The organism is Mesorhizobium sp. WSM4828, assembly GCF_055811175.1.
The window spans coordinates 55,058-110,550 of the sequence record NZ_JBVVQK010000009.1 but is presented as its reverse complement, the minus strand read 5'-3'; the positions used below and the strand labels follow the sequence as shown (position 1 = coordinate 110,550).

At 63.1% G+C, this 55,493-nt stretch carries 57 protein-coding genes (2 of these 57 running past the window's edge); 18 read left to right on the top strand and 39 right to left on the bottom strand.

Annotated features, from left to right (window positions below; genetic code table 11):
- From AC0L2X_RS13090 to AC0L2X_RS13045, 10 genes are all read right to left on the bottom strand, one after another.
- Positions 1 to 339 carry the 5' portion of a hypothetical protein gene (locus tag AC0L2X_RS13090; RefSeq protein ID WP_352490436.1) on the bottom strand. 6 nt of this gene lie to the left of the window's left edge, so the window shows 339 of its 345 coding nt (coding positions 1-339); the start codon lies at positions 337 to 339; its stop codon lies off the left edge, out of view.
- A gap of 28 nt (positions 340 to 367) precedes the next feature.
- A complete protein-coding gene (locus AC0L2X_RS13085; protein ID WP_473599887.1) occupies positions 368 to 961 on the bottom strand; it encodes a prolyl hydroxylase family protein in 594 nt (197 codons plus the stop codon).
- A 10-nt stretch (positions 962 to 971) separates the two neighbouring features.
- Positions 972 to 3,380 (bottom strand): phenylalanine--tRNA ligase subunit beta, encoded by a 2,409-nt coding sequence (gene pheT / locus AC0L2X_RS13080; RefSeq protein WP_473599886.1) that lies wholly within the window; start codon positions 3,378 to 3,380, stop codon positions 972 to 974.
- A 106-nt stretch (positions 3,381 to 3,486) separates the two neighbouring features.
- Complete coding sequence (gene pheS, locus AC0L2X_RS13075; protein ID WP_473599885.1) at positions 3,487 to 4,572, bottom strand: phenylalanine--tRNA ligase subunit alpha; 1,086 nt, start codon at positions 4,570 to 4,572, stop codon at positions 3,487 to 3,489.
- Positions 4,573 to 4,668: 96 nt separating this feature from the next.
- Positions 4,669 to 5,070, bottom strand: coding sequence for a 50S ribosomal protein L20 (rplT, locus tag AC0L2X_RS13070; protein ID WP_006201247.1), 402 nt, complete (start codon positions 5,068 to 5,070; stop codon positions 4,669 to 4,671).
- A 38-nt stretch (positions 5,071 to 5,108) separates the two neighbouring features.
- Positions 5,109 to 5,312, bottom strand: a complete 204-nt coding sequence (rpmI, locus tag AC0L2X_RS13065) for a 50S ribosomal protein L35 (RefSeq protein WP_006201248.1) — start codon at positions 5,310 to 5,312, stop codon at positions 5,109 to 5,111.
- Between the two features lie 482 nt (positions 5,313 to 5,794).
- Positions 5,795 to 6,436, bottom strand: coding sequence for a methyltransferase family protein (locus AC0L2X_RS13060; protein ID WP_352490440.1), 642 nt, complete (start codon positions 6,434 to 6,436; stop codon positions 5,795 to 5,797).
- A gap of 227 nt (positions 6,437 to 6,663) precedes the next feature.
- Positions 6,664 to 7,200 (bottom strand): translation initiation factor IF-3, encoded by a 537-nt coding sequence (gene infC, locus AC0L2X_RS13055; RefSeq protein ID WP_023677573.1) that lies wholly within the window; start codon positions 7,198 to 7,200, stop codon positions 6,664 to 6,666.
- A gap of 176 nt (positions 7,201 to 7,376) precedes the next feature.
- The gene (locus tag AC0L2X_RS13050; protein WP_473599884.1) at positions 7,377 to 7,880 is read right to left on the bottom strand and encodes a GNAT family N-acetyltransferase; all 504 of its coding nucleotides are present in this window, start codon (positions 7,878 to 7,880) and stop codon (positions 7,377 to 7,379) included.
- 5 nt (positions 7,881 to 7,885) lie between these two features.
- Positions 7,886 to 8,161 (bottom strand): type II toxin-antitoxin system TacA family antitoxin, encoded by a 276-nt coding sequence (locus AC0L2X_RS13045; protein WP_352490442.1) that lies wholly within the window; start codon positions 8,159 to 8,161, stop codon positions 7,886 to 7,888.
- A gap of 190 nt (positions 8,162 to 8,351) precedes the next feature.
- On the opposite strand from AC0L2X_RS13045, the gene AC0L2X_RS13040 reads away from it, so the two are divergent.
- The 4 genes from AC0L2X_RS13040 (at position 8,352) to AC0L2X_RS13025 (ending at position 11,718) form a co-directional block, all read left to right on the top strand.
- Positions 8,352 to 9,122 carry an alpha/beta hydrolase gene (locus AC0L2X_RS13040; RefSeq protein ID WP_473557143.1) on the top strand — a complete coding sequence of 257 codons (771 nt, stop codon included), beginning with the start codon at positions 8,352 to 8,354 and terminating at the stop codon, positions 9,120 to 9,122.
- A gap of 4 nt (positions 9,123 to 9,126) precedes the next feature.
- Complete coding sequence (locus AC0L2X_RS13035) at positions 9,127 to 10,269, top strand: benzoate/H(+) symporter BenE family transporter (protein WP_473599883.1); 1,143 nt, start codon at positions 9,127 to 9,129, stop codon at positions 10,267 to 10,269.
- A gap of 116 nt (positions 10,270 to 10,385) precedes the next feature.
- Complete coding sequence (locus AC0L2X_RS13030; protein ID WP_473599882.1) at positions 10,386 to 10,862, top strand: DUF2852 domain-containing protein; 477 nt, start codon at positions 10,386 to 10,388, stop codon at positions 10,860 to 10,862.
- 97 nt (positions 10,863 to 10,959) lie between these two features.
- Positions 10,960 to 11,718 (top strand): M48 family metallopeptidase, encoded by a 759-nt coding sequence (locus AC0L2X_RS13025; protein ID WP_473599881.1) that lies wholly within the window; start codon positions 10,960 to 10,962, stop codon positions 11,716 to 11,718.
- An 8-nt stretch (positions 11,719 to 11,726) separates the two neighbouring features.
- Here AC0L2X_RS13025 and AC0L2X_RS13020 read toward each other — a convergent pair whose 3' ends face one another.
- Positions 11,727 to 11,945 carry a hypothetical protein gene (locus AC0L2X_RS13020; protein ID WP_352464644.1) on the bottom strand — a complete coding sequence of 73 codons (219 nt, stop codon included), beginning with the start codon at positions 11,943 to 11,945 and terminating at the stop codon, positions 11,727 to 11,729.
- 166 nt (positions 11,946 to 12,111) lie between these two features.
- Here AC0L2X_RS13020 and AC0L2X_RS13015 point away from each other — a divergent pair, with 166 nt between their 5' ends.
- From AC0L2X_RS13015 to AC0L2X_RS12990, 6 genes are all read left to right on the top strand, one after another.
- On the top strand, positions 12,112 to 12,771 hold the full coding sequence (locus AC0L2X_RS13015) for a phosphoribosylanthranilate isomerase (protein ID WP_473599933.1): 660 nt from the start codon (positions 12,112 to 12,114) through the stop codon (positions 12,769 to 12,771).
- A 33-nt stretch (positions 12,772 to 12,804) separates the two neighbouring features.
- Positions 12,805 to 14,055 (top strand): tryptophan synthase subunit beta, encoded by a 1,251-nt coding sequence (gene trpB, locus AC0L2X_RS13010; RefSeq protein ID WP_473599880.1) that lies wholly within the window; start codon positions 12,805 to 12,807, stop codon positions 14,053 to 14,055.
- A 2-nt stretch (positions 14,056 to 14,057) separates the two neighbouring features.
- Positions 14,058 to 14,897, top strand: coding sequence for a tryptophan synthase subunit alpha (trpA, locus tag AC0L2X_RS13005; RefSeq protein ID WP_352490448.1), 840 nt, complete (start codon positions 14,058 to 14,060; stop codon positions 14,895 to 14,897).
- A 95-nt stretch (positions 14,898 to 14,992) separates the two neighbouring features.
- The gene (accD, locus tag AC0L2X_RS13000) at positions 14,993 to 15,916 is read left to right on the top strand and encodes an acetyl-CoA carboxylase, carboxyltransferase subunit beta (RefSeq protein ID WP_352565672.1); all 924 of its coding nucleotides are present in this window, start codon (positions 14,993 to 14,995) and stop codon (positions 15,914 to 15,916) included.
- A gap of 55 nt (positions 15,917 to 15,971) precedes the next feature.
- A complete protein-coding gene (locus tag AC0L2X_RS12995; protein ID WP_473599879.1) occupies positions 15,972 to 17,297 on the top strand; it encodes a bifunctional folylpolyglutamate synthase/dihydrofolate synthase in 1,326 nt (441 codons plus the stop codon).
- 49 nt (positions 17,298 to 17,346) lie between these two features.
- Positions 17,347 to 17,766: a VOC family protein gene (locus AC0L2X_RS12990; protein ID WP_473599878.1), complete on the top strand. Its 420-nt coding sequence runs from the start codon at positions 17,347 to 17,349 to the stop codon at positions 17,764 to 17,766.
- 48 nt (positions 17,767 to 17,814) lie between these two features.
- On the opposite strand, the gene AC0L2X_RS12985 is transcribed toward AC0L2X_RS12990, so the two are convergent.
- The 13 genes from AC0L2X_RS12985 to AC0L2X_RS12925 all read right to left on the bottom strand — a co-directional run bounded on the left by AC0L2X_RS12985 (position 17,815) and on the right by AC0L2X_RS12925 (position 35,859).
- Entirely contained in the window at positions 17,815 to 18,096 is a 282-nt protein-coding gene (locus tag AC0L2X_RS12985; protein WP_023718287.1) for a cupin domain-containing protein, read from the bottom strand.
- Between the two features lie 132 nt (positions 18,097 to 18,228).
- Complete coding sequence (gene trxA / locus AC0L2X_RS12980; protein ID WP_023677558.1) at positions 18,229 to 18,552, bottom strand: thioredoxin; 324 nt, start codon at positions 18,550 to 18,552, stop codon at positions 18,229 to 18,231.
- A gap of 73 nt (positions 18,553 to 18,625) precedes the next feature.
- On the bottom strand, positions 18,626 to 22,138 hold the full coding sequence (gene addA, locus AC0L2X_RS12975; RefSeq protein ID WP_473599877.1) for a double-strand break repair helicase AddA: 3,513 nt from the start codon (positions 22,136 to 22,138) through the stop codon (positions 18,626 to 18,628).
- Positions 22,135 to 25,272 carry a double-strand break repair protein AddB gene (addB, locus tag AC0L2X_RS12970; RefSeq protein WP_473599876.1) on the bottom strand — a complete coding sequence of 1,046 codons (3,138 nt, stop codon included), beginning with the start codon at positions 25,270 to 25,272 and terminating at the stop codon, positions 22,135 to 22,137. The genes addA and addB overlap by 4 nt, the downstream gene beginning before the upstream one ends.
- Positions 25,269 to 26,027 (bottom strand): nucleotidyltransferase family protein, encoded by a 759-nt coding sequence (locus AC0L2X_RS12965; RefSeq protein ID WP_473599875.1) that lies wholly within the window; start codon positions 26,025 to 26,027, stop codon positions 25,269 to 25,271. The genes addB and AC0L2X_RS12965 overlap by 4 nt, the downstream gene beginning before the upstream one ends.
- Positions 26,028 to 26,068: 41 nt before the next feature.
- Complete coding sequence (gene tsaE / locus AC0L2X_RS12960; RefSeq protein ID WP_473599874.1) at positions 26,069 to 27,580, bottom strand: tRNA (adenosine(37)-N6)-threonylcarbamoyltransferase complex ATPase subunit type 1 TsaE; 1,512 nt, start codon at positions 27,578 to 27,580, stop codon at positions 26,069 to 26,071.
- An 8-nt stretch (positions 27,581 to 27,588) separates the two neighbouring features.
- Positions 27,589 to 30,150, bottom strand: coding sequence for a sensor histidine kinase (locus AC0L2X_RS12955; protein ID WP_473599873.1), 2,562 nt, complete (start codon positions 30,148 to 30,150; stop codon positions 27,589 to 27,591).
- Positions 30,151 to 30,338: 188 nt separating this feature from the next.
- Entirely contained in the window at positions 30,339 to 31,739 is a 1,401-nt protein-coding gene (gene ahcY, locus AC0L2X_RS12950) for an adenosylhomocysteinase (protein WP_023677552.1), read from the bottom strand.
- A gap of 156 nt (positions 31,740 to 31,895) precedes the next feature.
- A complete protein-coding gene (locus AC0L2X_RS12945; RefSeq protein ID WP_023677551.1) occupies positions 31,896 to 32,192 on the bottom strand; it encodes an HPr family phosphocarrier protein in 297 nt (98 codons plus the stop codon).
- Complete coding sequence (locus AC0L2X_RS12940) at positions 32,189 to 32,590, bottom strand: PTS sugar transporter subunit IIA (protein WP_254815942.1); 402 nt, start codon at positions 32,588 to 32,590, stop codon at positions 32,189 to 32,191. Before AC0L2X_RS12940 ends, AC0L2X_RS12945 begins: the two co-directional genes overlap by 4 nt.
- Positions 32,591 to 32,754: 164 nt before the next feature.
- Complete coding sequence (locus AC0L2X_RS12935; RefSeq protein WP_473557107.1) at positions 32,755 to 33,201, bottom strand: HPr kinase/phosphorylase; 447 nt, start codon at positions 33,199 to 33,201, stop codon at positions 32,755 to 32,757.
- Positions 33,202 to 33,232: 31 nt separating this feature from the next.
- Entirely contained in the window at positions 33,233 to 35,017 is a 1,785-nt protein-coding gene (locus tag AC0L2X_RS12930) for a stimulus-sensing domain-containing protein (RefSeq protein ID WP_473599872.1), read from the bottom strand.
- Between the two features lie 140 nt (positions 35,018 to 35,157).
- The gene (locus tag AC0L2X_RS12925; RefSeq protein WP_023677547.1) at positions 35,158 to 35,859 is read right to left on the bottom strand and encodes a response regulator transcription factor; all 702 of its coding nucleotides are present in this window, start codon (positions 35,857 to 35,859) and stop codon (positions 35,158 to 35,160) included.
- Between the two features lie 342 nt (positions 35,860 to 36,201).
- Here AC0L2X_RS12925 and AC0L2X_RS12920 point away from each other — a divergent pair, with 342 nt between their 5' ends.
- The 3 genes from AC0L2X_RS12920 to AC0L2X_RS12910 all read left to right on the top strand — a co-directional run bounded on the left by AC0L2X_RS12920 (position 36,202) and on the right by AC0L2X_RS12910 (position 39,078).
- Entirely contained in the window at positions 36,202 to 37,812 is a 1,611-nt protein-coding gene (locus AC0L2X_RS12920; protein ID WP_473599871.1) for a phosphoenolpyruvate carboxykinase, read from the top strand.
- Between the two features lie 79 nt (positions 37,813 to 37,891).
- A complete protein-coding gene (gene arfB / locus AC0L2X_RS12915; RefSeq protein ID WP_352911699.1) occupies positions 37,892 to 38,329 on the top strand; it encodes an alternative ribosome rescue aminoacyl-tRNA hydrolase ArfB in 438 nt (145 codons plus the stop codon).
- A gap of 131 nt (positions 38,330 to 38,460) precedes the next feature.
- The gene (locus AC0L2X_RS12910) at positions 38,461 to 39,078 is read left to right on the top strand and encodes an alpha-ketoglutarate-dependent dioxygenase AlkB family protein (RefSeq protein ID WP_473599870.1); all 618 of its coding nucleotides are present in this window, start codon (positions 38,461 to 38,463) and stop codon (positions 39,076 to 39,078) included.
- Here the strand turns inward: AC0L2X_RS12910 and AC0L2X_RS12905 are convergent.
- The 14 genes from AC0L2X_RS12905 to hisB form a co-directional block, all read right to left on the bottom strand.
- Positions 39,041 to 40,654, bottom strand: a complete 1,614-nt coding sequence (locus AC0L2X_RS12905; RefSeq protein WP_473599869.1) for a hypothetical protein — start codon at positions 40,652 to 40,654, stop codon at positions 39,041 to 39,043. The genes AC0L2X_RS12910 and AC0L2X_RS12905 overlap by 38 nt on opposite strands.
- Before the next feature lie 88 nt (positions 40,655 to 40,742).
- A complete protein-coding gene (locus AC0L2X_RS12900) occupies positions 40,743 to 42,317 on the bottom strand; it encodes a hypothetical protein (protein WP_473599868.1) in 1,575 nt (524 codons plus the stop codon).
- On the bottom strand, positions 42,307 to 42,702 hold the full coding sequence (locus AC0L2X_RS12895; protein ID WP_023677541.1) for a GtrA family protein: 396 nt from the start codon (positions 42,700 to 42,702) through the stop codon (positions 42,307 to 42,309). Before AC0L2X_RS12895 ends, AC0L2X_RS12900 begins: the two co-directional genes overlap by 11 nt.
- A gap of 7 nt (positions 42,703 to 42,709) precedes the next feature.
- Positions 42,710 to 43,480 carry a class I SAM-dependent methyltransferase gene (locus AC0L2X_RS12890; RefSeq protein ID WP_473599867.1) on the bottom strand — a complete coding sequence of 257 codons (771 nt, stop codon included), beginning with the start codon at positions 43,478 to 43,480 and terminating at the stop codon, positions 42,710 to 42,712.
- The gene (locus tag AC0L2X_RS12885) at positions 43,480 to 44,400 is read right to left on the bottom strand and encodes a glycosyltransferase family 2 protein (protein WP_473599866.1); all 921 of its coding nucleotides are present in this window, start codon (positions 44,398 to 44,400) and stop codon (positions 43,480 to 43,482) included. The genes AC0L2X_RS12890 and AC0L2X_RS12885 overlap by 1 nt, the downstream gene beginning before the upstream one ends.
- A 164-nt stretch (positions 44,401 to 44,564) precedes the next feature.
- Positions 44,565 to 45,524 (bottom strand): type I pantothenate kinase, encoded by a 960-nt coding sequence (gene coaA / locus AC0L2X_RS12880; RefSeq protein WP_473599865.1) that lies wholly within the window; start codon positions 45,522 to 45,524, stop codon positions 44,565 to 44,567.
- 18 nt (positions 45,525 to 45,542) lie between these two features.
- Entirely contained in the window at positions 45,543 to 45,869 is a 327-nt protein-coding gene (locus tag AC0L2X_RS12875; RefSeq protein WP_473557089.1) for a phosphoribosyl-ATP diphosphatase, read from the bottom strand.
- 36 nt (positions 45,870 to 45,905) lie between these two features.
- Positions 45,906 to 46,700: an imidazole glycerol phosphate synthase subunit HisF gene (gene hisF, locus AC0L2X_RS12870; RefSeq protein WP_352863106.1), complete on the bottom strand. Its 795-nt coding sequence runs from the start codon at positions 46,698 to 46,700 to the stop codon at positions 45,906 to 45,908.
- Complete coding sequence (locus tag AC0L2X_RS12865) at positions 46,697 to 47,533, bottom strand: arginase family protein (protein WP_473599864.1); 837 nt, start codon at positions 47,531 to 47,533, stop codon at positions 46,697 to 46,699. The genes hisF and AC0L2X_RS12865 overlap by 4 nt, the downstream gene beginning before the upstream one ends.
- On the bottom strand, positions 47,530 to 48,279 hold the full coding sequence (gene hisA, locus AC0L2X_RS12860; protein WP_473599863.1) for a 1-(5-phosphoribosyl)-5-[(5-phosphoribosylamino)methylideneamino]imidazole-4-carboxamide isomerase: 750 nt from the start codon (positions 48,277 to 48,279) through the stop codon (positions 47,530 to 47,532). The genes AC0L2X_RS12865 and hisA overlap by 4 nt, the downstream gene beginning before the upstream one ends.
- Before the next feature lie 2 nt (positions 48,280 to 48,281).
- A complete protein-coding gene (locus tag AC0L2X_RS12855) occupies positions 48,282 to 48,572 on the bottom strand; it encodes a DUF1330 domain-containing protein (protein ID WP_352464684.1) in 291 nt (96 codons plus the stop codon).
- A 3-nt stretch (positions 48,573 to 48,575) separates the two neighbouring features.
- Positions 48,576 to 49,226: an imidazole glycerol phosphate synthase subunit HisH gene (gene hisH / locus AC0L2X_RS12850; protein ID WP_352505976.1), complete on the bottom strand. Its 651-nt coding sequence runs from the start codon at positions 49,224 to 49,226 to the stop codon at positions 48,576 to 48,578.
- A 1-nt stretch (position 49,227) separates the two neighbouring features.
- Positions 49,228 to 49,701 carry a DUF2628 domain-containing protein gene (locus AC0L2X_RS12845; RefSeq protein ID WP_473599862.1) on the bottom strand — a complete coding sequence of 158 codons (474 nt, stop codon included), beginning with the start codon at positions 49,699 to 49,701 and terminating at the stop codon, positions 49,228 to 49,230.
- Between the two features lie 4 nt (positions 49,702 to 49,705).
- A complete protein-coding gene (hisB, locus tag AC0L2X_RS12840) occupies positions 49,706 to 50,305 on the bottom strand; it encodes an imidazoleglycerol-phosphate dehydratase HisB (protein ID WP_473599861.1) in 600 nt (199 codons plus the stop codon).
- Positions 50,306 to 50,531: 226 nt separating this feature from the next.
- Between hisB and hslV the strand changes: the two genes are divergently transcribed.
- The 5 genes from hslV to AC0L2X_RS12815 all read left to right on the top strand — a co-directional run bounded on the left by hslV (position 50,532) and on the right by AC0L2X_RS12815 (position 54,705).
- The gene (gene hslV, locus AC0L2X_RS12835; protein WP_352490478.1) at positions 50,532 to 51,083 is read left to right on the top strand and encodes an ATP-dependent protease subunit HslV; all 552 of its coding nucleotides are present in this window, start codon (positions 50,532 to 50,534) and stop codon (positions 51,081 to 51,083) included.
- Positions 51,073 to 51,645, top strand: coding sequence for a GNAT family N-acetyltransferase (locus tag AC0L2X_RS12830; protein ID WP_473599860.1), 573 nt, complete (start codon positions 51,073 to 51,075; stop codon positions 51,643 to 51,645). The genes hslV and AC0L2X_RS12830 overlap by 11 nt, the downstream gene beginning before the upstream one ends.
- Before the next feature lie 4 nt (positions 51,646 to 51,649).
- A complete protein-coding gene (locus tag AC0L2X_RS12825) occupies positions 51,650 to 52,246 on the top strand; it encodes a DUF2585 domain-containing protein (protein WP_254815925.1) in 597 nt (198 codons plus the stop codon).
- Between the two features lie 4 nt (positions 52,247 to 52,250).
- The gene (gene hslU / locus AC0L2X_RS12820; protein WP_352490482.1) at positions 52,251 to 53,564 is read left to right on the top strand and encodes an ATP-dependent protease ATPase subunit HslU; all 1,314 of its coding nucleotides are present in this window, start codon (positions 52,251 to 52,253) and stop codon (positions 53,562 to 53,564) included.
- A 181-nt stretch (positions 53,565 to 53,745) separates the two neighbouring features.
- Positions 53,746 to 54,705: a DUF1402 family protein gene (locus AC0L2X_RS12815; protein ID WP_473599859.1), complete on the top strand. Its 960-nt coding sequence runs from the start codon at positions 53,746 to 53,748 to the stop codon at positions 54,703 to 54,705.
- A 35-nt stretch (positions 54,706 to 54,740) separates the two neighbouring features.
- Here AC0L2X_RS12815 and AC0L2X_RS12810 read toward each other — a convergent pair whose 3' ends face one another.
- A protein-coding gene (locus tag AC0L2X_RS12810) for an NAD(P)/FAD-dependent oxidoreductase (protein WP_473599932.1) crosses the window boundary here: on the bottom strand, positions 54,741 to 55,493 show its 3' portion. 477 nt of this gene lie beyond the right edge of the window; only the last 753 of its 1,230 coding nucleotides appear in the window; its start codon lies off the right edge, out of view — the gene reads right to left on this strand; it ends in the stop codon at positions 54,741 to 54,743.

Below are 55,493 nucleotides of genomic sequence, written 5' to 3'. Positions count from 1 at the left end.
GTCAGGCTCTGCCCAGAAGAACGGTTCTTCGTTTGAAGGCCACTCTTCGCCATATGCAAAGCCCTCGATGGCGGCGAGCCTTCCTGTAACCTTGTCGAAGAACAAAACCATGCCGCAAGGAAGCCAGTCGGGGCCGACATGCGCTACTTTGGGCGAACTGAACACCCGACTCTCACATCGCAATTCCGGAGCAACCGATGAGGCAGTGACTCTGGTCATGAATCCTACAGGATCGCGGCTGCGTTCTTTGACTTTCAGCCCACTCATCATGTCAGGAGAAATGCCGGTGGAACGGCAGAACTCCTGGACGAAAAACACTTCCAGCGGAGTCAGGTGCATCTAGCTCAGCGGCAGAACGGACAGCGTTTCATTGGCGCTTGTACATCACGTCCGTTCGGATGACGTACTTGCGTCCCGACAGCACCTCGTCGCCGCGATGCTCGATCGGATGGTAGAACGCTAGTGCCATTCCTTTGTTCGGCTTCACCAGAAGACTGCTACCGGCATAGCCCGGCATCTCGCCGCGAAACGAGGTTCCTCCCCCTTCAAATCCATCCGATAGATAAATCATGAACGTGAACTGACTGCGCTCCAAGGCGTGGCGCTCGAAATAGCCGTCATGGTGCCAATCGAACTTCTGGCCCGGCCCATAGCGATAGAAACGGAAACGCTCATTCAGCCCGGTCAAGCGCCAGTCGCCGAGACCACGATAGAGCAGAGGCCGCGCCCGTGCGAAGAGCAAATCCGCAAGGTCCTCGTCATCGAAGACAACCCGGTCGTTATTGCGAAGCTCCTTCAGGACGGTGGCGCCGCCGGAGCTGTTCACCTTGGCCGCCTCGAAACCGCGCCGTTCACTGTCAGCGATCAGATCGGCGCATTCCTGGTCATCCAGGAAGCCGTCGATCGTCCCGATGTGAGTTGCCAGCCAGGTGATGGAGAGTTTGCTGGTGTGAACCATCATCGCACCCGTTCTAGGTTCTGAGCACACCGCCGGTCTGCTTGCCGACATTCTCGACGATGCGCTTGGCCAGCGCCTCGAAATCCTCGTCGGTCAGCGTCTTTTCGACCGGCTGGATCGACACCTCGATGGCGATCGATTTCTTCGCCGCCCCAAGTGCGGCACCTTCGAAAACGTCGAACACCGAGACCCCGGAAATCAACTTCCTGTCGGCGGCAAGGGCGGCGCGAACGAGTGTGCCGGCTTCGACCGCCTTGTCGACGACGAAGGCGAAATCGCGCTTGACCGCCTGGAAGGCGGACAGATCGAGCCTCGGCTTTGTCCGCGTCGGCTTGGCCTTCGGCTCGGGCACGGCATCGATGAACACTTCGAAGCCGCAGAGCGGGCCGGAGACGTCAAGCCCTTCCAGCGTCTTCGGGTGGAATTCGCCGAATGTGCCAAGCACGACCTTCGGCCCAAGCTTGATCGTGCCGGAGCGGCCGGGATGATACCAGGCCGGGCCGCCGGCCTCGATCTGCAGCCGCTCGACCGGCGCGCCGCAGGCTTCGAGTGCGGCGATCGCGTCGGCCTTGGCGTCGAAGACGCCCACGGCGCCGGCATTGCCGGCCCAATGGCGGCCGGAGCCCTCGAGCTTGGCGGTGCCGCGCCGCACGCCGGCGGCAACGCGCCGCTGCTGGTCGGCGCCGTCGCCCTCGTAAGTGCCTGACACTTCGAACAGCGCAACATCGCCGATGCCCTTGTCGGCATTACGCTGCGCGGCCGCAATCAGCCCCGGCAGCAGCGACGGCCGCATGTCCGACATATCGGCGGCGATCGGGTTGGCAAGCTTCAGCGCCTGCTGGCCGCCGCCGAACAATTCGGCGTGTTTTGCCGGAATGAACGACCAGGTGACGGCCTCCATCATGCCGCGCACGGCAAGCGCCCGCTTGGCGGCGCGGGTGCGGATCTGCAGCACAGTCAGGATCTTGGCGTTGACCGCATCGTGTGAACCAAGCGGCTGGGGCGCGATGTTGTCGACGCCGTGGATGCGCATGACCTCCTCGACCAGGTCGGCCTTGCCGTCGACATCCGGCCGCCAGGACGGGACCACCACATTGACGACGTCGCCGGCGCCCTCCGGCTTGAAGCCGAGGCGGGCTAGAATGTCGAGGCTCGTCGAGCGCAGCACTTCGATACCGGTCAGCCGCTTCACTTCCGACAATGGGAACGAGACGATCTTCGGCCGATGGCCGGCATAGCCGACGACCTCGGTTTGCGCCGGTGTGCCACCGCAGAAATCGAGCACCAGCTTCGTCGCCAGCTCCAGGCCGGGAACCATCATTTCCGGGTCGACGCCGCGCTCGAACCGATAGCGTGCATCGGTGATGATGCCGAGCGTGCGGCCGGTGCGGGCGGTGGCGATCGGGTCCCAAAGCGCGGACTCGATCAGCACGTCGATGGTGTTCTCGTCGCAGCCGGAATGCTCGCCGCCCATGATGCCGGCAATCGATTCGATGCCGTCCTGATCGGCGATCACGCACATCTCCGGCGTCAGCGTGTATTCGCGGCCGTCGAGCGCCAGCACCTTTTCGCCGTCACGCGCCCGGCGCACGGCGAGATTGCCGGTGACCTTCGCAGCGTCAAAAACATGCAGCGGCCGGCCGCGGTCGAAGGTGACGTAATTGGTGATGTCGACGAGCGCGCTGATCGGCCTCAAGCCGATGGCGAGAAGCCTTTGCTGCAGCCATTTCGGCGACGGTCCGTTCTTGACGCCGCGCACCAGGCGCAGCGCAAAGCCGGGACAGAGCTCCGGCGCTTCGATCGTCACCTTTACCGGCGTCTCGCCCTTGCCGGGGATCGGCTCTATCGGCGCGCTCTTCAGCGTGCCGAGCCCGCTCGCCGCCAGATCGCGGGCGATGCCATGGACACTGGTGGCATCCGGCCGGTTCGGCGTCAGATTGATCTCGATCACCGGATCGTCGAGATGGGCATAGGCGGCGAAACTGGTGCCGACCGGCGCATCGGCCGGCAGGTCTATGATGCCGTCATGCTCCTCGGACAGTTCGAGCTCGCGCTCGGAGCACATCATGCCGTGGCTTTCAACGCCGCGGATCTTGCCGACGGTCAGCGTCACGTCGATGCCGGGGATATAGGTGCCCGGTGCTGCAAAGGCGCCGATCAGGCCGGCGCGGGCGTTCGGCGCTCCACACACAACCTGCACAGGCGGCTTGCCGTCGCCTGTGTCGACGGTCAGCACGCGCAGCCGGTCGGCGTCTGGGTGCTGCACCGCCGTCACCACCTTGGCGATGACGAAGGGGGCCAGGCTCGCCCGGTCGTCGACATGCTCGACCTCGAGGCCGATAGAGGTGAGACGCTCGACGATTTCGGCCAGCGAAGCGTCGGTCTCGAGGTGATCCTTGAGCCAGGAGAGGGTGAGTTTCATGACTGTGTTCCGTCTGGTCTGGGCACGCTGCACTTGAAGCTATGCGGCCGCGCGTCGGACATGTGCAGGAAGGCGAGTTGCCCGGAGATTTGCTGCGGCCCGCTCGTCACGCGCTCAAGCCCCCGAACAGCGTCGGCATGTCGAGCGGCCTAAAACCGTAATGCGACAGCCAGCGGACATCGGCGTCGAAGAAGGCGCGCAGATCCGGCATGCCGTATTTCAGCATGGCGATGCGGTCGATGCCCATGCCCCAGGCAAAGCCCTGGTATTCGTCGGGATCGAGGCCGCCGTAACGGAGCACATTGGGGTGGACCATGCCGCTGCCGAGGATTTCCATCCAGTCCGAGCCCTCGCCGAAGCGCACCTCGCCGGGCCGCGAACGGTCGCACTGGATGTCGACCTCGAGGCTGGGCTCGGTGAACGGGAAGAAGGACGGCCGGAAGCGCATCTTGACGCTCGGCACCTCGAAGAAGGCCTTGCAGAACTCCTCCAGCACCCATTTCATGTTGGCGACATTAGCCGATTTGTCGATCACCAATCCCTCGACCTGATGGAACATCGGCGAGTGGGTGGCATCGGAATCCTGCCGGTAGGTCTTGCCAGGAATGACGATGCGGATCGGCGGCTTCTGCATCTCCATGGTGCGGATCTGCACCGGCGAGGTGTGGGTGCGCAAAAGCTTGCGTTCGCCCTGCGCGTCCGGCTGGAAGAAGAAGGTGTCGTGCATCTCGCGCGCCGGGTGGCCTTCCGGGAAGTTCAGCGAGGTGAAATTGTAATAGTCGGTCTCGATGTCCGGACCTTCGGCGATGGCAAAGCCGAGATCGCCGAAGATCGCCGCGATCTCGTCGATGACCTGGCTGATCGGATGGATGCGGCCGCGCTCGGCCGGCGATTGCCTGACCGGCAAGCTGACGTCGACCTTCTCGGCGGCAAGCCGTGCCGTGATCGCCACATCTTTCAGCTCGGCGCGGCGCGCCGAAAGCGCCTCGGTGACGCGGTTCTTGAGGCCGTTGATTGCCGGGCCTTTGACCTGTCGCTCCTCCGCGCTCATCGAGCCGAGCGTCTTCAGCATCTCGGAAACCGAGCCCTTCTTGCCGAGGGCCGAGACACGCACCGCCTCGATCGCCTGCTCGTCGGCGGCCGAGGCAATTTCGACCATCAGGGAATTTTCGAGAGTTTCCATGTCACTCATGTTCCAGATCCGATTGGAAGCAAAGAAAAACCCGCGCCAGCCCTGCCAGCGCGGGTTTCCCAAATCAAGTGTCGAATAGCTTGGGAAGCGCTGGTCTTAAGCGACAGCGCTTTCAAAAGCATTCGGCGTGGTATTCTTCAGGTATTCGAGCGCAACCTTGGCCTTGGCCACAAGGGCCGCGAAGGCCTGCGGCTCGTGGATGGCCATGTCCGACAGGATCTTGCGGTCGATCTCGATGCCGGCCTTGTTGAGACCGTCGATGAAGCGGCCGTAGGTCAGGCCATGCTCATGCGTCGCCGCATTGATGCGCTGGATCCACAGCGCGCGGAACGAACGCTTGCGGTTCTTGCGGTCGCGATAGGCGTACTGCAGCGACTTTTCCACCGCCTGCTTGGCGATGCGGATGGTGTTCTTGCGACGGCCATAAAAACCCTTGGCGGCTTTCAGGACCTTCTTGTGCTTGGCGTGCGAGGTGACGCCTCTCTTTACGCGTGCCATGTCATGATCTCCTTAAAACGCTGTCCAGACCGAATGCCCTAGAGGCCGTTCGGCAGAAAATTCTTGATGACCTTCTTGCCATCCGGTTCAGCCAGAACCATCGTGCCGCGGGCATTTCGAATGAACTTGTTGGAACGCTTGATCATGCCGTGACGCTTGCCGGCCGCAGCCGACAGAACTTTACCCGTACCTGTGATCTTGAACCGCTTCTTGGCGGCCGATTTGGTCTTCATCTTGGGCATTTTGCTACTCCGTTTATATGCGCACCAACGCGCTTTTTGTTCGCTTCAGGCCGACCAAAGCCCGAAAAGCAAATGAAACCGCCACGGCATGCCCTGCCGGGCGGTTTTTTGGGAACGGCGGTCCTATACGTCAAAGCGGGGGCGCGCGCAACACCCATGGGAATGTGACGCAGGGCGGTCGCTTCGGGTTGAGTGCAGTCCGCGCCCCGGACCTGTTCCGTTGGCGCTGCCCCTCACCTGCCTGCCGGCATCCTCTCCCCGTTTAGTGACGGGGAGAGGGGCGCTCTCGTCGATGATTTCGCCAATCACCAGCGTTGCAGAAAAGGGCCAAAAAGCCCGCGCCAGCCCTTTCTCCCCGTTACTATACGGGGAGAAATGCCCGGCAGGGCAATGAGGGGCGGCACCGACATCGATAATCAGGACATTTTTTTGCTGAAGCGATTGCTCTGAGGTGCAGCACTCTTTCATTCGTCGGGCAGGGATCAGGGGAAACGGAACAGCACCGGCAATATGCCGGACTGCTGGGCGCCGTCGATCAGTTCGAAAGCCGGCAAGGCAACCAGGAAGACCAGACCGTCCAGCAGCGTGGTTCGCAGCAGGCGCGGCTTGAAGCCGCCGGTGTCGCCTTCCTGATACAGCGACAGCTTCGGAAAAAAGCGCGGCACTTTCGCCAGGTAGGCCTGGTATGGCGCGCCGAGAACCTCCTTGAGGAATTTCTCCTCGCGCAGGATAACGATGTAAAAGGCACCCGCGCAGAGCGCTCCAAAGCCGATCGTGGCGGTGAAGGAGCCGATCTGTGCGCCGACACCGGCGGCAGCTAAAGTTGAGAAGACATAGAGCGGGTTGCGGGTGATCGAATAAGGTCCGCCGGTCACCACTTCGGAAGATTTGCGTCCGCCAATATAGAGCGTCGACCACAAGCGCCCGACGATGCCGAGAAAGATCAGCACGACGCCGACCATTTCGATCGTTTCATGCACAGGCGTATCGGGCGGAAAAACCGACTGCCCGAACAAAAGTATCGCGAACAGGACGACGACGACGACGCCAAGCACCATCCTGCGTGTGTGCTGGTAGCTGCCCAGCCCATATTTGGCTTCCGAATGCTTGACGTCATTGACCATGTCGGGAATCCGATCGTCGAGGGAACCAGAGCGTCTTTGCTCTCGCCGGCGATCGCAGCGTCTGGCCAAGAAAACAGGCGCCCCGCCGATCGCCGGGACGCCTTGCAACATGATTCAGGCGGATTTTATGCACGTCGCCCAAAAAGCCTGCCCACGGGCTTGACCCGAGGGTGCGCAGCGGTTTTGGGACAACGACATCCACAAAACAGAACTAAAGCGCAACGCGCTTAGCGGGGCGCCAGCACCATCATCATCTGGCGGCCTTCGAGTTTCGGTTCGGCTTCGACCTTGGCGATGGGCGCCACTTCCTCGCGAACCTTGTTCAGAAGCTGCATGCCGAGTTCCATATGCGCCATCTCGCGACCGCGGAAGCGCAGCGTCAGCTTGACCTTGTCGCCTTCCTCGAAAAAGCGCCGGACGGCCTTCATCTTGGTCTCGTAGTCGTGGCTGTCGATGTTCGGGCGCATCTTGATCTCCTTGATCTCGATGACCTTCTGGTTCTTGCGCGCTTCGGCCGCCTTCTTCTGGTTGGCGTATTTCAGCTTGCCGAGATCGAGGATCTTTACGACGGGCGGCACTGCATTGGGCGATATCTCGACCAGATCGAGCCCAGCCTCTTCGGCGAGCAGCAATGCGTCGTTGATGGAGACATCGCCGCGGTTCTGGCCTTCGGCGTCGATTAGCTGGACCCGGGGAACCCGGATATCACGGTTGGAGCGCGGGCCTTCCTTGGTGGGCGCCGCTGCTTTGAAAGGTCTGCGAATGGTCGTGGTCTCCTTGAGCCGTTTCGTTAAGGGGTTCTTCAGTTCAGAATTGCGAACGCGCAATGTGGTGAGCGCGCGGTCGGAGTCAATAGCACAGCATTCTCAGGAAATCACCTGCTCGATGAGAAGAGCAAAACCCAAAGCGGCAAACAAACCGAGCTACGCATGAACGATGGTCAGTAGCCGGAGAGCCAGGCTCGGATATCGTCAAGCGAGCGCATCAGAACCGAAGGGTTATCGCGCGCCGGGATGAATCCCCAGCTTTGCCAGAATGTCTCGGCCTCACGATCAATGGCGCGAACAATGACGGCGCGGCCTGCGACGATAGCCGCGCCGGCGATACACCGTTGCAAGGCGTCCTTCACAAGCGCCGAGCCTATCCCCCGGCCGACATGGCGGCGGTCTACGGCAAGCTGGCCGATTAGCAAACAGGGAATTGGATCCGGCGGGCGCCTCGTTCGGATGGCACGTGGAGCGGTATTGGGCTCGATCACAGTCGGAGCCAAGCCGTAGTAGCCGATCACCTGACCAGCATCGTGAACTACAAGGACCAGCGTAAAGCCACGCGCGTGATTCGAACGGGCGAAGTTCGCCAGCCAATGGTCAAGTGCGGGCTTGCCGCATTCGAACCCTTCCAAGCGATGTCTGTCCGAGAGGAGTTCGACACCAGACAGCGCCACCCGATTCAGCTGCTCTTGCGTCGCAGGCGCTCGGCGACCTTGGGTGGAATGGGAGCAGGCGGCGCACTGATCGCCTGCACGAAGTCCTGAAAAGCGTCTGGGGAGAGTCGGATGACGGTTTCGTTCAGGATGGCGGTTTGCGCCTCCTGAATTGCTGCGCGTCGCATGAATTCCGTTCTCGAAAGGCCAAGCAGGTCTGCGCCACGATCTATGATCGCAAGATCATCGTTGCGGAACCGCATCGATACGGGCGTCTCTTTTCTCGGTGACAGGGCGGACATTGCGCGGCTTCCTGGACGGTTAAAGACATATAGGGCTCTGTAACGCGATACGCAATACATTAAGCAAGCGACGCCGTGTCAATGGGAACGCGAAGGCAAATCAGCGCCGTTGCACCAAGCTAAAGACACCGCAGAGCACTTTTCGTTGAATGCCTTGCTGTGCCAAAAGACCGGCGTGAGGGAATACATCATGAGCGCCACCACCCCGATCTTCCTGGACGTCGACGGGACGAGCATCGCCGTCAGGCATGCGGCAGGTGCCGAGCCCGGCATCGTCTGGCTTGGCGGCTACAAATCCGACATGCTGGGCACCAAGGCCGAAACCCTGTCGGAATGGACGCGCAAAGAAGGCCGCGCCTTTCTGCGCCACGATTATTCCGGCCATGGCGAATCGAGTGGCGCCTTTGCCGAGGGCACCATCTCGAAATGGCTGGGCGAGAGCCTGGCGGTTTTCCGCCGCTTCACCCAGGGCAGGCAAATCGTGGTCGGCTCGTCGATGGGCGCGTGGATCGCGCTGCGCATGGTGCAGGAGTTGCGCAAGTCGGGCGAGAACAGTGTCGCCGGCCTTGTGCTGCTGGCGCCGGCGCCCGATTTCACGTTCGAACTGGTGGAGCCGGTGCTGACCGGGGCGCAGAAGCGCGACCTCAGGAACAAGGGCTTTTTCGAGGAGCCGTCGGACTATTCCGCCGAACCGTACATCTACACGCGCGCACTGATCGAGGACGGCCGCAACAACCGGGTGATGACCGGGCCGATCGACACGCACTGTCCGGTCCATATCCTGCAAGGCTTGGCCGATCCCGACGTGCCGTCGAGCCATGCGCTGAAGCTGGTCAGCCTGCTGCCGGCCGACGATGTCACGTTGTCGCTCATCCCCGACGGCGACCACCGCCTGTCGCGGCCGCAGGATCTCGACATGCTGGTGCGGGCGGTGGACGCGATGGTGCGGCAGGCGGGATAGAGACATGCGCATTTCCATTCCGGTGTCCGCCTGCGTGGCGGCGATCGTCGGCTTCGGCGGTACGCTGGCCATCGTCATTGCCGCCGCCAAGGCGGTCGGCGCAACGCAGGTCGAGACCGCAAGCTGGGTGACGGCGCTTTGCCTGGCGATGGCGGTCGAGAGCCTGTGGCTGTCGTGGCGTACGAAAATGCCGGTCATCACCGCCTGGTCGACGCCAGGCGTCGCGCTGATCGCCGCATCGACCGGCTTTTCGATGGGCGAGGCGGTTGGCGCCTTCATCGTCACCGCGGTCCTGCTGATCACGACAGGCCTGTTCAGGCCGTTGACCAAGCTGACCGCCAGAATACCGGCTTCGGTCGCATCCGGAATGCTGGCCGGCATCGTCGTCACCTTCGCCATCAATGCGGTGAAAACCGTCCCCGTCGACCCCTGGCTGATCCTGCCGCTGGTTGCGGCGTTCTTCGCCATCCGCCTGTTCAACCCGGCGCTGTCGGTGCTGCTGGTGCTGATCGGCGGCGGTCTCGCCGCCTTTCTCACCGGCCGGGTCGGCGGTCTGCCGGCACCGGAACTTTCGAGCTTGACGCTGGTGATGCCGCAGTTCAGCGCCACCGCGATCATCGGCCTCGCCTTGCCGCTCTACCTCGTCACCATGGCCTCGCAGAACTTGTCCGGCCTCGCCGTGCTGAGGGCAGCCGGCTATCATCCCGAACCCGGGCCGCTGATCGGCGTCACCGGCCTGTTTTCGCTGCTGACGGCGCCGTTCGGCGCCTCGACCACCAATCTGGCGGCGATCTCCGCGGCGATCTGCACCGGGCCTGATGTGCATCCCGATCCGGCCGAGCGCTGGAAGACCGGTCCGTTCTACGCGCTGGCCTATCTCGTCTTTGCCCTGTTCGGCGCATCTCTGGTGGCGATCTTCGCCGTATTGCCGCAGAGCCTGATCGCGCTGGTCGCCGGCCTGGCGCTAATGGCACCGCTCGCCAATGCGCTGTCGATCGCCTTGAAAGACGAGGACGAGCGGATGGCCGCCACCGTCACCTTCGCCGTCACCGCATCGGGGCTGACGCTGTTCGGCGTCGGCGCGGCGTTCTGGGGGCTGATTGCGGGATTGGTCGTGCTTTTCCTCGAAAAGGTCAAAAAGCGATAATCATTTCAGCCGCTTGTCCGGTTTTGGCGGTTGCTGTCTTGAATCGCCGTTTTCTCCATCCCATTTCGATTCCACGCAGCCGGATTTGGCTGTCTCCAACTGAAGGATTGGGAGAAATGAACACATCTGCATTGATCCGTCCGGCCTGGACGCCGGCGACCATCGCGTTGATGGTGATCGGGTTCATGGTGTTCTGGCCGCTCGGCTTAGCCATGCTCGCCTACATCATCTGGGGCGACAGGCTCGACGGCTTCAAGCGTGACGTCAACCGCGCCACCGACGGCATCTTCGCCGGCTGCCGCCGCGGTTCCGATAAGGCCGCGCGCTGGGGTCATGGCTCCGCCCGCACCGGCAACGTCGCTTTCGACGATTGGCGCGAAAAGGAGCTCGAGCGGCTTGCCGAGGAACGCCGCAAGCTCGACGAGATGCTGAGCGAGTTCGACGAATATGCCCGTGAATTGCGCCGCGCCAAGGACCAGGAAGAGTTCGACCGCTTCATGGCCAACCGCAACAAGTCGACGTCGCCCACGACCGGATCGACGACGAACAACAAACCCAGCGGCAAGTCCGCGCCGGGCCTGCTCGACGAGTAAGGTCCCGTGCGCAGATAGATAATCCAACGGCGTCGCGTCAGCGGCGCCGTTTCTTTTTTGTTCTAGTCGTTTCCCTCGAATCACGTATCGTCCCGGAATGTCCTTTGGCTTCTTTCGCACTCCGACGAAACCCAAGCCCACGCCCGTCGTGGAGCGCGAGCATTGCGTTGCCGGCCGCACGCTGCCGCTCAAGATCGTCGAGAACGACCGGGCGCGGCGCCTGACGCTGCGCATCGATTCCGGGGGGCGCGGCCTGCGCATCACCGTGCCGCCGGGGCTGCGCCGCGGCGAGGTCGAAAAATTCCTCGACCGCCATCAGGACTGGCTGGAGCAAAGGCTGGCCAAAGTGCCCAATCGGCCGCAGGTGCGGCCCGGCATCAAGATACCGGTGCGTGGCGTGCCGCATCGCATCGTCCATGAACCGTCGAAACGCGGCACCGTCACGCTGTCGCGCGACGAGCGCGGGCCGCTGATGATCGTGCATGGCGAACGCGTGCATCTGCCGCGCCGCATCGCCGATTTCCTCAAGCGCGAAGCCAAGCGCGAGATCGAAGCGCTGGTGACCAAGCACAGTGCTGCGGTCGGCAAGCGCGCCAAGGCGATCCGCTTCAAGGATACGTCGAGCCGATGGGGATCGTGCACGTCGGAGGGCAATCTGTCGTTTTCCTGGCGCATCATGATGGCGCCGCGGCCGGTGATAAACTACCTCGTCGCGCATGAGGTGGCGCATCTCAAGGAGATGAACCACGGCCCGAAATTCTGGAAATTATGCGAGCAGCTTTGCCCGGACACCGAGCGCTGCAAGGACTGGCTCAAGCGCAATGGCGGCGCGCTGCAGGCGATCATGTTCGAGTAGTTGTCCGATCAATCGTCATTCGCCGCGTTCAACTCCTCCGGCCGCAACCCCTCATCGACATGGCGCGGCCAGGGCAGGAAATCCTGCTCGAAGGTGTCGTTGCTGAAATAGGCCAGCGCCCGGTGCGCCTCGGCGCCGTTGAAAGCGGCCTTGTCCATCAAATGAGCGATGACCTCATGGGCTTGCGCCAGCTTGTGCCTGAGTTCCGCGACGGTCTTTTCCGGCATGGTCTTTGTTCTCCCGCCTTTGTGCCTGAGCAAGTAGCGCGTTGCGCTCTTATATTAGCAAGGTGGCGCGTTCCGCTCTTACATTAGCAAGGTAGCGCGTTCCGCGCTGGCGGCAAACAGGATGCTTTTTCTCGACTCTTTGGCCGTTTCGTGCCAATCCCGCGCCATGGCGCTCGACATCAAGATATGCGGGTTGAAGACCGACAAGGCTCTGGCTGCGGCATTGGCCGGCGGCGCCAGCCATGTCGGCTTCATTTTCTTTGCCAAAAGCCCGCGCTATGTCGAGCCGGCGGAAGCCGGCCGCCTGCGCGAAGCGGCGCGCGGCAAGGCCAAGGCTGTTGCGGTGACGGTCGACGCCAGCGAGGCGTTCCTGGACGAGATCGTCGAAAAGATGCAGCCCGATATGCTGCAGCTTCACGGCGTCGAAACGCCCGAGCGGGTGGCCGAGGTGAAGGCGCGCTACGGCTTGCCGGTGATGAAGGCACTGCCGGTCGGCGAGGCTGCCGATCTCGAGCGGGTCAAACCCTTCATCGGCATTGCCGACCGTTTCCTGTTCGACGCCAAGCCGCCTAAGGGTTCGGAATTGCCGGGCGGCAACGGCCTTGCCTTCGATTGGCGCGTTCTGGCCGGCCTTGACGCCGGCGTCGATTACATGCTTTCCGGTGGGCTCAATGCCGGCAATATCGGCGACGCCCTTCGGCTGGCGAACCCGCCCGGAATAGATGTTTCCTCGGGCGTGGAGAGCGCGCCGGGCATCAAGGAACCGGCGCTGATCGAACAATTTTTCCGGGCCGCCGGGGCAGCACGCGACAACCGCGCCGCCTGAGCACGCTTAAAACCACAGACCAGGAGATCGGCGATGGACAAGCCGGCGATACCGAATTCCTTCCGCACCGGCCCCGACGAGCAGGGCATGTTCGGCATTTTTGGCGGTCGTTTCGTTGCCGAAACGCTGATGCCGCTGATCCTCGAGCTGGAACGGCACTGGAACGAAGTCAAGAACGACCCGGATTTCAAGGCCGAACTGACCGATCTCTCGACGCATTATGCCGGCAGGCCGTCGAAGCTCTATTTCGCTGAAGGCCTGACCCGGCATCTTCGCGAGGTTTCCGCGGCTAAGGGTCTCGGGGGCGGCGCAAAAGTCTATTTCAAGCGCGAGGACCTGAACCACACCGGCTCGCACAAGATCAACAACTGCCTCGGCCAGATCCTGCTCGCCAAGCGCATGGGCAAGACGCGGATCATCGCCGAGACCGGTGCCGGCCAGCATGGCGTCGCTTCCGCCACGGTGGCGGCGCGCTTCGGGCTTCCTTGTATCGTCTATATGGGCGCGACCGACGTCGCCCGGCAAAGCCCCAACGTCTTTCGCATGAAGCTTCTGGGCGCCGAGGTGCGGCCGGTGACCGCCGGCCACGGCACGCTGAAGGACGCCATGAACGAGGCGCTGCGCGACTGGGTGACCAACGTCGAGGATACCTACTACCTGATCGGCACCGCCGCCGGCCCGCACCCCTATCCGGAGCTGGTGCGCGACTTCCAGTCGGTGATCGGCACCGAGGCGCGTGCCCAGATCCTCGAGCAGGAAAGCAGGCTGCCGGACACCATCATCGCTTGTGTCGGCGGCGGTTCCAACGCTATCGGCCTGTTCCATCCCTTCCTCGACGACAGTGAGGTGCACATCATCGGCGTCGAAGCCGGCGGCCGCGGCCTCGACGGCATCGAGCATTGCGCCTCGATGAGTGCCGGCGCGCCCGGTGTGCTGCACGGCAACCGTACCTACCTCCTGCAGAACGCCGACGGCCAGATCATGGACGGCCACTCGATCTCGGCCGGCCTCGACTATCCCGGCGTCGGGCCGGAGCACTCGTGGCTGCGCGATTCCGGCCGCGTCGACTATGTGCCGATCCTGGACAGCGAGGCGCTGGAGGCGTTTCAGTTGACGACACGCGTCGAGGGCATCATTCCTGCGCTTGAATCGGCCCATGCCATCGCACAGGCGGTGAAGATCGTGCCTGATATGGACAAGGACCAGATCGTCATCGTCAACCTGTCCGGCCGCGGCGACAAGGACGTGCATACGGTGGCCAATATGCTGGGCATGGAGATCTGATCATGGCCACCCGTATCGACCGCCGCATGGCAAAGCTGAAGGCCGAGGGGCGCCCGGCACTCGTCACCTATTTCATGGGCGGCGACCCCGACTACGACACGTCCCTGTCGATCATGAAGGCGCTGCCCGGCGCCGGCAGCGACATCATCGAGCTCGGCATGCCGTTTTCCGATCCAATGGCCGACGGCCCGGCGATCCAGGCGGCCGGCCTGCGGGCGCTGAAGGGCGGCCAGACCCTGGTCAAGACGTTGAAGATGGCCTCGGAATTCCGCGCCGGCGACAGTGAAACGCCGATCGTCTTGATGGGCTATTACAATCCGATCTACATCTACGGCGTCGAGCGCTTCCTGAGCGATGCGCTGGCCAGCGGCATAGACGGGCTGATCGTCGTCGACCTGCCGCCTGAGATGGACGAGGAACTTTGTATCCCGGCACTCAAGGCCGGCATCAATTTCATCCGGCTGGCGACGCCGACCACCGACGACAAGCGCCTGCCCAAGGTGCTGCAGAACACCTCCGGCTTCGTCTATTATGTGTCGATGACCGGTATCACCGGTTCGGCGCTGGCCGACACCGGCAAGGTGGCGGCAGCGGTCAAGCGCATCAAGAGCCATACCGACCTGCCGGTCTGCGTCGGCTTCGGCGTCAAGACCGCCGAGCAGGCGCGCATCATCGGTGCGTCGGCCGACGGCGTCGTCGTCGGCACCGCAATCGTCAATGCCGTCGCCAACGTGCTCGGGCCGAGGGGCGAAAAGACCGCCGATCCGGCCGAGGCCGTCGCCACGCTGGTCAGCGGGCTTTCGCAAGGGGTTCGCGCGGCTCGCCTTGCTGCCGCCGAATAATCTTGATCTTCTGGTTGGCCATGATCTTTGCCGAAAACCGGTTTCCACTTTTCGGGATCATGGTCTAACTCTTCGTAAGGACAGGAGCCGAAGCGATGAACTGGATCACCAATTACGTCCGCCCGAAGATCAATTCGATGCTCGGCCGCCGCACCGACATGCCGGAAAACCTGTGGATCAAGGATCCCGAGACCGGCGAAATGGTGTTCCACAAGGATCTGGAGCAGAACCAGTTCGTCATCCCGTCCTCCGGCCACCACATGAAGATATCGGCCAAGGAACGGCTGAAATTCTTCCTCGACGACGGCAAATACGAGACGTTGGAAAACCCCAAGGTCGTTCAGGATCCGCTCAAGTTCCGCGACGAGAAGCGCTACGTCGACCGGCTGAAGGATGCCAAGGCCAAGACCGGCATGGAAGACGCCATCATCAATGCGCTGGGCACGGTCGAAGGACTGCCGGTGGTGGTGACGGTGCAGGATTTTGCCTTCATGGGCGGCTCGCTCGGCATGGCGGCCGGTGACGCCATCGTGCATGGTTTCGAGGTCGCCTTGCAGCGCAAGCGGCCGCTGATCCTGTTTGCGGCCTCCGGCGGTGCCCGTATGCAGGAAGGCATCCTGTCGCTGATGCAGTTGCCGCGGACCACGGTCGGCGTCGACAGGCTGAAGGAAGCCGGCCTGCCCTACATCGTCGTCCTGACCAACCCGACGACCGGCGGCGTCACCGCCTCCTACGCCATGCTGGGTGACGTGCATATTGCTGAGCCCGGCGCCCTGATCGGCTTTGCCGGCCCGCGCGTCATCGAGCAGACCATCCGCGAAAAGCTGCCCGACGGCTTCCAGCGCGCCGAATATCTGATGGAACACGGCATGGTCGACATGGTGGTGTCACGGCTGGAAATGCGCCAGACGATTGCGCGGCTGCTGAGAATGCTGCTCAAGCTGCCGGAAGAGCAAAAACCGCAGCCGGAGATCCTGCCACCGTCGGTGATTCCGGCCGAAGCCCGGCCGCACGCCTGACGTATTCGCCACGAACTGCGATTGCGCGCCGTCCGTGGCGCGCCTAGGATTCGCCATGACCACGCTTGCCGCCGACCGCGAAATCGAAAGCCTGATGGCGCTTCACCCGAAGGGCTTCGACCTTTCGCTCGACCGCATTTCGCGGCTGCTCGAACGCCTCGGCAATCCGCAGGACCAGCTGCCGCCGGTCATCCACATCGCCGGCACCAACGGCAAGGGCTCCTGTGCCGCCTTTTCACGGGCGCTGCTCGAAGCCGCCGGCTACCGCGTCCACGTCCATACCTCGCCACATCTGGTGAACTGGCACGAGCGCTACCGGCTGGCCGCCGATGGCGGCGGCAGGCTGGTGGACGACAAGGTCTTCGCCGAAGCCATCGCCCGCGTCGCCAAAGCCAATCAAGGTCAGAAGATCACCGTCTTCGAAATCCTCACCGCCGTCACCTTCCTGCTGTTTTCCGAACATCCGGCCGATGCCGTCATCCTCGAGGTCGGCCTTGGCGGCCGCTTCGACGCCACCAATGTCATCGCCGCGCCGGCCGTGTCGGTGATCATGCCGGTGTCGCTCGACCACGAAGCCTATCTCGGCGACCGCGTCGAGCTGATTGCCGCCGAAAAGGCCGGCATCATCAAGCGCGGATGCCCGGTCGTCATCGGCGCGCAGGAAAGCGAGACGGCGCAGCAGGTGCTCATCGAAACCGCCGAGCGGCTCGACTGCCCCGCCTTCGTCTATGGCCAGGATTTCCTTGCCTATGAGGAAAACGGCCGCATGGTCTATCAGGACGAAGATGGGTTGATGGACCTGCCGCCGCCGCGCCTGCCGGGGCGCCATCAATTCGCCAATGCGGCGGCGGCGATCGCGGCGGTCAAGGCGGCGGGCTTCGAGATCAGCCACCGAGCCGCCGAGAAGGCGATGACGAATGTCGCCTGGCCGGGCCGCATGCAAAAGCTGCCGCAAGGCCGGCTGAGCGAACTGGCGCCGAAGGGCGCCGACATCTGGCTCGACGGCGGCCATAATCCCGGCGCCGGCGTGGTCGTCGCCGAGGCGCTGGCCGAGCAGGAGGAAAAGAACCCGCGGCCCCTGTTCCTGATCTCGGGCATGATCAACACCAAGGACCAGAGCGGCTATTTCCGCGCCTTCAAAGGGCTGGTCCGGCATGTCTACACCGTGCCGGTGAGCCTGAGCGACGCGGGCGTGCCGAACGACGAGCTGGCGACGCGCGCTATCGAGGCCGGTCTGTCGGCCGAACCGGTCAGTTCCGTCGCCAATGCGCTGATGCTGCTGCGCGACACATGGGACGGACCGCCGCCACGCATCCTGATTGGCGGATCGCTTTACCTGGCCGGTGCGGTATTGGCCGAAAACGGCACGCCGCCGGTTTGAGGCGTGCTTCACCCGGACAAGCTTACCGGACCACCGCGAGGAGCCAATCATGATCAAGGTAAAGCAGCTCGCTCACATTTGCATTTTTGCGAATGACCTGGAGACCACGCGAAGCTTCTATCGGGACGTCCTCGGCATGGACACCCAGTTCAATTTCCTGCGCGACGGGAAGATTTTCGGCTTCTACCTCAATTGCGGCAGCCGTAGCCATGTCGAGGTGTTCCAGAAAGACGACGCAAGCTATAGCGACTTGAACCAGATCAACCACTTCTGCCTCGAAGTGGAAAACATCGACGCCGCGATCGCCCATCTGAGGTCAAAGGAGGTTGATATCACCTCAAAGAAACGCGCGTGCGATGACACCTACCAGGCTTGGATCCGCGACCCCAATGGCGTGAAGATAGAACTGTTCGAATACACTGAGAAAAGCGCCCAATTCGTCGGCGGCGATCGTATCGCGGATTGGTGAATAGCGCCTCGCCGGACAATTGTAGCGGCGCAGCCGATGGTTGGTGGACTATTTCAACTCGACCTCGATGAAGGCGAATTCGCCATCGTTTGCGCTGATGACGTCATGTTCGACGCCTTCGTTGCGGAAATACGGCGCGCCCTTCTTCATTTCGGCGAAGGATTCCCCATCCTTGGTCAGGAGCTTCACCTTGCCGTCGGTCAACGGCACGATCACATAGTCGTGGCCATGGCGGTGCCAGCCGGTGTTGTCGCCCGGGGCGAAGCGGTATTCGGTGACGATGACGCGCTCATTGTCGATGAAGACGGTGGCCTTGGCGGATCCGGTCATATCGCTTCTCCTTTGTGTTCAGAAGAGAAGAATACGGGGCGGCAAGCCGCGAGTGCCAGAGCGGCCCACCAATGACGCCAGCAAAAGAAAGCCCGGCGCGAGGCCGGGCTTTTCTGCAAAATTTTGATCGGATCAGGCGAGGCTGCCGTTGATCCAGTGCGACAATGCCGTTTTCGGCGCAGCACCGACCTTCATGTCGGCGACTTCGCCGCCCTTGAAGATCATCAGCGTCGGGATCGAGCGCACGCCGAACTGCGCGGCCAGCTCAGGATTTTCGTCGATGTTGAGCTTGGCGATCTTTATCTTGCTGCCGAGTTCGATGGCGATGTCCTCGAGCGCCGGGGCGATCATCTTGCACGGGCCGCACCATTCCGCCCAGAAATCGACCACTACCGGCTCCTTGGCGTTGAGCACGTCGGCCTGGAAATTGCTCTTGTCGACCTTGACGGTGGCCATGCTGAAATCCTTTCGATTTGTTCGTCGCACCAAATGTGGTGGTGATCGCGTCCGTGTTCAAGCAAGTGTTGTGTCACGCTCCCGTGAGTCTAGCAAGCGCGTCGTCCATGGCCCCTGCCGGCAGCTCGATCAGCCGCGGCGCCTCGGTAAACAGCAGCGCCGCCGAGACCTCGCGTCCCTGATAGAGCGGCTGAAGCAGCGCGCGATAGAGTCCGAGCTGCAGAACATAGGCTTGTGGCACTTCGGCGAGCGTAGCCGGCGCTGGCCGATTGGTCTTGTAGTCGACGATCGAAACCTTGTCCGGCGTTACTGCCAGCCGGTCGATCTTGCCGGAAATCGAGCGCAGTTTGCCTCTCACCTCCAGGCTGCCCATGACGGCGACTTCAGCGCGCGAATTTGGCGCAAACAGCGGCGCAAAGCGGCTGTCGGCAAGAATTCTGAAAACGCCAGCCAAGGCCTTGTCGCGCTCGTCGTCGGGCCATGCCGCGCCGGCTCTTGCCAGATAGCGTTCGGCGGCATCCCGGCGTTCGCCCTCGGCGATGCCGGGCAGCATCTGCAGCAATTTGTGCAGCGCCAGCCCGCGTATGACGGCAAAGCCGGGCTCGGCGTCGGTATCCAGCACCGGCGAACGCGTGTCGGCCACCGCTTGCCGCGCCTCGTCGATCAGCACCGAGGCGCCGGACGGCGACAGCGGCCGCGGCAATTCCTCGAAGGGCGGCAGAGGCTGGAACAGGGTCTCCGGCAATGGCGCAAAGCGTTCCGCCTGTCGTGCCTCATCCACTGACGCCTGCGGCATCGGCGGCAGCTTCGTCACCTGAAAACGATGCACGGTCTCGCCAGTGGCGGGATGCCGGCGTTCTTCGCTCTCCGCGGCACCGACCAGTGCTCGGCTGACGATCGAATGCCAGGTGCCGGTATTCGGCGCCCGTTTGCCATGGTAGCCGCAGATGATCAGCCGATCCTCGGCGCGGGTCATGCCGACATAGAGCAGCCGGCGATATTCATCGTCAGCGAGTTCGCGAGCGCGGGCCGATGCGGCGCGTGAAAATCCATTGGCGACATCGCTGGCCGAGCGCCAGAGATAGCCCTTGCCCTCCCAGCAGTCGCCCGAGCCTTCGAACGGCATCAATCTCGGCAGGTGCTGGTCGCTGAACGGCGCGGAGCCGCCATCGACAAGGAATACCACCGGCGCTTCCAGGCCTTTGGCGGCATGCACGGTCATGACGCGAACCTCGTCGCGGGTCTGGTCCATCTCGCGCTTGATCTCGGGGCCGGCGTTTTCCAGCGTCGACAGAAAGGATTCCAGCCCCGGCAGGCCGGTCCGCTCCTCGGCCAGGCAGAAATTCAGGAATTCGTCGAGGATGTCGCCGGCCTCCGGCCCGAGCCGCGCGATCATCTTCTTGCGCAGACCGTCGCGGGCGAGGGCCGCGGCATAGAATTCGAATACCGGTTTGAATGCGGCCTCGTTCGACCATGTGTCGAGCCGGCTGACGACGGCGTCCAACGCCTCGCTTTCGCCGGCATGCCGGCGCAGCGAGGCGATCAGCGAGACGCCCGACGGCCTCTCGGCAGCAAGCGCGAAAAGCTGCTCTTCCGAGACATCGAAGATCGGGCTGCGCAGCACGGCGGCCAGCGACAGATCGTCCTCGGGCTGGATGAGAAAATGGCCGAGTGCGATCAGGTCCTTCACCGCGATGTGGCCGGGCAGGCTGAGCCGGTCGGCGCCGGCCACCGGAATGTCGCGGCGCTTCAGCGCCCGCGTCAGCGCATGGACGAAGCGGTCGCGCTTGCGCACCAGCACCAGCACGTCGCCGGGCTGGAGTTTCTTGCCACGCCCTTCGATCACCTCGCCGCCGCCGATCCAGCCGGCAATGGTCGCTGCGACGTTTTCAGCGACGCGGACTGCCGGCGCGTGAGCATGGTCGACCGCTTGCGTCCAATCGTCCGGTTCGTCGACGACGTCGGCGCCGATCGACGGCCAGACCTCGACATAACCCGGCGCATCGTTGCGGATCGCCTTGTGGTCGAGCGGATCGGGATCGTGACTGATGCCGCGCCGCACGTTCGGGTCGGCAAAGACACGATCCACCGCGGCAAGAACATCTTCGGTCGACCGGAACGACCAGGTCAGCTTGAGATCGGCGAAGGCGGCGGCGGCGGATCTAACTTTGCCGGCAAACAAAAGCCGGCTGTCGGCAAAGGAATCCGGGGCGGCTCCCTGGAAGGAATAGATCGACTGCTTTTCGTCGCCGACAGCAAAGATGGTGCGGTGGACGGCGTCGCGTGCGCCGAGCCCGGCAAAGAACTCCTCCGCCAGCCGCTTGACCACCTCCCACTGGTCGGGACTGGTGTCCTGCGCCTCGTCGAGCAGGATGTGGTCGATGCCCTGGTCGAGCTTGTATTGCACCCATGGGCCGGCGTCGGGCCGCGCCAGTAGATTGACCGTGCGGGTGATCAGGTCGTTGAAGTCGAGGAAGCCGCGGGCCCGCTTCAATTGCTCGTAGCGGGCGATCAGCCAGTCGGCGATGGTCAGCGCGGCACGCGTGCCTTCCAGCATCCTGAACAAGGCCAGCCGGTCGGAGATTTCGAGAATGGCGTCGACCGCCGCCAGATAGCGATCGGCAAGATCGGGCAGCCGGTCAAGCAATGCCTTCTTGAACGTCTTTGCCGGATCATAAGGCTCGCCGTCGGCCCTCAGGAAAGCCTTGGAGAGCCAATTCAGACGGCGGACCGGATGCTCCTCGTCGAAGGCAAGACTGGCGTAGGGCAAGAGATTGTTCAGCACGATGCGCGCATCAGCGGCCTCGGCCGCCCGTGAAAAGGTGATGAGATAATCCGGCAGGAAGCCGGGCAGCGGCCAGACGGAGGCAGCTATGCCTTCGGCGGTCTGGCCGGCGCGAAACTGAAACTCGTCGAACAGCGCCTGAAAACCATCGCCGCCGGCCGCGGCGATGAAGGCGCGCAAACCATCGCGCTTGCGCACGATCTCGGCCAGCAGTGCGTCGAGCCCATGTTCGCCGCCGCGCTCCAGCACGGTGGCGAAGGCCTCGGCCAATGCCGCATCGCCTGCAACGCCGCCCGGAATCATGTCGCGGCGGGCAGCGGCGAACAGCGAAGCCTCCATCTGCGGATCAAGCATTTCGAAATGCGCCGGGATATTGGCTTCCAGCGGGAACTGATGCAGCACCGATTCGCAGAAGGCGTGGATGGTCTGGATCTTCAGCCCGCCCGGTGTTTCCAGCGCCTCGGCAAACAACCGCCGCGCCCGGCGCATGGTTTCGCGGTCGGGCTGGCGGCCGTCCAGCGCCTCTATCCGTGTCGAGAGCTCAGCATCGCCCAGGGCCGTCCATTGCGACAGGGTCGAAAACACCCGGTTCGACATGTTGGCGGCGGCGGCACGCGTATAGGTCAGGCACAGGATCTTGGACGGATCAGTGCCGCGCAGCAAAAGCCGGATGACGCGCTGGGCGAGCACATGAGTCTTGCCCGATCCGGCATTGGCCGACACCCAGGCGGAATTATGCGGGTCGGACGCGCTTGCCTGACTGGCGGCAGTGTCGCTTGGAATGGGGTAGGCCTTTTTCATGCCTCCCCTCCCTCGTCGTCGGCATCGCCGCCGGCCGACCATTCGAGCACGCGGGCGAGATGGTCATAGTCGCCGTCGGTCTCGCCCTCGCGGAACGGCAGCGCGCGCGACAGATAGCCGGTCGCCGGGTCGGCGTAGTGGATCAGCAGTTTTTCCAGCCGCGCCCACGCTTCTTCGGCGAGATCGGCGGCGGTTCGCTGCTTGCGGTTGTATTCGAGGATCGATTCCTCGAACACCTCGCCATTCGGCTTCAGCCGCACGAAGGCCAGTTGCGACGGCTCGCACGCGCCAAGGTCCGCAAAGGCGCCGCGACGCAGCAGCGCGCCCTCCAGCGCCAGTTGCGGCGCGAGCAGCGTGTGCGCCTGTGCTTTGGATGGCGACGAGCCGGTCTTGTAGTCGAGGATGTCGGCCATGCCGCCGGCCAGCAGATCGATGCGATCGGCATAGCCGGACAGGGTCACGCCGGATCGGCCGACACCGGTCTTTTCGGCGCGTTCCTCGGCGTGCCGCCGTGCCACGGCTGCGGCCCGCCCGCGCTCCCATTCGATGATGCCAGCGGCAAGCTTTTCGAAGCGCGGCCACCACACCGCCTCGACATCGGCGGGCAGGGCCGCGTCGGCAAAGCAGGACCGGCCGGCGGCAATGAGCCCGTCCAGCGCTTCCGGCGCGCGCGGGTCGGCCACCCTCGCTGAGAACAGGTGCAAAATAGCGTGAAACAGCGTGCCGCGCTCGGCAGCGCCCGGATCGCGAATGACCGGATCGAGCGGCATCAGGCCGAGTATCCTTCTGGCATAGACCGCATAGGGATCGCGACGTAGCGTTTCGATCTCGGTGACCGAGAAGTGGTGCGGCCTGGCAGTGAGCGGCGGTTTCGGCTGCGGCCGGGGCGCAAAGTCCTGCTTTTCGCCGGCATCGAGCGCACGCGCCCAGGCAAGCAGTTCATCGCCGCGCCGGCGAAGTGCCGCGGCATGATCCTCGCCGACGAAGGTAAGGATACGCTGCAGCCACCGCGAGGGCACCGACGGTGCGTCGCCGGAGCGGGCGGAGCGAGCCAGCACCACTTTTTTGGCGCCCATGGCCATCTGGAAATCATGGGCGGCAAGGCCGATGCGCCGCTCCGGCGGCTCGAGATCGATGCCGGTCTTCATCAGCCGCGACATGAAGCGGTCGCTCTCCGGCTTGCGCGGCCACACGCCTTCGTTGAGCCCGCCGACGACCAGCGTATCGACGTCCTGAAGCCGCGCTTCCAGCACACCCCAGATGGCGATGTTCCTGTCGGTGCCCTGCGCCGGCTTGACCGTCTCGGGCGCGATCAGCGCCTCCATCACGTCAGGCCATTCGTCAGCGGCGAAGGAGAACGACACCGAGGCCGCGACCAGCCCGCGCAAGAGCTCGGCGAGCTTTTCGCCGGCATCGCCGGCATAGAGTTCGCTCAGGCCTCCGTCAGCAGCGCGGCCGAGGCTTTCGAGCACGCCGACACTGGCGCGCACAAGCGTTGCAAGATCGGCATTCTCCTCGCCGCGAAAAGCAACCAGCGGCGCCAGCGCCTCCGTTAGCCGGATCAGCAGGTCGCGGGCCTGTTCAATGCGCCTGACCGAGAGCCGCGATCGCCAGAAAGGCGGGCGGCGATTGCCGCCGTCGTCGAATTCGAGAAGGCGGGTATCGAAGAGCTGCGGCAGCGACGCGACGTCCGGACGCCCGGTGCCGCCGCGCAGCGCCACGAGTTCGACGATTTCGGCCGCATGGCGCACGCTTGCCCGCTCCAGGCCGAGGCCAAGCAGGGGATGCTTGAGCAGCGACAGCAGGGCGACCGGGTCGCCCGGGCGGAAGGCTGCCTGCAGCGCCAGCCTGAGCAGGCTGGCGGCTGGTGTGTTGATGAGCGGCGTGCCGCCGGAATCGTCGGCGGCGACGTCGAAGCGCAACAGCTCGACCGAGACGCGCCTCGCCAGAGCGCGGTCGCCGGTGACAAGTGCGGCGCGCTGGCCGGGCTTTTCGACAGCCCGTTTGAGGGCGACGGCGATCGCCACGGCTTCGTCGCGTTCGCTGGCGGCTTCGAGAAGCGTCACATCGGCGAAGGCCTCGGCAATATCGCCGGCGGTGAAACGGGCGCGCGTCCCGGCCCAGAGCTCAGTGGTCTCCGCCGGGCGCAGCGCTTCGCCGACGAGTGCGGCGCGCAGTGCAAGCGGCCGCGGCGCAGCAGCAAGCTCTTCGACCTCGGCGCGCGGCACGCCGATCTTGCCGATCAACTTTGCCAGGCCGTATTGCGGGTGGCCAAGCAGGGCCGGGCGCGCACCAAGTGCACTGATCGCGGCAAAGGAGGGCTCGTCCAGCGTCCGGTCGAGGCCGGGCAGCACAACGGCGCCATTGGGCAGGCCGGCAATCACGGCAAGCAGCTCGGCCGTGGCGGGAATGGAACCGGTGGAACCGGCGGCGATCACCGGTCCGGCCGGCGGATTACGCTTCAGCCGCGCCGCCTCCAGCCTTATCAGGGCATTGCGATGCGCGGCCGGATTGGAGCGATGGCGTTCCTCGATCAGCTTCGGCCAGTTCTCGGTGACGATGGTCAGGAAATCGAGCGTCACCTGCCACCAGCCCGCCAGGTTGCCGGTCACAAGGTCGGCGAGCCTCGCCCAGTCCGTGCCCTCGGTCTCGATCTCGTCCATCAGGCGCGCCAGGTCGCGCGCCAGCCAGATGGCGTCGGCGGCCGAGGCCGGGATGACGATCTCCTCGTCGAACAATGCCGCGACATGTGCCGGCAGGCGGCGTTTCCACGCCCGCACCAGCGGCGCAAGCAGCAGCAGGCGCTCTGCCGCGGCGATCGGCGGCGCAAGGTCGATGGCGGCCGAAGCTCCCGCATCGAAGGCGGCTTCATCTTCATCGAACTCGCCAAGCGGGCGGATGACCGGCAGGATCGCCGAACGGCTTCCCGAGCGCGAGAGAGCATCGACGAAGACGCCGCGAAGCGCCCGCGCCGCACGGCGCGTCGGCACATAGATGGTGAGATCGGCCAGCACCAGCGGATCGCCGTCATAGGCAAAGCCGGGAACCAGGCGCCCTGCAAGCAGCGCCTCGGCCAGCGTCGGCAGGAACGGCGCTCCGGGCGGGATCGAGAAAACGCGGCGGGAGCCGCTCATTTCGACTCGGTAAGAGCGCCGGGTGCCTCAGCAAGAGCATCGGGCGTGCCGGCAAGCGCAGCGGCGACCGCTGCTTCCGCCCGCGGGATCGCGTCAGGTGTGCCGACAGTGATCCAGTGGCCACGCATCGTCATGCCGAACAGGCGGCCGGCGGCGATTGCCGCATCGAAATAGGCGTTGAGCGACAGCGGCCCGGTCGGCGCATCTTTGAAGATGCGCGGATGAACGATTGCGGCGCCGGCATAGATCAGGCCGGCCGGATCGTTGTTCGCACGCCGCAAGGCGCCGTCCGGCGCCTTTAGGAAATCGGTGCCGCCGCTATGTCCGGTTGCCGACTGGAGATCCGCAAGCATCAGCAGAATGTCCATTGTCGCGCCCTCCCATGCAAGAGCAAGACGCCTGAGATTGGAAACGCCGCTGTCGATCCAGAAGGTGTCGGCGTTGAGCACATAGAAGGGCGCCCCTAAACTGGGCAAGGCCTTGACGATACCGCCGGCAGAGTCGAGCAAGCCCCCACTCTCATCCGAGATGACAATTCTCGGCGCACTGCGGCGGGCTACATGGTCCACGATCTGTTGCGGCAGGTAATGGACGTTGACGACGGCCTTGGCGACGCCGGCTTCGGCCAGGCAGTCCAGCCCCCAGTCGAGCAATGTCTTGCCGGCGATCTTGACCAGCGGCTTCGGCATGGTGTCGGTGATCGGCCGCATGCGCTTGCCGAGCCCGGCGGCGAGCACCATGGCGGTCGTCGGCATCGGTCCCTCGTCCGATGCCTCCAGGCCCAAATCCTTAGCCGTCAAATCGAGCGTTCCTCCAGCAAGCCGTGGGCGATGTAGAAATCCTGTAGCCCGGCCAGCGCCGGATGCGCCAGTGCCCGGCGAAGATAGTCGCGGATACGCGGCAGATGCTTCAGATAATAAGGCTTGCCGTCACGTTTTTCGAGCCGCACGAAAATGCCGAGGATCTTGGAATTGCGCTGTGCGGCCATGATTGCATAGGTTTCGCGGAATTCGTCTTCGTCGAAAACGCCGGCAGCGCGTCGCGCGGCGATATAGGCGGCGAGCGTGTGCCTTTCGATTTCGGGTGAAATGGTGACGCGCGCGTCCATGGCGAGCGAGGCGACGTCGTAGGCGGACGGCCCGATCAGCGCATCCTGGACATCGACGACGCCGAGGCGGTCGTGACCGGAACGGTCACCGCGCCAGATCAGGTTGGGCGAATGGAAGTCGCGCAGCATCAGCGTGTATTCGCGCCCCTCAAGCCGATCGAGCACCGCATTCCATTCGCTGCGGTAACCGGCGCGCAACGCCTCGCTTGGCGGAGCGCCTGATATCGCCGGGACATACCAGTCGACCAGCAATTCGGCCTCGATCATCATGGCGTCGCGGTCGAAAGGCGGCACCTCGTGGAAGACGCCGGGGCCGGCCGGCATGCGGGCCGGCCATGTTTTGCCGTGCATCATGGCAAGCAGTTCGGCCGCCGCAGCATAACGCTCGGCCACCGGTTGGCCGCGCTTGTCCAGAAACCCTTGGGAACCGAGATGTTCCAGCAGGAGAAAACCCTGGTCGAGGTCCTGGGCATGGATTTCCGGGACGCTGACGCCGCCGGCCCGCAAGGCCGGGTCGATGGCGACGAACGCCGAAACGGATTGCGCGGTGTGGGCGATCTCGGCATAGGGTTTGCCGTCGCGGACTGCTGGTCCGAGCACCAGCCTTGGCGAGTTCATCAGCACGCGCGGCGGAAAGCCGGCGAGCGTGACGATCTCGTAGGAGCGGGCCGAGGCATCACCAATGAAATATCGTCGCTGCGCTTCGCCCCAACCGGCCTGGCCGAGAAAATCGCGCATCGCCAGCGATCGCGCCGCGCGCTCGAAGGCGGCGCCCTCTCCCGACAGTCTTGCCAGTCGGCCGTCGCCCTGCTGGAGAAGTTCGACCAGCACCGAGGTTTTCGGCAAATATGCCTCTGCCCGCTCCGGCCATTCGACCAGCGCAGCCCCTTGCGTCAGCGCCTCGTCGAAGCCCAGCTCGTCCAGCTCGGATGCCGTGCCCAAGCGGTAAAGATCGAAATGATGGACCGGCACACGCGTGTCGTAGCTCTGGACCAGCGTGAAGGTCGGGCTCGGCACGTCGAGGCCGGCATCGTCGGCCAGTGCCCTGATCAGCGCCCGTGCCAAGCTCGATTTGCCGGCGCCGAGATCGCCCTTGAGAGCGAGCACGTCGCCAACGCGCAGCGACATGGCGAGATCCTCGCCTAGCCTTGCCGTCGCAGCCTCGTCGGAGAGAAAACGCTCAAGCACCAATACCGCCATCGAACGCGCTACTCGGCCGCGGCGCGGATGCCGGAAGGCGTGTCGGGAAAGGCGCAAACAACCGTGGTGCCCTTATCCCTGCCGGTCTCGATGCGGACACTGCCGCCATGCAGTTCGACAAAGCTCTTGACGATCGACAGGCCGAGCCCGGCGCCACGGCGGCGGCCGCCATTGGTGCGCGGCTCGAAGCGCCGGAACACGGAGTCAAGCAGGTCCGGCGGCATGCCGGGACCGTCATCGTGAACGGAAAATTCCACGCCGTCGGCAAGTTGGCGGCAGGCGAGCGTTATGGTGCTCGCCTCCGGCGCGTAATTGGCGGCATTGCTGAGCAGATTGTAGAGGATCTGGCGGACGCGGATCTCGTCGCCGTGGAAGGTCTTCGGTGCGGCCGCCGCGTCGATCCTAAGCTTGATCGCATGTTCCTCCAGCCGGTCGGCGACCAGTTCGGCGGCGGCCGTAATGGTTCGGTCGATGTGAACTTCGGAAATGTCGAGTTCCATGATGCCGGCATCCACCGTCGCCAGATCGAGGATGTCGTTGACGATGGTGAGCAGGACCGAGGAGGACGAGCCGACATGCCCGATATATTCGCGTTGCTTCTGGTTCAGCGGACCGGTCGACGGCAGTGAAAGAAGCTCGGTAAAGCCGATGATGTTGGTGAGCGGCGAGCGCAGCTCATAGGAGACGTGCTGCACGAATTCGTTCTTGATCTGGTCGGACTTTTGCAGCGCCTCATTCTTGTCCTTCAGCGCCCGTTCGACATTGACGCTGTCGGTAACGTCGACGAAGGTCATCATCACCTGGCCGTTGGGCAAAGGGATGACGGCGTAGCGCAAAACGGTGCCGTTGTTCAATTCGGTCTGGCCGTGGCGGTCGCGGCGCTCGTCGTCGAAGCCGGTGATGGCGGCAACGAACCCACCCCACGGACTGTCGACGGCACGGCGGTCGCACAGGTCGCGGATCGTCGAGACATGAACGTTGGGTTTTGAGGCATCGGCATCCAGCCCCCACAATGCCGCAAAGGCCGGGTTCGACAATCTCAGCCTGCCGTCGGGGCCGAAGACAGCGACGCCTTCGGCGAGGTTGTCGAGCGTCTCGCCCTGGACCCGCACGGCGGTCTGGTAGCGGCTTTCAAGGTCCATCTTCTCGGTCAGGTTCTCGAACACCCAGGTGACGCCGCCCTTGGGCTGCGGATTGGCGACGACGCGAATGGTCTTGCCGTCCGGCAGATGCCACCAATGCTCCTGCGATTCAACCGCGCGGTAAGCGCCGAGCAAACCCTCTTTCCAGCGCCGCCATTCGGGCTGCTCGGCGATCTTGCCTTCGCTGCGCAGGCGGTCGAGCACCAAGGCGTTATCCGGCGCGCTGTGCAGGAAGCCGCTGTCGAGACCCCACAGTTTCTGGAACGCCTGATTGAAAAACCGCAATTTCTCGTCGGTATCGAAGATCGCCACGGCGGTGTTGAGCTGATCGAGCGTATCGGCATGGCTCTGCACGGTCCGCTCATACTCGCCGCGAATGGCCTCGATGGCGCTGATGTCGCAGGCAAGACCAGCCGAACCATCCGCCCCGGCAAAATCGGTCACGGCAAACATACGGCGGTCGCCTTCGATGACCGTGGAAAGCGTCTGTTCGAAGACCGGGCGCGACTTGTGTTGCGCAGCGATCGTGTCGCGCGCCTGGCCGCCGAGGAATTCCTTGTCGTCACGGACCGCCGCTTCGGCATTCTCGGCCTCGACCGCTTCGGCATAGGCCCGGTTGACCCATTTCAGCCGCCCGTCGACGGTACGCAGCCATGACGGCATCTTGAGCGCATCCAGAAGCCCGATCAGCGTCTCATGGTCGGCGGCTAAGCGCTGGTTCTCGATCTTCAGCCTGGCCTGGCTTCGCTGTGTCTCCGAAAGCGAGACGAAGCGAACCAGCACATGCGCCGCACTCTTGCGGCCGTGAACCTCGAGCGGCTGGCCTGCCTGCGATTCGATGACCAGATCGAACGGCTTTGCCTTGTCGCGCAGCGCCGCGACGGCATGTTCGAGTGCGGCCGCCGAACGCGGCATCAGCCAGCGGCCGAAAGCCAGGAAGGCGGCCCGGTCCTCCGGCGCGCCGCTTTCGATCGGCAATGTCCCGACAAGCTCGGGTTTCTTGTTCTCGGCCGCCCATACCACCACGCGCTGATCGCGGGAATGGAGCAGCGCCTCCGAGCGCTGCAGCGCTGCATTGACGTCGGCGATGCGGGTCCTGAGCTCGGCATTTTCCGCCGAGGTGCGCGCCCTTTCGCGGATCAGAAAGATGGCCGACAGCAAGGCCGCCCCCATGACGCCGACGAACATGGCGAGTTGCATGACCTCGACCGTGCTGACCGACAGCCCGGCCTTTTGCGCCACGCGGGTTTGGGCATGTGCAGTAAAGCCAAGCAGCGGACCAACCAGCGCGGAAGACGCAAGCAGCACCCCGACACGGCTGCCGGCACGCCATAAAAGGCTGCCGCCTCTGGCAGCGGAGCCCGTGATCGAATCGATATGGCCGCCGGAAACGGCCTGTCCCGCGCAAGGCGGGTTATCCCCCGGCATGTCTTGGTCCTCTTCGCCGCCTGAATGCAAGACCGCCCTGATGCGTGCGCCCGGGCCTCGTCCCCGGACCGCGAATCAGCACCATAGCGCTTGCGCGAATCGGCGTGAAGAATCAATCAGCGCAAAAATAAAGCCGGGCGAAAAGTCAATCGCCCGGCTTCAATATCTAGTGGCAAGTTTCGCCGTGGTTAATAGCGGTAGTGTTCCGGCTTGAACGGTCCCTGCGGAGTGACGCCGATATAGGCGGCCTGTTCGCCGGACAGTTCGGTCAGGCGGGCTCCGAGCTTGTCGAGATGCAGGCGCGCGACCTTTTCGTCGAGATGCTTCGGCAGGACATAGACCTGGTTTTCGTACTGGCCGGGCTTGGTGTACAGCTCGATCTGGGCCAACACCTGGTTGGTGAAGGACGCCGACATGACGAAGCTCGGGTGGCCGGTAGCGTTGCCGAGGTTGAGCAGACGGCCTTCCGACAAAAGGATCATCCGCTTGCCGTCCGGGAAGGTGATCATATCCACCTGCGGCTTGATGTTGGTCCATTTCAGGTTGCGCAGCGAGGCCACCTGGATCTCGTTGTCGAAGTGACCGATGTTGCCGACGATCACCATGTCCTTCATCAGGCGCATATGGTCGAGGGTAACGACGTCCTTGTTGCCGGTGGTGGTGATGACGATGTCGGCCGTCGGCGCCGCGTCTTCGAGCGTGACCACCTCGAAACCGTCCATCGCCGCCTGCAGCGCGCAGATCGGATCGACCTCGGTGACCTTGACGCGGGCGCCGGCGCCCTTGAGCGAAGCCGACGAGCCCTTGCCGACGTCGCCATAGCCGCAGACGACCGCGACCTTGCCGGCCATCATCGTGTCGGTGCCGCGGCGAATGCCGTCGACAAGCGATTCCTTGCAGCCATATTTGTTGTCGAATTTCGACTTGGTGACGGAATCATTGACGTTGATCGCCGGGAACGGCAGCAGGCCTTTTTTCTGCAACTGATAGAGCCGGTTGACGCCGGTCGTCGTCTCTTCGGTGACGCCGCGGATCGCTTCCTTCTGCTTGGTGAAGAAGCCGGGCGATGCCTGCATGCGCTTCTTGATCTGGGCAAACAGGATTTCTTCCTCTTCGCTGCCCGGATTGGACAGCACATCCTCGCCGGCCTCGGCGCGGGCGCCGATCAGGATGTACATGGTGGCATCGCCACCGTCGTCGAGGATCATGTTGGAGGTGCCGCCATCGGCCCATTGGAAGATCTTGTCGGTGTAGACCCAATAATCCTCCAGCGTCTCGCCCTTGACGGCAAACACCGGAATTCCGGCCTCGGCAATGGCCGCGGCAGCGTGGTCCTGGGTCGAGAAGATGTTGCAGGAAGCCCAGCGGATATCGGCGCCGAGCGCCTTAAGCGTTTCGATCAGCACCGCCGTCTGGATGGTCATGTGCAGCGAGCCGGTGATGCGCGCGCCCTTGAGCGGCTTCTTGTCGCCGAATTCCTCGCGGCAGGCCATCAGGCCCGGCATTTCGGTTTCGGCGATCTCGATCTCCTTGCGGCCCCAGCCGGCAAGCGCGATGTCTGCGACCACATAGTCCTTGCTACCCGTCATGGCAGTACTCCGATGCGAATTGATTGCGGGACGCGCCCGCCCCGAAGGCGTGCCGGAGGGCGCGAGTTGCCGGCCTGACTAGCAGATCGGGAGTCGGACGACAATGGGATATAAAGAAATCTTTATCCGTGCATGTCTTCAGCGGCGACCAACACGTCAGCATTCCTCGCCGAAACGGGAAGCAACCAGTTGCTCCAGCGCATCGATGACCTCTTCGGCCTCCGGGCCGGTGGCGGTGACGCGGATCGAATAACCGGGGCTCGCCGCCAGCATCATCAGGCCCATGATCGAGGTGCCGCCGACCTTGACGCCGTCCTTCTCGACCTGGACCGTGGCGTTGAAGCCGCTGGCGATTTGAACGAACTTGGCCGAGGCGCGCGCATGCAGGCCGCGCTGGTTGACGATCGGAAAGTCGCGAACGATCTTGTCCTTTTCCGGCAACAGCGCACTCATTTACTGCTCAGGAGCTGACTGGCGACGTTGATGTATTTGCGGCCGGCAGCCTGCGCCTCATCCAGCGCGGCCGTCATGTTGTCGCCTTTGCGAACGCTGGACAGCTTGATCAGCATCGGCAGGTTCATGCCGGCAATGACCTCGATACGGCCGGATTCCATCACTGAAATGGCGAGGTTGGAGGGCGTGCCGCCGAACATGTCGGTCAAAACGATGACGCCTGATCCGGTATCGACGCGGCCGACTGCGTCGATAATGTCGCGGCGGCGCTGTTCCATATCGTCGTCGGCACCGATCGCCACGGTCTCGAAATTGTCTTGTGGCCCAACGACATGTTCCACGGCATTGCGGAACTCGGCGGCCAGTTGACCGTGCGTTACAAGCACGAGTCCGATCATTCTTTGGTGGCTCCCGTCATGGCCGCTTCACAGGCGCATTTTATGCTCGCCGACCGTTCCAGGTGGCGGGAGCGCTATCTTGTCGACGCAAGGCCCGTTGACAAGCCCAAAATTGCGCCGGCCCAGGCCAATTTGACGCATTGCAGCAAAAAATCGAAATCGGATCACAGGAAAGGCGCAATCGACAGGCGCGACATGACTGCCGGCAAAGCCGCCGCTACATTGCGCCCGGCAAGATCGATGCGCGGCACCGGTACGCCGAAAACGAGCTCGCTGCAGTCTTCCTGGAAGCGGGCCATTTTGCCGGCTGGCGCCAGCCGGACAATGAGGTCGATCACGCAGCTTGGCTCGAACCGTATCGGTTTGGGGCCGAATCCCGGCACCTCGACGAGGCCGGCGATGCTGGCTGGTGCGCGGCAGACCAGCCGCCCCTCGCGATCGGCGGCATAGAGCTGGTCATCGCCGATCAGCCGGGAAAACAGCCCGCGCTGGCTGCAATGATCGATCAAGGCGAGCGCCAGCGTCGTCTTGCCCAAGCCGGACGGTCCGGTGATGAGAATGCCGCGGTCACCTATCAGAATCGCGGTGCCGTGAATGTTTTCAGGCTGCACAATAGGACCAGGCGTGATTGGAATTCATCGGTCAGCCTTCGGCCGGCAGCGTCACCACGAAGCGCGCGCCCTTGATCTCGCCAGGCTTGGTGCCCGGGATGTTCTCGGCGCTCAGCGTGCCGCCATGGGCTTCAACGATCTGCCTGGATATCGACAGGCCCAGGCCCGAGTTCTGGCCGAACGCCTCGCCGGCCGGCCGATCGGTATAGAACCGCTCGAAAATGCGATCGATGTTATCGGCCCGGATACCGGGTCCATTGTCGTCGATGGTAACGATGTTGAACTTGCCGGCGCGCGCCAGCGATATGGTAATGTGGCCACGTTCTTCGGGGACGAACGAGCGGGCATTCTCGATCAGGTTGGTGATCACCTGGCCGATCCTCAGATCATGGCCGACGACGAAGTAGCCTTTCACGCCCTGCGGCAGTTTGGCGACCTTGAATTCGATCTCGACCGCCTTCTTGTTGCGTGTGGCCTCGCGCGAGACGGCGACCAGATCGGTGATGAACTTCTTGAGGTCGACGGGTCCCGCGTCTTCCCGCGCCAGCTCGGCGTCGAGACGGGAGGCATCGGAAATATCGGTGATCAAGCGGTCCAGCCGTCTCACATCGTGCTGGATAATGTCCATCAGCCGGCCACGCGAATTGTCGTTCTTGGCCAGCGGCAATGTCTCCACCGCGCTGCGCAGCGAGGTGAGCGGGTTCTTCAACTCGTGCGAGACGTCCGCGGCAAAACTTTCGATCGCCTCGATGCGGGCGTAGAGCGCATTGGTCATGTCGCGCACGGCGATCGACAGATTGCCGATCTCGTCCTGGCGGTCGGAGAAGTCGGGGATTTCCTCGCGGTTCTTGACGCCGCGGCGAACCCTGACCGCCGCCGCCGAAAGCCGGCGCAGCGGGTTGGCTATGGTGGAGGCCAGCAGCATCGACAGGATGGCGGTAACCAAGGCGGCAATGCCGAACACGCGCAGGATCGCCTTGCGCTCGGCCGCAACGATCTTGTCGATGTCGCCGCCTTCGGTCGACAGCATCAGCACGCCGAGAACGGCACGGAAGCGCTGGATCGGTACCGCCACGGAAACGATCTGCTCGCCCTGCTCCGAGATCCGCACGATCGTCGACGGACTGCCGGTAAGCGCCTTGACCACTTCCGGAAACGCAGCACCGTTGCCACCCGGCTGCTCGCGATAGACCGGCAGCTGCTTGTTGCGAAAGAAATCGAAGACGAATTTCTGGATGCGCTCCAGAAGGTCCGGCTGCTCCTCTTCGACCGGCGGCAGGTCGTAGCGAAGGATCTGGCCGCGCGAATAGAGATGGCGGGAATCGAGCAGCAGGTTGGCGTCGCGGTCGTAAATGCGGGCACGTGTGCGCGTCGGCGAGATCAACCGCCTGAGCACCGGCGCCACGCGCTCCGGATTGATCGGGAAATCGAGGTTGTCGAGCTGATCGGAGCCGGGGCCGAGACTTTCGCCGGCCTGCAACTCGAGCAGCTTCTCCGGATCGATGCTGATCGAATCGGTCTCCACCGTCGCCGAGGCAGCGATCGCGCCGGCGATGATCTCGCCCTGCGTCATCAGGCTTTCGACACGGGCGTCGATCAGCCCGTCGCGAAAGGTGTTGAGGTAGAGAATGCCGGTGACCAGGACGGCCAGGCCGGCAAGGTTGAGAAAGAGGATGCGCCGCGTCAGGCTGGAAAAGATGTGATGGCCGAGAAACCGGCGCATCGGCACCGTAATTTTCGACACGAAGGCGGGCAGAATCCGCGGCGGGCGCCTGGCGGCGCCCGACCGTCTCACTCGCTCTACTTGCACTGCCATCGAATAGCAGCTCCCGCTTAGTAATTAGTGAGTAGGCAGTAGGGAATAGAGAAATGGTTGGGTGAGATCGCGACGATGCTGAGTGGCCGTTCGCACCATTCAAACTGACTACCGACTATTCCCTACTGCCTATTGCCTATTTACGCTTCGCGGAACCGATACCCGACTCCGTAAAGGGTTTCGATCATTTCGAAGTCATCATCGACGGCCTTGAACTTTTTGCGTAGCCGCTTGATGTGACTGTCGATGGTGCGGTCATCGACATAGACCTGCTCATCATAAGCCGAATCCATCAGCGCATCACGGCTTTTTACGACGCCTGGACGCTGGGCCAGCGAATGCAGGATGAGGAACTCGGTGACGGTCAGCGTCACCGGCTCGCCCTTCCAGGTGCAGGTGTGGCGCTCCTGGTCCATGACAAGCTGGCCGCGCTCAAGCGACCGGGCCTGCTGGTTGGGCGCCTTGGCCGCCGCCTCGCGGGTGCTGGCGCGGCGCAGCACGGCGCGGACGCGTTCGACCAGAAGACGCTGCGAGAAGGGTTTGCGGATGAAGTCGTCGGCGCCCATCTTGAGGCCGAACAGTTCATCGATCTCGTCGTCCTTGGAGGTCAGGAAGATCACCGGCAGGTCGGATTTCTGACGCATCCGGCGCAGCAGCTCCATGCCGTCCATGCGCGGCATCTTGATGTCGAGGATGGCGAGGTTCGGCGGGCGCGCCGCCAGTCCCTCCAGCGCCGACGCCCCATCCGTGTAGGTTTCGACTCGATAACCCTCGGATTCGAGGGCGATCGAAACCGAAGTCAGAATGTTGCGATCGTCGTCGACAAGCGCGATTGTTGCCATTTCAAGCGGCTCCCTCATGAGCTGTCCCTTCTTTCGTCGAGAAGGGGCTTTTGCAGGACAAATTAGGTACAAAATGTGGCATAGGCTTTATCCGCTGTCACGCGCGGCATGCCGGCGGCCACAATTGTACCTCGATATGGATTGGACGATTGAACATCGCCAATCCTTTGGGCAACCATCAGTGTTTTCGCACATATAAACGATTTAAACAACTTTCAAAATATTTAAATCGATTAATGATTTGATATCATTCGTCTTTTCTGGTTTTGACGTTTTTAGCTCCTGCAATGGGAGTTCCGGAATTCGCCGGTAAAGACGCGGTAAATCGAAGAAGGGACACCCATGTCGGAAGCCGGCAAACGCAATCCTGCATGCGCGATCGATCGGATCGGCCTGAGAACCACGGGCGTGGTGCGCTATAATTTCGGCGCGGCCGCGCTCTACGAGGAGGCAATCCGCCGTGGCGAGGCCCGACTCACCGCGCATGGCGCGCTTGCCGCCGAGACCGGGCAGCACACCGGCCGCTCGCCCAGGGACAAATTCGTGGTGCGCGACGAAAGCACGGCGCCGCATGTATGGTGGGACAACAACAAGGCGATTTCGCCGATCCAGTTCGATACGCTGCTTGCCGATTTTCGCGCCCATGCGACTGGAAAGGACCTTTATGTGCAGGACCTGGTCGGCGGCGCCGACGAGGAGCTGAAGCTGCCGACCAGGGTGATCACGGAGCTTGCCTGGCACTCCTTGTTCATCCGCAATCTGCTCATCCGGCCGGCAGCCGCCGAACTCGAGCATTTCATGCCCGATTTGACGATCATCGACCTGCCGTCGTTCCGTGCCGATCCCGCCCGCCACGGCACGCGCGGCGAAACGGTGATTGCCGTCGATCTTTCGCGCATGATCGTGTTGATCGGCGGTACCTCCTATGCCGGCGAGATGAAGAAGTCGGTGTTCACCGTGCTCAACTATCTGCTGCCGGCAAAAGGCGTGATGCCGATGCATTGCTCGGCCAATGAAGGGCCCGCCGGCGACGCGGCCGTTTTCTTCGGGCTTTCCGGGACCGGCAAGACGACGTTGTCGGCCGACCCGTCGCGCACGCTGGTCGGCGACGACGAGCATGGCTGGGGACCGCACGGCATCTTCAATTTCGAAGGCGGCTGCTATGCCAAGACGATCAAGCTTTCGGCCGAAGCCGAGCCGGAGATCTTCGCCACCACCCAGCGCTTCGGCACGGTGCTGGAGAATGTGGCGCTCGACGCCGGCCGCGTGCCGGATTTCGACGACGGCGGGCTGACCGAAAACACGCGCTGTGCCTACCCGCTCCACTTCATTCCGAACGCCAGCAAGACGGGGCGCGCCAGCCACCCGAAGAACATCATCATGCTGACCGCCGACGCATTCGGTGTGATGCCGCCGATCGCGCGGCTCACCCCGGCGCAGGCGATGTATCATTTCCTCTCCGGCTACACCGCCAAGGTGGCGGGGACCGAGAAGGGCGTTACCGAACCGGAAGCGACATTTTCGACATGCTTCGGCGCACCGTTCATGCCGCGGCATCCGTCGGAATACGGCAATCTGCTGCGCGAGCTCATCGCCCGCCACGGTGTCGATTGCTGGCTGGTCAACACCGGCTGGACCGGCGGCGCCTACGGCACCGGCAAGCGAATGCCGATCAAGGCAACGCGGGCGCTGCTTGCGGCGGCGCTCGACGGCTCGCTGAAAGCGGCCGGCTTCCGCACCGACGCCAATTTCGGTTTCGACGTACCGGTGACGGTTGCCGGCGTCGACCGCGCCATTCTCGACCCGAGATCGACCTGGATCGACAAGCCCGCCTATGATCGGCAGGCGGCAAGGCTGGTCGGGATGTTCGTCGACAATTTCGAAAAGTTCGAAGCCCATGTCGACGCCACCGTGCTCGGCGCCGCACCACGCATGCAGGTCGCGGCTGAATAGCCGTCGCCCCTGGTGATGCTTCGAGGCCCGGCTTCGATCGGGCCTTTTCTTTTTTCGCCTGCCGCGCCATGACTGCGGCATGAACGCCGACGACAAGATCATCATTACCGACGATGCGGTGATTAATCCGGGCGACCTGCACGAGGACTTCATCCGTTCGTCGGGGCCAGGCGGCCAGAACGTCAACAAGGTGGCGACGGCGGTGCAATTGCGCTTCGATGCCGCCAATGCGCCAGGCCTGTCGGAGCGGGTGCGCGAACGGACCATCAAGCTCGCCGGCCAGCGCGCCACCAAGGACGGCGTCATCGTCATCGAAGCCGGACGCTTCCGCACCCAGGAGCAGAACCGGGCGGACGCCCGGGCGCGGCTGACGGCACTGGTCGCCAAGGCCGCCGAACCACCACCACCGCCGCGCAAGAAGACCAGGCCGTCCAAAGGCGCGGTCGAAAGACGGCTCAAGAGCAAGGCCGGGCGCGGCTCGATCAAGAAAATGCGCGGCCGGGTCGAGGATGACTGACAGCCGAAGCGGCCTGGGATCGAAGATCGCCGGTTAAAGCACGCAGCCACCGTCGGAGGCGGCTTTCGGGTCGCCGTTTTCACTTGACCGTGGCATTCTGATTTCTCCAGACCAATGGATCAAGCGCCGCGATGCTCGTACTGCCCAAAGGCGTCCGCCATATGCCCGGCTACCTGTCGCGCGCCATGCAGGACGTGCTGGTGGAAGATATCAGGCAGGTCGTGCAGGAGGCCCCGCTGTTCGTGCCGGCGATGCCGCGTACCGGCAAGGAGATGAGCGTGCGCATGACCAATTGCGGTCCGCTGGGCTGGGTCACCGACAAGGAGCACGGCTATCGCTACCAGCCGACCCACCCGGTGACCGGAAGGCCTTGGCCGGCGATCCCGGAGATGCTGCTCGAACTGTGGCGGAACGTATCCGGCTATGCGCATCCGCCGGAGGCCTGCCTGGTCAATTTCTATTCGCAGGATGCCAAAATGGGTCTTCACCAGGACCGCGACGAGAACGATTTCTCCGCGCCTGTCGTCTCGGTGTCGCTCGGCGACGATTGCCTGTTCCGGGTCGGGCAGACGACGCGCGACGGCGCCACCAAATCGTTCAGGCTGAAGAGCGGCGACGTCGTCGTGCTTGGCGGCGAAGGCCGGCTCTGCTTTCACGGCGTCGACCGTATCTACCCGTCGACCTCGGCATTGCTCAGGAGTGGCGGCCGCATCAATCTGACGCTGCGACGGGTGACGATGCCGAAATAGGCCGTTCGGGTGGCCGATCGCCCGGGCGGACATAATCGTCGCGCAGATAGATGCGCTCGGTCTCGTCCTCGACGAGAATGCGGTAGTGCGCCAGGATGGCGTCAAAGCCAAAACGCCCCATCAGTTGGCTTGTCCACATTGTGTTGTTTTTCTTGAAGACGATGACATCCGGGCGCAGACGCGCGAACTCTTCGCGTTTGCTTTCGACGTAGCGTACCATGATGGCCTGGTAATGGATGGCTTCGGCGGTGTCACCCGAGAGGGCTGCCTGCCGGGACAGGGAAAGTGCGAACGCTCCAAGCCAATCGCTGACGTGGGTCGAAACGAATTGCCCATCGATCATACGGTTCAAGGGATGTCCCGAGGAAATATCCGAACTGACCAACGCCACGGTCGGTCGATCGGTGGCGGCGCGAATGGCGGCAACCAGCGCCGGCCCTGGTTTCTGGGTGCTCCAGTACGGCAAGAAGGCGATTGCCACCGCCGCCAGTGCCCAAGCTCGCGAAGGAGCCGTCACGAACGCCAACAGCTTCGACGGCTGCTGCACGATCCTGGGCACCGCCAGCAGGCAGAAAATGGCCGCCACGGCGCAAAAGATCGCGGGATAGGCATGATAAGAATAGCCTTTCGCTTGGTAGAACAGGGGAAGCATGCCGGCGATCGATGCCGCCAACGCCACCGCCGCCAGCTCTGGAAACCCCCCGGCAGGCCACAGCCACCAGATCAGGAAGACAAGGAAACACCATGGGAAACCGTAGCCGGTCACAATCGGCCAAAAGATGCCGATCTTTCCATAAACATCCGCCAAGAGGGGATAGACGTCGCGCAGGAACTCCGGATGGATGAGCGTGACGGTGCTGAGATAGACAATGCAGATGGCGCCAATAACCCAGTGTTCCGGGGCGAAGATCGGTTTCAGACTGCGCCGGCGCACTGCAACGACCAACGCCGGCGCCAACACCATGATCGCATAGTAGGGCTTGACCAGCAGCAGAATGCTGCCCGACAGGCCGGCGAGTAAGGCAAGCCCGATGCTTGGTTGGGCAGCTGCGTCTCTGCGCGCGCGCCAGGCATGAAGCGCAAGCAGCGGCATGAAAAGCGCCGTGCCGATATGCTCCCGCTCGCTGAAGGCGTTGCCGGGGAAGATCACCAACATTGCGCAAAACGCCGGCCCCAGTGCAAACAGCGATGCAGTTTCAGTGAAACCCGCGCGCTTGACGATCACACCCGAGAGCGAAAGTCCGATGAGCACGGCAAGATAAGTCCAGGCCTCAACCAGGATTTCCGGGGCGGTGCCCAGCAATCTGGCCGCAGCCACTGGCGGCAGATAGAGCCAGACGCTGAATGGAGGATTGGTCTCGTAGATTTGCGAGTAAAGCCGCTCACCGGACAGCATGCGCTCGCAGACCGTGATCAGCCAGCTGGTGTCGGTAACAGTTCCCCAACGTTGCTGCCAGACGATCGAGAAGACCGTGACGGCGGCAATGGCCAGGACATTGCGGCTAGGAAGCAGCGACGCCGCGATATCCCGGCCGCGCCACCGGCTCAAGCCGTCAATGTCGTTCGAGACGCTCATGATGTTGCACCGAGGCTCTCGAGATCGAGCCATATGTCGTCGAGCGGAGCGATTGGATCCAGCCGTGCCATGGTTTCTGGAAGCCTCCTCAATCGGTTTGGAGCGGCGCGGGCGCCGTATAACGAAGATAGACAGTGATTTCCGGCTCGGCGTGCAGCAGACGATAGTCGGCCAAAGCGGCAGCGATCCGCTTGTCCTGCAGCATCTGGGCAGTCCACGCGGGCGAGCCTGACAGCACGATGTCGGGTTTCTTCGCTGATATCTCGGCGGCGTTTTCGCCGATCACCCGATCGCGGATGGTTTCAAGTTCCCGTCTCCGTTCGAGATCGCCGGTGACGAGGGCGAGCGTGTCCGCGTTGGAGACCGCCCAGGCGCTCGGATGGCGTGATATGAACCTGCCGCCGACCAGCCTGGCGAGGGGATGGGCAACCTGCATCTGGTCGGCAATCGACATGATGGTCGGGGTTTCGACCGTCGCGCGGATCGCGGCGACAGAGCGGTCGATCGGGCCGTTGTCCGTCGTCAGCGCCGCGTACTGTGCCCTGACCGCTATTTGCAGCACCAGCACGCAACCGAAGATCAGGGCGGCCTTACGAACGAAGCCTGCACTGCCGAATGTGCCGAACCGCAGCAGCTGGATGCCAAATGCAAGTGTTGCAACAACGACCATCGGCAGCGCGTGATTGGGCCAACCCTTGCCCATGATGATGAAGGCTGGAATGAACCCCAGTGCGGTCAGAAGCGGAATCCTGACGTCCCAGCTCGTCTTTCTCAGGCCGCCGGCCGCAAGCACGGTGGCGGCGGCCAGAAGCAGCACCACTTTCGGCCAGTTTGCCAGCATATCGGCGGCAGAGGCCCTCAACGGAAGATAGACCTCCCTGACCAAGGGCAGGACGTCGCTTAAATAGGCGCGGTCGAAGAGCGCGATGGATGCCGCATAGGCGGCCACGATCGTAGCGCCAACCAGGTTCTCTGCGACGAAGAGCGGTCTCAGCGACCGCCTTTCAAGCGCAAGACAGAGCGACGGCAACATGAAGGCCAGCACAAAATAGGGCGGCTTGACCATGACCACGACCGCCGCGCCGAAGCCCGCGACCATGTGCTCCAGAGGCGAGCCCGCGGCGAAATCCGGAGTCCGCTGACGTGTGCATTGCAACGCCAGCCAAGGCAGAATGGCAATCAACGCCAAGTGCTCGCGTTGGCCGAATTGATCCGGCATGAAACACAGGATCAAAAACAGGGCCGCCGCTGCCGCCCACAGCGCATGGGGCTGCCGGTAGACCGGTTCATCGCGCGCGAAAATGCGGACGGAAATGAAAATACTGGCCAGGCTCAGGCAAACGACTCCAAGCGTCAGCCAGAATTCCGCACGGATGCCGGTGAGCTTTTCCAGGAGCATGAGCGGCATGTAGAGCCAGATCGAGAAAGGTGGGTTGGTCTCCACGATGTCGGTGTTGAGCCGCTCTCCGCCAAGCAGGCGGTCGCAGACGACCAGAAGCCACGACACGTCGACATTGGTCGGAATTGCAACGGTGGATAGCCAGACGGCGTATGTGACGACCAGGCTGGCCAGCAGCAGCGGAGCACCCGCTACGCCCACAAAGGGCGAGAAGCGGTTGGCGCCGGGCAGCAGTTCACTGACGGATCGCGCGCTAGAGACCACGAAACACCCACCGCCCGAGGACGACATAGTTGATGACCGGCACGGCAATGCAGGTAAGCAGGATCGGGATTGCGGCAGGGACGCCGAGCATCTGGGTCAAAAGCCCCGGCAGGGCGATTGCGACAGCGAGACCGGAAGCGGTGAGCAGGAGGAAGCGAGGCAGTTCCATCGCGTGGCTGCCGCCCGAGGTAAAGGTGAAATATTTGTGCCCGGTGTAGGAGAACAGCGCGGCGACGGCGTAGGCCGCAAACGATGTGAGCGCCGCCGGCAGGGCCGCCGTTGCCTGTCCACGCGACAGCAGGAAAGCGCAAACGGCGTAGATCAGCGTCGACGCAATGCCAATCAGCGCAAAGCGCGATAGTCGACGATACGAGCCGGTGCCCATGACGCGGTCAAGCTGCCAATTTCTCGTCGAGGCGACCGGTTTCGACGGCGCTGTCCTTGCGGAACACCGCCAGCAGCGAAACGCCGAAGGGCAGGCTTGCATTTGGTATGATGCGGCCTTCCGCCGAAAACACTGCCTTCATCACTGCATTCAGTGGTTTCGGCGGCGTGGCATGGCCGGCTGGCAAGGCCGACTTGCGCAACCTATCAACCAGTCGTGCCAGCGCCGCTACCGGAAAGAGCGCGGCATTTGTGTAGCTCAGCCGGTCGATCGCGAAACCAGCCTTTTCAATTCGTTGACGCAGCAGATCGCGCGAATAGCGCCGCATATGATGCAGCCCCACATCATGCGTGCTCCACAACCATTGGTGTGCGGGCACCGTAAGGACGACGCTGCCGCCCGGTTTCAGCATTTGGCGGATCGCGGCAAGCGATGCCTCGTCTTCAGCGACATGTTCCAGCACGTCGAACAGACAGACGAGGTCGCAGCTTTGCGGCACGACAGGAATGTTGTCCGGCAGATGTCCGGCGAGGAAGTCGCGGCTGGTCTTTTCCCGGGCAATCCTGCGCGCGAGATCACTCATCTCGACTGCCGTCACGGCGCCGAACTGCTCCAGCATCCGGATGTTGCCGCCGGTGCCGGCGCCGATCTCGACGATGCGCGCGTTTTCAGGCAGGCCGATGCTGCGAATGACCGCCTCGGCGATGGCGCGACGCCCGCAGAACCACCAATGCTCGTCTTCGGTGGCGGCCATCTGTCGGTAGGCGTCGATCTCCATCAGCTCATTCCCTCATATTTGCGGCGCACGATGTAGATCGGACGCTGCTTGATCTCGGCATAGACCCTGCCGAGGTATTGTCCGATGATGCCGATGCCGAGTAACTGGATGCCGCCAAGGAAAAGAACACTGACCAGCAGCGAGGCGTAGCCGGGCACATCAACGCCAAAGATCATAGTCTTGGCGACGATCAGCACGCCGTAGAGGAACGACAGCGCGGAAATCGTCGCGCCGACATAGGTCCAGATTTCAAGCGGAGCGGTGGAGAAGCTGGTGATGCCTTCGAGCGCGAAGTTCCACAGCTTCCAGCCGGAGAATTTCGACTGGCCGGCGATGCGCTGATCGCGGATATATTCGACGCTTGCGGTGCGGAACCCGACCCAGGCGAACAGGCCCTTCATGAAACGACGGCGTTCGGGCAAAGACCGCAGCGCCTGGATGACCTGGCGGTCGATCAAACGAAAGTCGCCGACATCGTGCGGGATCTTCTGCTGCGCGATCCAGTTGTGAACGCGGTAGAACATCGAGGCGGAGCGTTGCTTGAGAAAACTGTCGCTCGACCGGTTGGCTCGCTTGGCAAGAACGACCTCGAAACCCTCGCGCCACTTTTCCACAAGCAGCGGAATGACGTGCGGCGGATCCTGCATATCGACATCCATCGGGATCGCTGCATCGGCATCACAGCTGTCGAGACCCGCGGTCATCGCAGCTTCCTTGCCGAAATTGCGCGAAAGGTCGATTACCTGGATGCGTCGATCGGTTTGTTGGGCTTCGATCAGCTTTTCGAGCGTCGTATCGCTGCTGCCGTCGTTGACGAAGATGAACTCGAGGGCAACGCCTTTGTCCTTCAGCGGCGCAGTGCTTTCGCACACCGCCTTGAGGAATGGAGCAATTGCGCCTTCCTCATTGTGGACAGGCACGATCAGGGCAATCGTTGCGGCGCCGCTGCCCGGATGTGCGATTCGGTCAGCTGCCGACCGATCAATGTTTAGGAATGGCGCATTCATTTGTTTGCCGAGCCCGCAGATCAGGCCCGACAATAGAAAGACTGGGTTAAGATGACTTTAAGAAATGTCCCGGGATTTCACAGTTTCCTGAGCGCCACTTCCTCGACCAGATGGTTGGCGCCCTTGCGCAGGATGAGATCGGCTCGGGCGCGGGTCGGCAATATGTTCTCGCGCAAATTCTTCAGATTGATGTTGGTCCACAGGCCCTCGGCGATGGCGCGGGCCGCATCCTCGGAAAGTTGCGAATAGCGGTGAAAGAAGGAGGCCGGGTCGCGGAAGGCGGTTTCGCGCAGCCGCATGAAGCGGGCGATATACCAGTGATGGATCAGCGCCTCGTCGGCATCGATGTAGATGGCGAAGTCGAAGAAATCCGACAGGAAAGGCACGATCTTGCCGTCCTTCGGCAGCTTGCCCGGCTGCAGGACATTGATGCCTTCGAAGATCAGGATGTCCGGCCGGTCGATAGTCTGGAACTCGCCCAGAATGACGTCATAGGTCAGGTGCGAATAGACCGGCGCGCGGACGTTGCGCTGCGCCGATTTGATGCCGGACAGGAAGCGCAGCAGCGCGCCGACGTCGTAGCTGTCGGGAAAGCCCTTGCGCTCCATCAGATTGTTGCGGCGCAGGACTTCGTTCGGCAGCAGGAAACCGTCGGTGGTGACCAGGTCGACCTTGGGACTCGACGGCCAGCGCGCCAGCAGCTCCTTTAGCACGCGCGCCGTGGTCGATTTGCCGACCGCCACGGAACCGGCAATGCCGATGATGAACGGTGTCTTGGCCACATCCAGCGCGTTGAAGAAGGCCTGGCGCTGCCTGAACAGGAGTTGACTGGCTTCGACATGAGCCGACAACAGCCGTGACATCGAAAGGTAGATGCGCTCGACCTCGTGGAGATCGACCGGATCGTTCAGCGACCGCAGACGATGGATCTCGTCTGCGGTCAGCGTCATCGGCGTATCGGCGCGGAACCGCGACCATTGCTCGGCCGAGAAGAAACGATAGGGTGAATACTTCTCGGTAGGAGCGAGTTGGTCCATCGAGTTCCTCCGCAGCGATCAGCCCCGGTCCAGCCGAGACGCCTTTTCGGCGATGCCCGAACGACCGGTACGGCGTTCAAGCTCGTTGAGCACATCGCTCAGCGGAATGTCCGCTATGCCGAGAACGACAAGCCAATGATAGATGAGATCGGCGCTTTCCGAAACAAGCGCGTCCCGGTCGGCGCTGATGGCTGCGATCACCGTTTCGACCGCCTCTTCGCCGAGTTTCTGCGCTGCCTTGCTCATGCCACGCTGAAAGAGCTTGGCCGTCCACGAATCCGGATCGCCGGAACGCGCGCGTTCGCCAATAATCTTCTCCAGATCGGAGAGCGAGAACTCAGTCATGACGGCGTTTACAGCCTCTTCTTAGCCGGAAAGGCTCTAGGACCGATTACCCGGCGAGTCCAGCCGCATCGGCAGTCCGGCCTGCGCCATATGCAGCTTGGCTTCGGCGATGCTGTAGGTGCCGAAATGGAAGATCGACGCCGCCAGCACCGCGCCGGCATGGCCGTCGCGAATGCCTTCGACCAGGTGGTCGAGCGTGCCGACGCCACCGGAAGCGATGACCGGCACGCGTACGGCGTCGGCGACCGCACGGGTAAGCGCTATGTCGTAGCCGGACTTGGTGCCGTCGCGGTCCATTGATGTCAGCAGGATCTCGCCGGCGCCGAGATCGACCACTCGCCAAGCGAACTCGACGGCATCGATGCCGGTCTTCTCGCGGCCGCCATGGGTGAATATCTCCCAGCGATCGGCCTCGCCCGCAGCGGACACCTTCTTGGCATCGATGGCGACGACGATGCACTGGTTGCCGAACTTGTCGGCAGCCTCGGCGACAAAATCGGGGGTCTTCACCGCCGCCGTGTTGATCGACACCTTGTCGGCGCCGGCCAGAAGCAGCTTCCTGATGTCGGCGACCTGACGGACGCCACCGCCAACGGTCAGCGGCATGAAACACTGTTCTGCGGTGCGGGCGATGACATCGAAAATGGTCTCGCGGTTTTCCGACGAGGCGGTGATGTCGAGAAAGCAGAGCTCGTCGGCGCCGGCAGCGTCATAGGCTTTTGCCGCTTCGACGGGATCGCCGGCATCGACCAGGTCGACGAAATTGACACCCTTGACGACGCGGCCGTTCTTGACGTCGAGACAGGGAATGACGCGGGCTTTCAGCATCAGATCCTCCCGATCTCCGCAAGAAAATCGACAAGCAGCTGGCCGACGACGGGCGGAACCTCAGACTGGGAATCAAAGGCCGGGTCGTAGGCCGAGAGCGTCACGCCGACAATCGGGATGGACCTGGCCAGTCCGCAGGCAAGCTGCCGTAGCTGTTCCGGGCTCGGACCGCCCGGATGCGTGTAGCGGTTCACCTGCAACACATCCGGATCGAGGACATCCAGGTCGAGATGCAGATGCGCCCGCACAGTCCCTGCCGCCGTGAGCTTTCCGACCATATCGAGTGCACCGGCACATTCGCTGCGCACGATCGGCAAGGTTTCCAGCAGGCGCTTTTCGTCGGGATCGAGGTCGCGGGCATCGACCAGCATGCAGCGCGCCGGGTCTATCGGCCGGAACCCCGGAATCGCTGCCGCCATCGGACGCCAGCAGAGCCCGAGCGTCGCCGCCAGCGCCATGCCGTCGAGAAAGCCGTAGGCCGACGTCTCCGGCGTGTTGAGATCGCCATGCTGATCGATCCAGATTATCGAATCCGCGGCTTCACCGGCAACCGCACCGGCGGCGGTCAGGCAATTGCCAGTAAGGATAATGGGGAAGCGTCCTCCATCGCGGGCGAGGCTAACCTTGGTCGCGACGGCGTTGCAGACGGCAAAGCCGGTTGCGATTTCGCGCCCCTGCTCGTCTCCAACCTTGCCGATATCTTCGACGGCGACGTCATGGCCAGCCACGGTCAGGGCTTCGACGAGCCCACCGCCGACGATGGCGTCCGGCCCCTCGCCGCACCCTTCGTGATAGTGCCCGCTGTCGTAAGGAGCGAGGATAATCGAGACTTTCATGATAACGCCCCTGCCATCGGCTTGCCGCGCAGGATCGCCAGTGCCTCGGCCGGATCGATGCGGCCGTCGTAGAGCGCGCGGCCGGAGATCGCGCCTTCGAGCTTCTGCGCATCGGGCATGGTCATGCGCACGATGTCGGCGATCGAGGCGAGCCCGCCCGAGGCGATGACCGGGATCGACACCGCCTCGGCGAGATCGATGGTGGCGTCCCAGTTGATGCCGGTCAGCACACCGTCGCGGTCGATATCGGTGTAGATGATGGCGGCGACGCCGGCACCCTCGAATTTCCTCGCCAGTTCAATGACGCCGAGGCTCGAGGCCTCGGCCCAGCCTTCGACCGCGACCTTGCCGCCCTTGGCGTCGATGCCAACGGCAATCTTACCCGGGAATGCCTTGCAGGCCTGCCTGACCAGATCCGGATCGCGCACCGCCACGGTGCCAAGAATGACGCGGGCCAGCCCACGGTCGAGCCAGTCCTCGATCTGTGCCAGAGTGCGGATGCCGCCGCCGAGCTGCACCGGATTGCTTGTCGCCTTGAGGATGGCGCCGACCGCCGCGCTGTTGACGCTCTGGCCCTTGAAGGCGCCGTTGAGGTCGACGACGTGCAGCCATTCGAAGCCCTGCTCTTCGAAGGCGCGCGCCTGAGCCGCGGGATCTTCATTGTAGATCGTCGCGGTCGCCATGTCGCCATGCCTGAGGCGCACGCATTTGCCGTCCTTGAGGTCTATCGCCGGAAACAGAATCACCTTCAGGCGCCTTCGACGATGACAAAGTGGCCGGTCGAGCCGGCGAGCCTGTACTTCAAGGCCTCCTGGTACTCAGGCGAGCCGTAGCATTCCATCGCCTTTTCATAGGATTCGAATTCCACCAGCACGTGGCGATTGCCTGTCGGCCCTTCTGGGCTGGTATACCGCCCGGCGCGCACCGGGAACGTCGCGCCGTATTTCGCGAAAGCCGCGGCATTGGCCTCGATGTACTGCTTGTAGATCTCGGGATCGTGGACATCGACCATTGCCATCCAATAGCCCTTCTTGCTCATGATTCAGGGCCTCCAGCCTAGGAAATTGGTGATCAGCGCCAGGCCCAACGCCTGGCTCTTCTCGGGGTGGAATTGCGTTCCGGCAAGGTTGTCGCGGGCGACAGCGGCCGTTACCGGGCCGCCATAGTCGGCAACCGCCAGCACCTCATCCTCCTTCCGTGCGTCGAGATGGTAGGAGTGGACGAAATAGGCGTGCAGTCCCTTGCCGCCCGTCGCAATGCCGGAAAACAGCGGATGCTTGCGCTTCAGGTCAATCGTGTTCCAGCCGATCTGCGGAATCTTCAGTGTCGGATCGGCCGGCGTGATCTCCTTGACGTCGCCGGCGATCCAGCCAAAGCCCTTTGTGACGGTCTTTTCCAGGCCCCGCTCCGACATCAGCTGCATGCCGACGCAGATGCCGAGGAACGGCCGAGCCTTGGCGATCGCCACCTCCTCGACCGCTTCCCACATGCCGGCGACCGCACGCAGTCCAGCGGCGCAATCGGCATAGGCGCCGACGCCGGGCAGGACGATGCGGTCGGCCGTCCTGACCCGCTCGGCGTCGGCGGTGAGTTCGATCGCGGCGGCGATGCCGGCTTCATGCGCGGCGCGCTCGAAGGCCTTGGTGGCCGAGCGCAGATTGCCCGACCCGTAGTCGATGATCGCGACCCGCATCTCAGGGCTTTCCCGGAATATGGTTCAGCCCCAGCGCCAGGCCCATCTGCGCCGGCCGGGCATGTGCTGCGTCGGGGACGATGCGCTGCACCGTCGGTTGTTCATCCGACTGGGCATCGGCTTCCAACACATAGCGGATGTCGGCGTCGTCGAGCCTGTCCGCCTCGACCACGCCCCATTCATGCCAGCCGCGACGGCGCAGGGCTGCGATCCGCAAGCCCTGCCCTTCCAGTCCGACAAAGAGCATGACAAGCAGGGATAAAAGCGAACCGGTTGTTTCCAGGCTCAGCCGTTCGCCCAGCATCGACAGCAGGCCCATGGCGACAAACGCCGACGCGGCCTCGACCCATAGCCGGTGCCAGGCCAGCCACAGCGGCGGCAGCAGAAAGCCGAGCCAGGCAAAGCCGTCACGGACAAAGATGGTGTCCGCGCTTTCGCTGCGGCCTGGCGGCTCCATCACGACGTAGATGGCCATGGCGCTACCCTTTCAGGGATCCCTTGGTGGAGGGAACCGCGTCCGGCTGGCGCGGGTCGCGCTCAAGTGCCGAACGCAACACACGCGCCACGGCCTTGAAGCAGGTCTCGGCGATGTGGTGGTTGTTGGCGCCGTAATGATTGGTGACATGCAGCGTGACGCCGGCATTCTGCGCTAATGCGTGGAAGAATTCGCGCACCAGCTCGGTGTCGAACGCACCGATCTTCGGCGACGAGAATGAAACATTCCAGACCAGAAAAGGCCGGCCGGAGACATCGATTGCCGCCCGCGTCAGTGTCTCGTCCATGGCGAGGTCGATCGAGGCGTAGCGCATGATGCCGCGCCGCTCGCCCAATGCCGTGGCCAGCGCCTGCCCAAGCGCGATACCAGTATCCTCGACCGTGTGGTGGTCGTCTATGTGCAGGTCGCCCTTGGCCTTCACCGTCATGTCGATCAGCGAATGGCGCGACAACTGGTCCAGCATATGGTCGAAGAAGCCGACGCCCGTCGAAATGTCGGATTTGCCCGAGCCGTCGACCTGAACCGACACCGAGATGTCGGTTTCCTTGGTCTTGCGGCTTATCTCGGCGGAACGGGGCGCCATGACCTCATCCTTGTCTCAGATTTTGCACCATTCAGGCGTTCACATGCCTGAAAACGAAAGCCTTCTAGCAGCATGATCCGGCGATTGCCAGTTACCGCTGCGGAGCACAGTCCGGCCCGGCGGATGGCCGGTTTGCAATCGTCCGGCCTATGCATACATATGGCCGATCAAGTCACTCGTAACGCGCCGATCGCCTCGATGGGATCGGTGCTGATCGGAGCAGAAAATGTCGAATGAACTGACCATGCATGCCACGACCATCCTGACCGTGCGCAAGGGCGGCAAGGTGGTGATCGCCGGCGACGGCCAGGTCAGCCTCGGCCAGACCATCATGAAAGGCAACGCCAAGAAGGTGCGCCGCATCGGCAAAAGCGGCAACGTCATCGCCGGTTTCGCTGGCGCCACCGCCGATGCCTTCACGCTGCTCGAGCGGCTGGAAGCCAAGCTCGAACAATATCCCGACCAGCTGACACGCGCCTGCGTCGAGCTCGCCAAGGACTGGCGCACCGACCGCTATTTGCGGCGGCTGGAAGCGATGATGCTGGTGGCCGACAAGTCGGTGTCGCTGGCGCTGACCGGCACCGGCGACGTGCTGGAGCCCGAATTTGGCGTGATGGCCATCGGCTCGGGCGGCAATTACGCGCTGGCAGCGGCACGCGCGCTGATGGATAGCGACAAGGGTGCCGAGGAGATCGCCCGCAAGGCGATGCAGATCGCGTCAGACATTTGCGTCTACACCAACAACAGCTTCGTCGTCGAAACTCTCGATGCCGCCTGAGCGGAGCCTCCGCTATGGTTTTCGGCCGGTGACCGAGAGGGACCTGCCGATGATCGCCGGCTGGCTTGCCGAGCCGCATGTCGCCGAATGGTGGAACGACCCAGAAACCGGGATTGCGGAGATTCGCGAGCATATCGACAGCATTTCGGTCGAGCCGCTGATTGTCGAGCTCGACGGAAAGCCCATCGGCTATTTGCAGAGCTACGATCCGCATCTGGAGGACGGCCATCCCTATAGCGACCAGCCGTTCGGCACCCTCGGCATCGATCTGTCGATCGGCGTGCCGGAGCTTGTCGGGATCGGCCACGGCTCGGCGATCGTCCGGCAGTTCGTCGAGCAGCTTTTCGAGGAAGGCACGCCGCGCGTCATCATCGACCCGGACCCCGCCAATGCACGGGCTATCCGGGCCTATGAAAAGGCCGGTTTCAGGGCTATCGATCGCAGGAAGTCGGAATATGGCGATGCCGTGCTGATGGCGATTGATGCCCCAGAGGGTGATGCCGGACAGGGTGATGCCGGACAGGGTGACGCCGAACAGGGTGACTCAGAAGAGGGGCAATAGCAGCATGAGCGTTTCCAGCGACAAAACCGTCTCGGCCTACGAAGACAGCTGGCGAATGGGGCTTCTGCTGGTTCTCGGCCTGGTCATCTTCCAGGCCGGGGTCCTCTACGGCATGGGGCGGACGCCGATCTGTACCTGCGGCTACGTCAAGCTGTGGCACGGCATCGTGCAGAGCTCCGAGAATTCCCAGCATATTTCCGACTGGTACAGCTTCTCGCACATCATTCACGGTTTCCTGTTCTATGCGCTGGCGTGGTTCCTTTTCCCGCGCTCGCCGATCGGGCTCAGGCTGGCCTTTGCGGTGGTTATAGAGGGCGGCTGGGAGCTGCTCGAGAACAGCCCTTTCATCATCGATCGCTATCGCGCGGGCACGATCTCGCTCGACTATTATGGCGACAGCATCATCAATTCGGTGTCGGACACGCTGGCCATGGTGCTGGGGTTTGTCATGGCGCGAAGGCTTCCTATATGGGTGATCGTAACCCTCGCCCTCATCTTCGAATTCGGTGTCGGCTATCTCATCCGGGACAATCTGACACTCAACGTGATCATGCTGCTGCATCCGTTCGAGTCCATTCGGCAGTGGCAAAGTGGAATTTAGTGACATGAGCACCTTCTCTCCCCGCGAAATCGTTTCGGAACTCGACCGCTTCATCATCGGCCAGAAAGACGCCAAGCGTGCCGTGGCGATTGCCTTGCGCAACCGCTGGCGCCGCCAGCAGCTCGAAGGCCAGATGCGCGAAGAGGTGATGCCGAAAAACATCCTGATGATCGGCCCGACCGGTGTCGGCAAGACCGAGATTTCACGCCGCCTGGCACGCCTTGCCGGTGCGCCTTTCGTCAAGGTCGAAGCCACCAAGTTTACGGAGGTCGGCTATGTCGGCCGCGATGTCGAGCAGATCATCCGCGATCTGGTCGAGATCGCCATCGGGCTGGTGCGCGAGAAGATGCGCGAGGACGTCAAGGCGCGTGCCCACATCAACGCCGAGGAACGGGTGCTCGAAGCGCTTGTCGGCAAGACGGCGAGCCCGGCCACCCGTGACAGTTTCCGGAAGAAGCTGCGCGACGGCGAGCTCGACAACAAGGAGATCGAGATCGAAGTGGCCGATACCGGCAATGGCGGCATGCCCGGTTTCGAGATCCCCGGCATGCCGGGCGCCAATATCGGCGTGCTCAATATCAACGACATGCTGTCGAAGGCGATGGGCGGCAAGAAGACCAAGTTGCGCAAGACGACCGTCAAGGAGTCCTACGGGCTGTTGATCAGCGACGAGTCCGACAAGCTGCTCGATCAGGACGAAGTGGTGCGCAGGGCACTTGAATCGACGGAGAACGACGGCATCGTCTTTCTCGACGAGATCGACAAGATCGCCTCGCGCGAAGGCGGCATCGGTGCCGGCGTTTCGCGTGAAGGTGTGCAGCGCGACCTGCTGCCGCTGGTCGAAGGCACCACGGTTGCGACCAAATACGGACCGGTGAAGACCGACCACATCCTGTTCATCGCCTCGGGCGCGTTCCACGTCGCCAAGCCCTCCGACCTGCTGCCGGAATTGCAGGGCCGCCTGCCGATCCGCGTCGAGCTGCGGGCGCTGGAAAAGGACGATTTCGTCCGCATCCTCACCGAGACCGAGGCCAGCCTGATCAAGCAGTATATCGCGCTGATGAAGACCGAAGGCGTCGACCTGGTCTTCACCGATGACGCCATCGATTCGCTGGCCGGCATCGCCGTGGACCTCAACGCCAGCGTCGAGAACATCGGCGCCAGGCGGCTGCAGACGGTGATGGAGCGGGTGCTTGACGACATCTCCTATGACGCGCCGGACCGTAACGGCACCTCGGTGACCATCGATGCCGCCTATGTCGAGAAGCATGTCGGCGACCTCTCCAGGAACACGGATCTGTCGCGTTTCATCCTGTAGGAGACGCTCCATCCTCGAAGAGGCCGGGGAATTGCTCCCGGCCTGCCTGATACGGCCCGGCATTCCCGATGTGTGGCCAAATGGAAGCATCCGGCAAGCTTTCGTCCCCTAGGGTGCAGGCGTCTCTCGACTCCCGGTGGAGCATTACCTAGTTTGCCGGCGATTATCTGGGCGGCGGCGCATGAAAAAACTGATCCTCGTCATTTTGGGGCTGACGCTGGCGGCAGCCATGTTCGCCGCGCAAGCGGCAACGATGGTGCCGCCGGGCAACCGCAACACCGAGCAGCCCGACATACCAGGCGCGTCGAGCCGGCGCACCCAGGCGACCAACACCACGTTCCAGGCGAAATACCGCAAGGTCTTTGCGCTGCTCCAGAACGATGCCGAGCTGCGCGGCAAGATCAAGCAGGCGGCCGCGGCCTATGGCATCGACCCAATGCATATCGTCGGCGCCATCGTCGGCGAGCACACCTATAACGTCGACGCCTATGACCGACTGCAGACCTACTACGTCAAGGCGATCTCGTATCTGTCGAGCAAGCTCTCCTTTGCCTATGATGGCGAGGACATCACCGACTTCGTGCAACGGCCGCAATTTGCGAAATGCGCAGGGAAGTCCGACAGCTACGATCTGTGGGAGTGCCGCGAACAGGTGTGGAACCGATCGTTCCGCGGCAAAACCGTCAACGGCGAGAGCTTTCCCAACGACCGCTTCGGTGCCACTTTCTTCCAGCCTTATTATGCCGGCCAGACTTTTGGCCTTGGCCAGCTCAATCCGCTGACGGCACTGCAGATGAGCGACCTCGTGCACAAGGTTTCCGGCCTGCCGCAGCTCGACGTCGGCGACCCGAACGCGGTCTACAAGACCATCATGGATCCTGACCTGACACTGCCTTATGTCGCGGCGACGATCAGGAAGTCGATCGACGCCTATAAAAGCATTGCCGGCTTCGACATCTCAGGCAATCCCGGCATCACGTCGACGCTCTACAATGTCGGCAATCCCGAACAGCGCGCCTATGCACTGAAAGCCGAGAACGACAAGCGCCGCGCTGCGGGCGACCCGGAAAAGCTGCCTGAGGAAAATTACTATGGCTGGCTGGTCAACGACAAGCTGCCGGAGCTGAAGGCGCTGTTTTAAGGCGAACGCGTCCGGCCAACTATCCACGCGGCGGATCAAGCCGCCAGCAGCGACTTTAACTTGACGGTCTGCGAGCCTAGCGCTTCCGGCGCCGGCTTTGCCTGCTTTGCAATCAGCATCTCGGCCAGCCTTATGTCGCGGGCGACCGCGTTGCCGGGGCCGATGCCGCTTGCCGCAACCAGCCTGCCGTCCTCGGCGAGGTGGAACAGGATGAAGGCGCCGTCGCCGAGGTCGCGGCGCACGATGCCGCGGCCTTCGTCCGACAGCCCGGCGATCTGCAAGGTCAGGCCGTACTGATCCGACCAGAACCACGGCACCGCCGCATGGGACTCGCCGGCGCCAAGCATATTCCTAGCGGCGAGCGCGCCCTGCTCCTGTGCATTGCGCCAGGCTTCGAGCCGCACGCGCCGGCCGCCATAGATGGCAAGCGGAAACGAGCAGCAATCGCCGGCGGCAAAGATGTCCGGGTCGCTGGTGCGAAGCTCGGCGTCGACGGCGACACCATTGTCGATGGTCAGCCCCGCCTCCGCGGCAAGTCCCGTCACCGGCACGGCGCCGATGCCGATCACGGCAAGATCGGCGACAATGTCGTGTCCACCGGCGAGCGCGATGCGCACTTCCGCGCCATTATCGGCAATGGCGGCGATGGCCTCGCCGCACAGGATTTTGACGCCTTCGGCTTCATGCGCCTGATGGATGATCTCGGCGATCTCGGCCGGCACGCCGCGCATCAGAATGCGCGGCTGCGCCTCGATGACTGTGACCGCCGCGCCCAGTCTGCGTGCCGC

Excerpts from the sequence above, each read along its gene's own strand:
- AC0L2X_RS13085 (WP_473599887.1), bottom strand. The coding sequence starts at position 961 with ATGATGGTTCACACCAGCAAACTCTCCATCACCTGGCTGGCAACTCAC.
- AC0L2X_RS12920 (WP_473599871.1), top strand. The coding sequence starts at position 36,202 with ATGTCGGAAGCCGGCAAACGCAATCCTGCATGCGCGATCGATCGGATC.
- addA (WP_473599877.1), bottom strand. The coding sequence starts at position 22,138 with ATGAAAAAGGCCTACCCCATTCCAAGCGACACTGCCGCCAGTCAGGCA.
- AC0L2X_RS12825 (WP_254815925.1), top strand. The coding sequence starts at position 51,650 with ATGAGCGTTTCCAGCGACAAAACCGTCTCGGCCTACGAAGACAGCTGG.
- AC0L2X_RS12845 (WP_473599862.1), bottom strand. The coding sequence starts at position 49,701 with ATGGCCATCTACGTCGTGATGGAGCCGCCAGGCCGCAGCGAAAGCGCG.
- AC0L2X_RS13020 (WP_352464644.1), bottom strand. The coding sequence starts at position 11,945 with ATGCCGGAAAAGACCGTCGCGGAACTCAGGCACAAGCTGGCGCAAGCC.
- AC0L2X_RS13025 (WP_473599881.1), top strand. The coding sequence starts at position 10,960 with ATGTCCTTTGGCTTCTTTCGCACTCCGACGAAACCCAAGCCCACGCCC.
- AC0L2X_RS12990 (WP_473599878.1), top strand. The coding sequence starts at position 17,347 with ATGATCAAGGTAAAGCAGCTCGCTCACATTTGCATTTTTGCGAATGAC.
- AC0L2X_RS12925 (WP_023677547.1), bottom strand. The coding sequence starts at position 35,859 with ATGGCAACAATCGCGCTTGTCGACGACGATCGCAACATTCTGACTTCG.
- AC0L2X_RS13060 (WP_352490440.1), bottom strand. The coding sequence starts at position 6,436 with ATGGTCAATGACGTCAAGCATTCGGAAGCCAAATATGGGCTGGGCAGC.
- hslV (WP_352490478.1), top strand. The coding sequence starts at position 50,532 with ATGTCGAATGAACTGACCATGCATGCCACGACCATCCTGACCGTGCGC.
- AC0L2X_RS12815 (WP_473599859.1), top strand. The coding sequence starts at position 53,746 with ATGAAAAAACTGATCCTCGTCATTTTGGGGCTGACGCTGGCGGCAGCC.
- AC0L2X_RS12930 (WP_473599872.1), bottom strand. The coding sequence starts at position 35,017 with ATGGCAGTGCAAGTAGAGCGAGTGAGACGGTCGGGCGCCGCCAGGCGC.
- AC0L2X_RS12855 (WP_352464684.1), bottom strand. The coding sequence starts at position 48,572 with ATGAGCAAGAAGGGCTATTGGATGGCAATGGTCGATGTCCACGATCCC.
- AC0L2X_RS12910 (WP_473599870.1), top strand. The coding sequence starts at position 38,461 with ATGCTCGTACTGCCCAAAGGCGTCCGCCATATGCCCGGCTACCTGTCG.
- rpmI (WP_006201248.1), bottom strand. The coding sequence starts at position 5,312 with ATGCCCAAGATGAAGACCAAATCGGCCGCCAAGAAGCGGTTCAAGATC.
- AC0L2X_RS13035 (WP_473599883.1), top strand. The coding sequence starts at position 9,127 with ATGCGCATTTCCATTCCGGTGTCCGCCTGCGTGGCGGCGATCGTCGGC.
- accD (WP_352565672.1), top strand. The coding sequence starts at position 14,993 with ATGAACTGGATCACCAATTACGTCCGCCCGAAGATCAATTCGATGCTC.
- AC0L2X_RS12955 (WP_473599873.1), bottom strand. The coding sequence starts at position 30,150 with ATGCCGGGGGATAACCCGCCTTGCGCGGGACAGGCCGTTTCCGGCGGC.
- AC0L2X_RS12890 (WP_473599867.1), bottom strand. The coding sequence starts at position 43,480 with ATGGAGATCGACGCCTACCGACAGATGGCCGCCACCGAAGACGAGCAT.
- AC0L2X_RS13040 (WP_473557143.1), top strand. The coding sequence starts at position 8,352 with ATGAGCGCCACCACCCCGATCTTCCTGGACGTCGACGGGACGAGCATC.
- AC0L2X_RS12905 (WP_473599869.1), bottom strand. The coding sequence starts at position 40,654 with ATGAGCGTCTCGAACGACATTGACGGCTTGAGCCGGTGGCGCGGCCGG.
- AC0L2X_RS12945 (WP_023677551.1), bottom strand. The coding sequence starts at position 32,192 with ATGAGTGCGCTGTTGCCGGAAAAGGACAAGATCGTTCGCGACTTTCCG.
- coaA (WP_473599865.1), bottom strand. The coding sequence starts at position 45,524 with ATGGACCAACTCGCTCCTACCGAGAAGTATTCACCCTATCGTTTCTTC.
- rplT (WP_006201247.1), bottom strand. The coding sequence starts at position 5,070 with ATGGCACGCGTAAAGAGAGGCGTCACCTCGCACGCCAAGCACAAGAAG.
- pheT (WP_473599886.1), bottom strand. The coding sequence starts at position 3,380 with ATGAAACTCACCCTCTCCTGGCTCAAGGATCACCTCGAGACCGACGCT.
- AC0L2X_RS13030 (WP_473599882.1), top strand. The coding sequence starts at position 10,386 with ATGAACACATCTGCATTGATCCGTCCGGCCTGGACGCCGGCGACCATC.
- trpB (WP_473599880.1), top strand. The coding sequence starts at position 12,805 with ATGGACAAGCCGGCGATACCGAATTCCTTCCGCACCGGCCCCGACGAG.
- ahcY (WP_023677552.1), bottom strand. The coding sequence starts at position 31,739 with ATGACGGGTAGCAAGGACTATGTGGTCGCAGACATCGCGCTTGCCGGC.
- hisB (WP_473599861.1), bottom strand. The coding sequence starts at position 50,305 with ATGGCGCCCCGTTCCGCCGAGATAAGCCGCAAGACCAAGGAAACCGAC.
- AC0L2X_RS12895 (WP_023677541.1), bottom strand. The coding sequence starts at position 42,702 with ATGGGCACCGGCTCGTATCGTCGACTATCGCGCTTTGCGCTGATTGGC.
- AC0L2X_RS12865 (WP_473599864.1), bottom strand. The coding sequence starts at position 47,533 with ATGAAAGTCTCGATTATCCTCGCTCCTTACGACAGCGGGCACTATCAC.
- pheS (WP_473599885.1), bottom strand. The coding sequence starts at position 4,572 with ATGAGTGACATGGAAACTCTCGAAAATTCCCTGATGGTCGAAATTGCC.
- tsaE (WP_473599874.1), bottom strand. The coding sequence starts at position 27,580 with ATGGCGGTATTGGTGCTTGAGCGTTTTCTCTCCGACGAGGCTGCGACG.
- AC0L2X_RS13045 (WP_352490442.1), bottom strand. The coding sequence starts at position 8,161 with ATGTCCGCCCTGTCACCGAGAAAAGAGACGCCCGTATCGATGCGGTTC.
- AC0L2X_RS12830 (WP_473599860.1), top strand. The coding sequence starts at position 51,073 with ATGCCGCCTGAGCGGAGCCTCCGCTATGGTTTTCGGCCGGTGACCGAG.
- hisH (WP_352505976.1), bottom strand. The coding sequence starts at position 49,226 with ATGCGGGTCGCGATCATCGACTACGGGTCGGGCAATCTGCGCTCGGCC.
- addB (WP_473599876.1), bottom strand. The coding sequence starts at position 25,272 with ATGAGCGGCTCCCGCCGCGTTTTCTCGATCCCGCCCGGAGCGCCGTTC.
- AC0L2X_RS12940 (WP_254815942.1), bottom strand. The coding sequence starts at position 32,590 with ATGATCGGACTCGTGCTTGTAACGCACGGTCAACTGGCCGCCGAGTTC.
- AC0L2X_RS13015 (WP_473599933.1), top strand. The coding sequence starts at position 12,112 with ATGGCGCTCGACATCAAGATATGCGGGTTGAAGACCGACAAGGCTCTG.
- AC0L2X_RS12875 (WP_473557089.1), bottom strand. The coding sequence starts at position 45,869 with ATGACTGAGTTCTCGCTCTCCGATCTGGAGAAGATTATTGGCGAACGC.
- trxA (WP_023677558.1), bottom strand. The coding sequence starts at position 18,552 with ATGGCCACCGTCAAGGTCGACAAGAGCAATTTCCAGGCCGACGTGCTC.
- hslU (WP_352490482.1), top strand. The coding sequence starts at position 52,251 with ATGAGCACCTTCTCTCCCCGCGAAATCGTTTCGGAACTCGACCGCTTC.
- AC0L2X_RS12985 (WP_023718287.1), bottom strand. The coding sequence starts at position 18,096 with ATGACCGGATCCGCCAAGGCCACCGTCTTCATCGACAATGAGCGCGTC.
- trpA (WP_352490448.1), top strand. The coding sequence starts at position 14,058 with ATGGCCACCCGTATCGACCGCCGCATGGCAAAGCTGAAGGCCGAGGGG.
- arfB (WP_352911699.1), top strand. The coding sequence starts at position 37,892 with ATGAACGCCGACGACAAGATCATCATTACCGACGATGCGGTGATTAAT.
- AC0L2X_RS12965 (WP_473599875.1), bottom strand. The coding sequence starts at position 26,027 with ATGCCGACGACCGCCATGGTGCTCGCCGCCGGGCTCGGCAAGCGCATG.
- AC0L2X_RS12995 (WP_473599879.1), top strand. The coding sequence starts at position 15,972 with ATGACCACGCTTGCCGCCGACCGCGAAATCGAAAGCCTGATGGCGCTT.